General features: G+C 38.1%; 54 protein-coding genes (2 of these 54 running past the window's edge). 49 read left to right on the forward strand and 5 right to left on the reverse strand.

All coding sequences use genetic code 11. The features are described 5' to 3' along the window. The 11 genes from SEDOR53_RS0109395 to SEDOR53_RS19485 form a co-directional block, all read left to right on the forward strand. Positions 1–1,250 carry the final stretch of an efflux RND transporter permease subunit gene (locus SEDOR53_RS0109395; protein WP_026769497.1) on the forward strand. The gene continues 1,981 nt to the left of window position 1, outside the view, so the window shows 1,250 of its 3,231 coding nt (coding positions 1,982–3,231); the start codon falls outside the window, past its left edge; it ends in the stop codon at positions 1,248–1,250. Positions 1,251–1,327: 77 nt separating this feature from the next. Continuing rightward, positions 1,328–1,990 (forward strand): DUF4136 domain-containing protein, encoded by a 663-nt coding sequence (locus SEDOR53_RS0109400; RefSeq protein WP_026769498.1) that lies wholly within the window; start codon positions 1,328–1,330, stop codon positions 1,988–1,990. A gap of 95 nt (positions 1,991–2,085) precedes the next feature. Then, positions 2,086–2,496 (forward strand): hypothetical protein, encoded by a 411-nt coding sequence (locus tag SEDOR53_RS0109405; RefSeq protein WP_026769499.1) that lies wholly within the window; start codon positions 2,086–2,088, stop codon positions 2,494–2,496. A gap of 147 nt (positions 2,497–2,643) precedes the next feature. Next, on the forward strand, positions 2,644–3,294 hold the full coding sequence (locus SEDOR53_RS0109410; protein ID WP_026769500.1) for a class I SAM-dependent methyltransferase: 651 nt from the start codon (positions 2,644–2,646) through the stop codon (positions 3,292–3,294). A gap of 18 nt (positions 3,295–3,312) precedes the next feature. Continuing rightward, positions 3,313–3,882: a DUF2911 domain-containing protein gene (locus tag SEDOR53_RS0109415; protein WP_026769501.1), complete on the forward strand. Its 570-nt coding sequence runs from the start codon at positions 3,313–3,315 to the stop codon at positions 3,880–3,882. Between the two features lie 23 nt (positions 3,883–3,905). Beyond that, the gene (locus SEDOR53_RS18560) at positions 3,906–4,868 is read left to right on the forward strand and encodes a DUF2231 domain-containing protein (protein ID WP_051416579.1); all 963 of its coding nucleotides are present in this window, start codon (positions 3,906–3,908) and stop codon (positions 4,866–4,868) included. An 11-nt stretch (positions 4,869–4,879) separates the two neighbouring features. Beyond that, positions 4,880–7,141, forward strand: coding sequence for a multicopper oxidase domain-containing protein (locus SEDOR53_RS17610; RefSeq protein WP_051416580.1), 2,262 nt, complete (start codon positions 4,880–4,882; stop codon positions 7,139–7,141). A gap of 29 nt (positions 7,142–7,170) precedes the next feature. Then, positions 7,171–9,456 carry a copper-translocating P-type ATPase gene (locus SEDOR53_RS17615; RefSeq protein WP_232214754.1) on the forward strand — a complete coding sequence of 762 codons (2,286 nt, stop codon included), beginning with the start codon at positions 7,171–7,173 and terminating at the stop codon, positions 9,454–9,456. 19 nt (positions 9,457–9,475) lie between these two features. Then, on the forward strand, positions 9,476–9,805 hold the full coding sequence (locus tag SEDOR53_RS19480; protein WP_369751291.1) for a DUF6122 family protein: 330 nt from the start codon (positions 9,476–9,478) through the stop codon (positions 9,803–9,805). Between the two features lie 11 nt (positions 9,806–9,816). Next, complete coding sequence (locus SEDOR53_RS0109435; protein ID WP_026769502.1) at positions 9,817–10,602, forward strand: hypothetical protein; 786 nt, start codon at positions 9,817–9,819, stop codon at positions 10,600–10,602. Between the two features lie 436 nt (positions 10,603–11,038). Next, positions 11,039–11,356 carry a DUF6660 family protein gene (locus SEDOR53_RS19485; RefSeq protein ID WP_369751292.1) on the forward strand — a complete coding sequence of 106 codons (318 nt, stop codon included), beginning with the start codon at positions 11,039–11,041 and terminating at the stop codon, positions 11,354–11,356. Between the two features lie 64 nt (positions 11,357–11,420). On the opposite strand, the gene SEDOR53_RS19385 is transcribed toward SEDOR53_RS19485, so the two are convergent. Beyond that, the gene (locus tag SEDOR53_RS19385; protein ID WP_255346343.1) at positions 11,421–11,549 is read right to left on the reverse strand and encodes a hypothetical protein; all 129 of its coding nucleotides are present in this window, start codon (positions 11,547–11,549) and stop codon (positions 11,421–11,423) included. 57 nt (positions 11,550–11,606) lie between these two features. On the opposite strand from SEDOR53_RS19385, the gene SEDOR53_RS0109455 reads away from it, so the two are divergent. The 15 genes from SEDOR53_RS0109455 to SEDOR53_RS0109525 all read left to right on the forward strand — a co-directional run bounded on the left by SEDOR53_RS0109455 (position 11,607) and on the right by SEDOR53_RS0109525 (position 30,327). Beyond that, positions 11,607–15,980 carry a CusA/CzcA family heavy metal efflux RND transporter gene (locus SEDOR53_RS0109455; RefSeq protein WP_026769503.1) on the forward strand — a complete coding sequence of 1,458 codons (4,374 nt, stop codon included), beginning with the start codon at positions 11,607–11,609 and terminating at the stop codon, positions 15,978–15,980. Positions 15,981–16,005: 25 nt separating this feature from the next. Beyond that, on the forward strand, positions 16,006–17,220 hold the full coding sequence (locus tag SEDOR53_RS0109460) for an efflux RND transporter periplasmic adaptor subunit (RefSeq protein WP_026769504.1): 1,215 nt from the start codon (positions 16,006–16,008) through the stop codon (positions 17,218–17,220). 117 nt (positions 17,221–17,337) lie between these two features. Continuing rightward, the gene (locus SEDOR53_RS0109465; RefSeq protein ID WP_026769505.1) at positions 17,338–17,526 is read left to right on the forward strand and encodes a hypothetical protein; all 189 of its coding nucleotides are present in this window, start codon (positions 17,338–17,340) and stop codon (positions 17,524–17,526) included. Between the two features lie 24 nt (positions 17,527–17,550). Then, the gene (locus SEDOR53_RS17620) at positions 17,551–17,964 is read left to right on the forward strand and encodes a hypothetical protein (RefSeq protein ID WP_037360938.1); all 414 of its coding nucleotides are present in this window, start codon (positions 17,551–17,553) and stop codon (positions 17,962–17,964) included. Positions 17,965–17,999: 35 nt separating this feature from the next. Further along, positions 18,000–18,863, forward strand: a complete 864-nt coding sequence (locus tag SEDOR53_RS0109475; protein WP_026769506.1) for a neutral zinc metallopeptidase — start codon at positions 18,000–18,002, stop codon at positions 18,861–18,863. Between the two features lie 44 nt (positions 18,864–18,907). Beyond that, on the forward strand, positions 18,908–19,300 hold the full coding sequence (locus SEDOR53_RS0109480; RefSeq protein WP_026769507.1) for an STAS/SEC14 domain-containing protein: 393 nt from the start codon (positions 18,908–18,910) through the stop codon (positions 19,298–19,300). 298 nt (positions 19,301–19,598) lie between these two features. Then, positions 19,599–21,806 carry a bifunctional SulP family inorganic anion transporter/carbonic anhydrase gene (locus tag SEDOR53_RS0109485; RefSeq protein ID WP_026769508.1) on the forward strand — a complete coding sequence of 736 codons (2,208 nt, stop codon included), beginning with the start codon at positions 19,599–19,601 and terminating at the stop codon, positions 21,804–21,806. A gap of 11 nt (positions 21,807–21,817) precedes the next feature. Continuing rightward, positions 21,818–22,285, forward strand: a complete 468-nt coding sequence (locus SEDOR53_RS0109490) for an MgtC/SapB family protein (RefSeq protein WP_070415560.1) — start codon at positions 21,818–21,820, stop codon at positions 22,283–22,285. A gap of 29 nt (positions 22,286–22,314) precedes the next feature. Then, entirely contained in the window at positions 22,315–23,214 is a 900-nt protein-coding gene (locus SEDOR53_RS0109495) for a cation diffusion facilitator family transporter (protein ID WP_026769510.1), read from the forward strand. Between the two features lie 15 nt (positions 23,215–23,229). Continuing rightward, on the forward strand, positions 23,230–23,847 hold the full coding sequence (locus tag SEDOR53_RS0109500; protein ID WP_026769511.1) for a hypothetical protein: 618 nt from the start codon (positions 23,230–23,232) through the stop codon (positions 23,845–23,847). Beyond that, the gene (locus tag SEDOR53_RS0109505) at positions 23,825–25,858 is read left to right on the forward strand and encodes a heavy metal translocating P-type ATPase (RefSeq protein WP_232214755.1); all 2,034 of its coding nucleotides are present in this window, start codon (positions 23,825–23,827) and stop codon (positions 25,856–25,858) included. Before SEDOR53_RS0109500 ends, SEDOR53_RS0109505 begins: the two co-directional genes overlap by 23 nt. Positions 25,859–25,867: 9 nt before the next feature. Continuing rightward, a complete protein-coding gene (locus SEDOR53_RS0109510; RefSeq protein WP_026769513.1) occupies positions 25,868–26,452 on the forward strand; it encodes a hypothetical protein in 585 nt (194 codons plus the stop codon). Between the two features lie 708 nt (positions 26,453–27,160). Then, positions 27,161–27,526 carry a heavy-metal-associated domain-containing protein gene (locus tag SEDOR53_RS0109515; protein ID WP_037360940.1) on the forward strand — a complete coding sequence of 122 codons (366 nt, stop codon included), beginning with the start codon at positions 27,161–27,163 and terminating at the stop codon, positions 27,524–27,526. Between the two features lie 87 nt (positions 27,527–27,613). Continuing rightward, positions 27,614–28,099, forward strand: a complete 486-nt coding sequence (locus SEDOR53_RS0109520; protein WP_026769515.1) for a TlpA disulfide reductase family protein — start codon at positions 27,614–27,616, stop codon at positions 28,097–28,099. Continuing rightward, a complete protein-coding gene (locus SEDOR53_RS0109525; RefSeq protein WP_026769516.1) occupies positions 28,099–30,327 on the forward strand; it encodes a TonB-dependent receptor in 2,229 nt (742 codons plus the stop codon). The genes SEDOR53_RS0109520 and SEDOR53_RS0109525 overlap by 1 nt, the downstream gene beginning before the upstream one ends. Before the next feature lie 40 nt (positions 30,328–30,367). On the opposite strand, the gene SEDOR53_RS0109530 is transcribed toward SEDOR53_RS0109525, so the two are convergent. Continuing rightward, a complete protein-coding gene (locus SEDOR53_RS0109530) occupies positions 30,368–31,027 on the reverse strand; it encodes a metal-dependent transcriptional regulator (RefSeq protein WP_026769517.1) in 660 nt (219 codons plus the stop codon). A 111-nt stretch (positions 31,028–31,138) separates the two neighbouring features. On the opposite strand from SEDOR53_RS0109530, the gene SEDOR53_RS0109535 reads away from it, so the two are divergent. The 6 genes from SEDOR53_RS0109535 (at position 31,139) to SEDOR53_RS19415 (ending at position 35,353) form a co-directional block, all read left to right on the forward strand. Next, complete coding sequence (locus tag SEDOR53_RS0109535) at positions 31,139–32,335, forward strand: di-heme oxidoredictase family protein (protein ID WP_037360946.1); 1,197 nt, start codon at positions 31,139–31,141, stop codon at positions 32,333–32,335. Between the two features lie 5 nt (positions 32,336–32,340). Continuing rightward, complete coding sequence (locus tag SEDOR53_RS18565; RefSeq protein ID WP_051416582.1) at positions 32,341–32,787, forward strand: ubiquinol-cytochrome c reductase iron-sulfur subunit; 447 nt, start codon at positions 32,341–32,343, stop codon at positions 32,785–32,787. Continuing rightward, complete coding sequence (locus tag SEDOR53_RS0109545) at positions 32,784–34,010, forward strand: hypothetical protein (protein WP_051416583.1); 1,227 nt, start codon at positions 32,784–32,786, stop codon at positions 34,008–34,010. Before SEDOR53_RS18565 ends, SEDOR53_RS0109545 begins: the two co-directional genes overlap by 4 nt. A 61-nt stretch (positions 34,011–34,071) precedes the next feature. Continuing rightward, a complete protein-coding gene (locus tag SEDOR53_RS0109550; RefSeq protein ID WP_026769520.1) occupies positions 34,072–34,449 on the forward strand; it encodes a metalloregulator ArsR/SmtB family transcription factor in 378 nt (125 codons plus the stop codon). Continuing rightward, positions 34,446–35,132 (forward strand): mercuric transport protein MerTP, encoded by a 687-nt coding sequence (merTP, locus tag SEDOR53_RS17630; protein WP_070415561.1) that lies wholly within the window; start codon positions 34,446–34,448, stop codon positions 35,130–35,132. The genes SEDOR53_RS0109550 and merTP overlap by 4 nt, the downstream gene beginning before the upstream one ends. Before the next feature lie 5 nt (positions 35,133–35,137). Then, on the forward strand, positions 35,138–35,353 hold the full coding sequence (locus tag SEDOR53_RS19415) for a GDCCVxC domain-containing (seleno)protein (RefSeq protein WP_084220406.1): 216 nt from the start codon (positions 35,138–35,140) through the stop codon (positions 35,351–35,353). A gap of 22 nt (positions 35,354–35,375) precedes the next feature. Here SEDOR53_RS19415 and SEDOR53_RS0109560 read toward each other — a convergent pair whose 3' ends face one another. Both SEDOR53_RS0109560 and SEDOR53_RS0109565 read right to left on the reverse strand, forming a co-directional pair. After that, complete coding sequence (locus SEDOR53_RS0109560; protein WP_026769521.1) at positions 35,376–35,810, reverse strand: hypothetical protein; 435 nt, start codon at positions 35,808–35,810, stop codon at positions 35,376–35,378. A gap of 52 nt (positions 35,811–35,862) precedes the next feature. Further along, positions 35,863–37,560 carry a DUF262 domain-containing protein gene (locus SEDOR53_RS0109565; protein ID WP_026769522.1) on the reverse strand — a complete coding sequence of 566 codons (1,698 nt, stop codon included), beginning with the start codon at positions 37,558–37,560 and terminating at the stop codon, positions 35,863–35,865. A 244-nt stretch (positions 37,561–37,804) separates the two neighbouring features. Here SEDOR53_RS0109565 and SEDOR53_RS17635 point away from each other — a divergent pair, with 244 nt between their 5' ends. The 12 genes from SEDOR53_RS17635 (at position 37,805) to SEDOR53_RS0109625 (ending at position 52,207) form a co-directional block, all read left to right on the forward strand. Beyond that, positions 37,805–38,311 carry a gamma-glutamylcyclotransferase family protein gene (locus SEDOR53_RS17635; protein WP_037360949.1) on the forward strand — a complete coding sequence of 169 codons (507 nt, stop codon included), beginning with the start codon at positions 37,805–37,807 and terminating at the stop codon, positions 38,309–38,311. 541 nt (positions 38,312–38,852) lie between these two features. After that, positions 38,853–39,254 (forward strand): single-stranded DNA-binding protein, encoded by a 402-nt coding sequence (locus SEDOR53_RS17640; protein ID WP_037360952.1) that lies wholly within the window; start codon positions 38,853–38,855, stop codon positions 39,252–39,254. A gap of 66 nt (positions 39,255–39,320) precedes the next feature. Continuing rightward, positions 39,321–40,355: a DUF932 domain-containing protein gene (locus SEDOR53_RS0109580; RefSeq protein WP_026769523.1), complete on the forward strand. Its 1,035-nt coding sequence runs from the start codon at positions 39,321–39,323 to the stop codon at positions 40,353–40,355. 145 nt (positions 40,356–40,500) lie between these two features. Further along, positions 40,501–41,064 (forward strand): Crp/Fnr family transcriptional regulator, encoded by a 564-nt coding sequence (locus SEDOR53_RS0109585; RefSeq protein ID WP_026769524.1) that lies wholly within the window; start codon positions 40,501–40,503, stop codon positions 41,062–41,064. A 66-nt stretch (positions 41,065–41,130) separates the two neighbouring features. Next, on the forward strand, positions 41,131–42,237 hold the full coding sequence (locus SEDOR53_RS0109590) for an MBL fold metallo-hydrolase (RefSeq protein ID WP_037360958.1): 1,107 nt from the start codon (positions 41,131–41,133) through the stop codon (positions 42,235–42,237). Further along, entirely contained in the window at positions 42,237–43,487 is a 1,251-nt protein-coding gene (locus tag SEDOR53_RS17645) for an MFS transporter (RefSeq protein WP_037360961.1), read from the forward strand. The genes SEDOR53_RS0109590 and SEDOR53_RS17645 overlap by 1 nt, the downstream gene beginning before the upstream one ends. A 201-nt stretch (positions 43,488–43,688) precedes the next feature. After that, positions 43,689–44,162 (forward strand): RadC family protein, encoded by a 474-nt coding sequence (locus SEDOR53_RS0109600; RefSeq protein ID WP_026769526.1) that lies wholly within the window; start codon positions 43,689–43,691, stop codon positions 44,160–44,162. 55 nt (positions 44,163–44,217) lie between these two features. Then, positions 44,218–45,681: a DUF3375 domain-containing protein gene (locus SEDOR53_RS0109605; RefSeq protein WP_026769527.1), complete on the forward strand. Its 1,464-nt coding sequence runs from the start codon at positions 44,218–44,220 to the stop codon at positions 45,679–45,681. Between the two features lies 1 nt (position 45,682). Then, entirely contained in the window at positions 45,683–46,279 is a 597-nt protein-coding gene (locus SEDOR53_RS0109610; RefSeq protein ID WP_026769528.1) for a DUF4194 domain-containing protein, read from the forward strand. Next, positions 46,257–49,655, forward strand: a complete 3,399-nt coding sequence (locus SEDOR53_RS0109615) for an ATP-binding protein (protein ID WP_026769529.1) — start codon at positions 46,257–46,259, stop codon at positions 49,653–49,655. The genes SEDOR53_RS0109610 and SEDOR53_RS0109615 overlap by 23 nt, the downstream gene beginning before the upstream one ends. Continuing rightward, complete coding sequence (locus tag SEDOR53_RS0109620) at positions 49,652–50,797, forward strand: DUF3322 and DUF2220 domain-containing protein (protein WP_026769530.1); 1,146 nt, start codon at positions 49,652–49,654, stop codon at positions 50,795–50,797. Before SEDOR53_RS0109615 ends, SEDOR53_RS0109620 begins: the two co-directional genes overlap by 4 nt. Further along, positions 50,798–52,207 carry a hypothetical protein gene (locus tag SEDOR53_RS0109625; RefSeq protein WP_026769531.1) on the forward strand — a complete coding sequence of 470 codons (1,410 nt, stop codon included), beginning with the start codon at positions 50,798–50,800 and terminating at the stop codon, positions 52,205–52,207. Between the two features lie 3 nt (positions 52,208–52,210). Here SEDOR53_RS0109625 and SEDOR53_RS0109630 read toward each other — a convergent pair whose 3' ends face one another. Then, the gene (locus tag SEDOR53_RS0109630; protein ID WP_026769532.1) at positions 52,211–52,495 is read right to left on the reverse strand and encodes a hypothetical protein; all 285 of its coding nucleotides are present in this window, start codon (positions 52,493–52,495) and stop codon (positions 52,211–52,213) included. A gap of 252 nt (positions 52,496–52,747) precedes the next feature. Here SEDOR53_RS0109630 and SEDOR53_RS0109635 point away from each other — a divergent pair, with 252 nt between their 5' ends. The 5 genes from SEDOR53_RS0109635 to SEDOR53_RS0109655 all read left to right on the forward strand — a co-directional run. Beyond that, on the forward strand, positions 52,748–53,143 hold the full coding sequence (locus SEDOR53_RS0109635; protein ID WP_026769533.1) for a hypothetical protein: 396 nt from the start codon (positions 52,748–52,750) through the stop codon (positions 53,141–53,143). Further along, complete coding sequence (locus tag SEDOR53_RS0109640) at positions 53,128–54,399, forward strand: relaxase/mobilization nuclease domain-containing protein (RefSeq protein ID WP_026769534.1); 1,272 nt, start codon at positions 53,128–53,130, stop codon at positions 54,397–54,399. The genes SEDOR53_RS0109635 and SEDOR53_RS0109640 overlap by 16 nt, the downstream gene beginning before the upstream one ends. A 16-nt stretch (positions 54,400–54,415) precedes the next feature. Further along, on the forward strand, positions 54,416–56,374 hold the full coding sequence (gene mobC / locus SEDOR53_RS0109645) for a conjugal transfer protein MobC (protein ID WP_026769535.1): 1,959 nt from the start codon (positions 54,416–54,418) through the stop codon (positions 56,372–56,374). Positions 56,375–56,486: 112 nt separating this feature from the next. Beyond that, positions 56,487–57,359 carry an AAA family ATPase gene (locus SEDOR53_RS17650; RefSeq protein ID WP_037360968.1) on the forward strand — a complete coding sequence of 291 codons (873 nt, stop codon included), beginning with the start codon at positions 56,487–56,489 and terminating at the stop codon, positions 57,357–57,359. Beyond that, positions 57,356–57,671: the 5' portion of a hypothetical protein gene (locus tag SEDOR53_RS0109655; RefSeq protein WP_026769536.1), read on the forward strand. The gene runs 152 nt beyond the window's last position; the window shows 316 of its 468 coding nt (coding positions 1–316); its start codon is at positions 57,356–57,358; the stop codon falls past the right edge of the window. The genes SEDOR53_RS17650 and SEDOR53_RS0109655 overlap by 4 nt, the downstream gene beginning before the upstream one ends.

The following is a 57,671-nucleotide window of genomic DNA, read 5'->3' on the forward strand; positions in this document are numbered from 1 at the left end:
TATACCCTGATAAAATTGGTAACAGGGATGAAATACTTGCCCAGATAAGAGAAAGATTATCCGTGTTAAAAGGTGTAACGGTAAATATAGGGCAACCCATTTCTCACCGGCTTGACCATTTACTCTCCGGTGTGCGGGCACAGATTGCCATCAAAATCTTTGGAAATGATTTGGCTGATTTACGCAGTAATGCCGCCAGGCTAAAAGATATTATCAGTACAGTTCCCGGCGCAGTAGATGTACAGGTTGAAAAGCAGGTATTGGTGCCCCAGCTAAGTATAAAAATAGACCGGGCGGCTGTGCAGCGGTATGGATTACAGGTGGGTAAAGTAGCTGAGGATATTGAAATATTTTACAACGGTAAAGTAAGTACCCAGATACTGGATGGTCAAAAAACATTTGATATAGTTTTGCGAACCTCAGACAGCGTAAGAAATAATCTTGATGAAATCGGCAATACGCAAATCGCAACATCAGATGGTTCATTAATTCCACTAAAGCAAGTTGCTCAAATTGAAATGGAAAGCGGTGTCAATTCTGTTTACCACGAAAACACATTACGACGAATTGTAGTTTCGGCCAATGTGCAGGGCAGAGACCTTGGCAGCACAGTAAAAGAAATGCAGCAAAAGGTGAATGAACAATTACAACTGCCGCAGGGGTACTTCTTGCAATGGGGCGGCCAGTTTGAAAGCCAGCAATCAGCTTCAAAGCTTATAACAATACTTAGCATTTTCTCAATTGCTGGTATCTTCCTTGTACTGTACAGCCATTTCAAATCAAGCCGTATTGCGCTTCAAATTATGCTTAATGTGCCTCTGGCGTTGATAGGAAGTGTAGTGGCCGTATTACTCACCGGCGGTGTTTTTTCTATTGCTACAATGGTCGGCTTTATTACACTTACAGGTATCGCATCACGGAATGGTATTATGATGATAAGCCATTACATACACCTGGTACAGCATGAGGGTGAAACATTCAGTGATAAGATGATTATCCGTGGTTCGCTGGAAAGGTTAGTGCCGGTATTAATGACTGCCTTGGTTGCGGCATTAGCCTTAATTCCATTAACGCTGGATGCTACAGCACCGGGAAAAGAAATATTATACCCTGTTGCTACTGTTATACTCGGCGGTTTAATCAGCTCTACTTTATTAGATATGATTGTAACACCTGTTGTGTTCAAACAGTTTGGCAAAAAAGCATTGGATAAATATATAGCTGAACAGAACAAAAAAGATATGGAATAACGGAGATATAAAAGTAAACCCCTTTTTTAAAGGGTGAGTGTTGGTAAACAATTTTGTCAACCTTTAAACTAAAAGTAATGAAATACAGAATTTTCATTTTGTTTCTTGTTACAGCTATTGTATCAGGATGCAGTACTGCTTATAATTTGTCGTATAATGATTACGACCAAACTGTGGATTTCAGCAGATACAAGACATTTTCCTGGATTCCCCATTCCGATAATGATAATACTCCTTATCATAATCAGATTATTTTCAATAATACCATCAATTATTTTTCACATGAACTGGCGGCAAGGGGTATGACTTTAGATAATGACAATCCGGATGTGCTCTTTGAACTCAAAGTAACAGAAAGTAAAAAGAGCAGGACTGAACAGGTTCGTACAACTGTTCCTGCCTATAATTATAATAATGCCTATCAATACAGGGCCATTTCGCCTCACAACCCTTATTATAACGTTAACCCAAGGGCTTACTATTATAACAGGCCATTGAATTACAATTATAACAGCTATACATACGGTTATACTACAAAAACAGTGGAATATATCCGGGGAGCTATAACTGTAAATGTTATTGACAGGAAGCAGAATAAGTTTATTTATACTGCCACAGTGGAAGCCGATTTATACGACCCTTCCACTTTGCAAAGGGAATTGCATCCTGCCGTACATACACTTTTGGAGAATTATCCGGTAAAGCCCCCTGCACCGGCAAAAAAGCAAAGCAGGAGATGACTCTTTACTTATGATAAGTTAAGCACTGGCTGGATATTTCGTCAATTGACATGAATTTGATTTTAAAAACTAAGTATCATTTAAAACTTAAAATTATGAAACAGTTATTTGCATTTCTTGTGATGCTGTTTTCAGCATCCATGCTGTTTGCACAGGATGTAATTACCCTGCGCAGCGGCGAAACCATTAATGGTAAAGTAGCTGAAGTAGGCACAACAGAAATCCGTTATTACAAAGCTGATAATGCTGACGGGCCGGTGTATGCAGCCAGCAAGTCAGATGTGGTGCAGATTGTTTATGCCAATGGCACTAAAGATATTTTTAACACACAGGCTGCCCCCAACCAAAATGCAGTAAATCAAAATTATTCCTGGCGTTATCGCAGGGGATATTACAGGCCGTTTGTATATCCCATCATTATACCGCATATTGATTTGGGGCATCATATTGATTTTGGGCATCACGGCTATAGCGGCCATCACGGAGGTCATGGCGGGCATCATTAATTGTAGAAAACATGGGTCGGAGCCCTGCTTTGTTTGTCCCGTTTTAAAATGGAAAACCTTGAGGGGCAGGGTTTCCGCACCCACCAATTGATAACTCTTTTTAAATCGGATTTAATTCAAGTATTACTTTAAAATAAAGTGATTGTAATGGAGCAAACAAAATTTATACCGGCACTCAGGTTCAAATGGCTTACGCCTTTGTACGATTTCTTTCTCGGCATTACTATGCCTGAGAAAAAAATTAAACAGGTATTGATTTCAAGTGCGGACATCTATGCAAGTGCAAAGCTCCTTGATTTTGGTTGCGGCACTGCTACATTAACTATCATGGCAAAACAATCATCGCCGGAGGCTAAAGTAACAGGCATTGATGTTGATAAAGAGATATTGGTGAAAGCAGCAAAAAAGATAAAAGAAGAAAAGCTGGATGTTTTTTTACTTGATTATGATGGAAAACATTTGCCCTTTCAGCCTAATGCTTTTGACAGGGTCATATCCTGCCTGGTTTTTCATCACCTTGATACTGATGTAAAACAAAATATGCTGGCAGAAATATTCAGGATTTTAAATAAAGATGGACAGTTGACTATTGCAGACTTTGGCCGCTCCAGGTCATGGATTCAAAGAACGCTTTTTAATTTGATTAGGATATTGGATGGCTTTAAATCCACACATGCAAATGCTAAAGGGCTATTACCTGAAATGATTTCGGATGCAGGGTTTGAAAATGTAGTAGTTAAAAAGCGTTTCAAAACCATGTTTGGAGAAGTTCAAATAATCGGTGCAGAAAAAATATAAATACAAATAGATAGTATCATGAAAAAGAAATTTTATTTACTGCTTTTACTAATAGCAACAGCATTTACGGCAACAGCACAGGAACAAAAGAAAGAAGAGGTTTGCTACAATCCCAATTTGGTAAAAGATACCAGCAAGAAAAGTATTAAATCCATGGCTTTTGCTGTAATCCATGGCGACAGTATAAAAATCAATTATCATTCTCCCGGCGTTCGTAAAAGAATAATATGGGGTGGCCTTGTTCCTTATGATGAAGTATGGGTAACAGGTGCACATGATGCCACTACCCTGGAAATGCCAAAGGCATTTGTTATTAATGGTAAAGAAATACCGGCAGGTAAATATGCTTTCTTCACTATCCCTGGTGAAAAGGAATGGACGCTGATAATAAATAAAAACTGGAAACAGCACCTTGCCGCAGAGTATGATGAAAAAGATGATATTATCAGGGTGAAAGTAAAGCCTAAGAAAAGTGAGCATACAGAGCGGTTGCAATATTTTATTGAAACAGGAAAAAGCGAAACTGGCAGGATTGCTGTAGTATGGGAAAAGATAAGAGTTGAGTTTGATTTCAGGTTCTCAAAATAATAGCAGCACTAAAGTAATTTACTATGTTCAAAGACTTTCCTTCATTACATCCATTGGCAGTACATTTTCCTATTGTACTTATTTTATTGGCAGCCGCTTTACAGGCCGTTCTGGTTTGGAAAGACCTGAAGCAGATTAAATGGGTTACACTTGTTATCATAGGCGGTGCTTTCTTTTCATCCCTTGCTGCCAGCACTATCTTTCATGCAGAGCCATCAGTGGATGCTCCCAAAGCGGCTTTGGAGATATTTGAGCAACATGAAAAATATGCTCAATTAACATTATGGATGAGTGGTATTACATTTTTGCTGAAAAGCATCGGTGTATTTTTCAAAATCAACCGGCGTTCATTTGAAATTATAGTGCTGATTGCCGCCATCATCGCTGCTGTTTTTTTATCCATTGCGGGGCATCATGGAGCAAAACTTACCCATGTGGCTGGTGTGGGCCCAATGGGCAAATATTTAATGAAAGGTCATGGTGAGGGTGGAGATATGGAAGACATGAAGGATATGGATATGAAGAATGATAGCTCCATGAAAATGACCGATACCATGCCCGGTATGAACAACATGGATAAAATGCCGGGAATGGATAACATGAAAAAGGACTCGTCCATGAATATGAAAAGCATGAAGGACATGACCATGCCCGGTATGGATAAAAACGCAGGCATGAAAGATATGAAGGGTATGAAAGGTATGAAAGGTATGGATAAGATGAAGGACATGAAGAATATGTCTGGCATGGATAAAATGAAAGACATGAAGGATATGAAAATGGATTCTTCCATGAACATGAAAGATATGAACAACATGCCGGGAATGGATAAGATGAAAATGGACTCATCCGGTAATATGAAAGACATGAATAACATGCCTGGTATGGACAACATGAAAATGCCTGCAAAAAACCCGATGGACACATTGCGTTTTCCCGACAATAACCCGGCTCGTAAAAAGAATTATAAGCAGCATAAACAATAAATGATTTACACATGAAGAAACTGCTTTCACTTGTATTACTGATTCCGTTTTGCACTATTGCACAGATGAAACACTCCATGCCAGGAGCAATAGGCAGCGGAGAGAAAAAAATTACATCATACAATTTCCCTTTAAAGGAAACCCAACTTGTACCAGAAGAAAATTATAAGGGAAAGAAAGTGGAGTACGACCTGTATGTAACCGACACGATGGTAAACTTTACCGGCAAACACCGTCATGCTATTGCTATTAACGGACAGATTCCGGCCCCCATTCTTGAATTTACCGAAGGCGATACTGCTATTATCAGAGTGCACAACATGATGAAGATGGAAACATCAATTCACTGGCATGGCATATTATTGCCTAACAAAGAAGATGGTGTTCCTTATTTAACAACTTCCCCTTTGGAAGCTGGCAAAACCTATACTTTCACTTTTCCATTGATACAAAGCGGCACTTACTGGTATCACTCCCACACTATGTTGCAGGAACAAAGTGGTCTGTATGGTTCTATTGTAATTCACCCTGCCCAACCAGAACCTGAACTAAAGGAATATGTTTTACTATTATCAGACTGGACAGATGAGAACCCACATCAGGTGATGCGTTACCTGAAACGTGGTGGCGAATGGTATGCTATTAAAAAAGGTGCATTGCAAAGCTATGGAGAAGCAATTGCTGCAGGCGCATTCAAAGATAAACTCAAACAGGAATGGCAGCGTATGCCCGCTATGGATGTATCTGATGTTTATTACAACAAATTCTTACTGAACGGCCAGGAAACAAATGAATTTAAAGATGCAAAGCCGGGAGAAATAATACGGCTGCGGATTATTAACGGTTCCGCCTCTACATATTTCAACCTGCAATATGCAAATAGCTATATGCGGATAATTGCTGCCGATGGTATTAATGTTACGCCGGTTAATGTAAATAAACTTGAAATCGCTATTGCAGAAACCTATGATGTATTGATTACTGTACCCGAATCTGGCGCCGCTGAGCTTCGGGCTACTTCATGGGATGTAACAGGATACTCATCTGCTTATTTCGGTAACGGCCCTGTTATTAAAGCCCCTGATATTCCAAGGCTGAATTATTTTAAAATGATGAAGGAAATGAGCAGCATGAATATGAAAGTGATGGACATGGGCAACATGCAGGGTATGGATATGAAAAATATGAATATGCCCAACGATACTGCATCGCCAAAAAAGGAAATGGATATGAATAGTATGGAGGCCATGAAGATGAGTGATATGGCTGGCATGGATATGAAAATGGAAATGCCGGGTGAATTTAATTACAATATGTTGAGAGCACTGCATCCAACTACTTTAGATTCTTCGTTAAAGCCACGGGAAGTAAAACTCACACTTACCGGCAATATGCTGCGGTATGTTTGGTCATTTGATTTTAAGACATTATCTGTTGCTGATAAAATACTTATCCGAAAGGGTGAAAAGGTAAGGTTTGTATTAACCAATAATACCATGATGCGCCACCCCTTGCATTTGCATGGGCACTTCTTCCGTTTCATTAATGTACAGGGTGAGTATTCACCTATGAAACACACATTTGATATTAAACCAATGGAAACTGTTACTATTGAGTTTGATGCCAACGAAGAGCAGGACTGGTTTTTTCATTGCCATATTTTATACCACATGATGGCAGGTATGGCACGGATTGTAAGCTATGACGGAAGCGAACAAAATGAATTTGCAAAAACCGGATACCGGAAATTAAAGAAAGAAGATAATGTTCTTTATCCCTGGTATGATTTATCAGTGCATTCACAGGGGGCATGGTTAAGTGGAAATATTTCCAACAATAAAACGGCACTGGAATTTGAAGGCAGGGCAAGCTGGAAGGGGAATTACGAGACGGAAACACATTTACTTCGCTATTTGGACAAAAAACAATACCTCGCTTTTTATGTAGGATATGATTATCGAAAAAATAAAACGCTGCCATTAGCAAATAAACCTAATTCAAAAGATAACCGCAGGGTTTTTGATGCTGGCTTTTACTATTTATTACCAATGCTTATCCGTTCTGAATGGAGAATTGACCACACCGGTCGTTTAAGGCTGCAATTGGAGAGAAGAGATTTACCCCTGAGCAATAATTTCTTTTTTGATTTCAGGGTAAATACTGACAAGGAGTATAATGTTGCGGCAAGATATATGATTGCCAAATCGTTTTCCATCAGTACAAATTATGACAGCGATTATAAATGGGGAATTGGGTTGACATGGCACTATTGAATTTTTTAGATAACGTATAAATAAGTTTTATGGAACATAATCACCACAACCAACAGCTATACACCTGCCCGATGCATCCTGAAATTGTGAAAAATGAACCCGGCAGTTGTCCCAAATGCGGAATGAGCCTCGTTGCTGTTAATGCAAAAGAGGAAGAACATTCTCCTTCGCCCCATCAACATTCAGAATATATTAATGAAGAACACTCTTCTAATACAAAATATATTCCGCCTGTTGCGGAGATGCAAAACACACAAGGGTTTCAGAAATACACCTGTCCTATGCACCCGCAAATAATACAGGATAATCCCGGCAAATGCCCTTTGTGTGGGATGACACTTGTACCACTAACTAAACCAGGTGCACATAACGGATATGAAGCTCATGCATCCGGCATAGCGGATTTTAAAAAACGATTCTATATTGTTTTAGTGCTGACCATACCAATCATGTTATTATCAGAAATGATACAGCATTGGCTGAATATTCATATCAGTTTCCCCGGTTCAAAATATGTATTGCTCGTTTTATCATCTCTCGTATTCTTTTATGGTGGCTGGCCTTTTTTGAAAGGATTGATTGGAGAAATGCGGGCCAAGAATCCCGGTATGATGACATTGGTAGCATTTGCCATTTCAGTAGCATATATCTACAGTGTGGCAACTGTGTTTGGATTGAAAGGCATGGATTTCTTTTGGGAACTGGCCACATTGATTTTAATAATGCTGCTGGGCCACTGGATAGAAATGAAATCTGTGGCCGGTGCATCAAGGGAACTTGAATTATTAGTACAGTTAATGCCCGATGATGCACATTTGGTAAAAGGAGATAATGTAACCGATGTAAAAACAGAATCGCTGAAAGAAAATGATGTGATACTTATCAAACCCGGCGAGAAGGTTGCCGCAGATGGTATTATTGCAGATGGCGAAAGTTATCTTAACGAATCAATGCTTACAGGTGAATCAAAACCAGTTGAAAAAACAAAGGGCGACAAAGTAATTGCAGGTTCTATCAATGGCAATGGAGCTATAAAAGTCTCTGTATCACATGGAGCCAAGGATTCTTATTTGTCGCAGGTAATAAAGCTGGTACAGGATGCTCAAAAATCAAAATCCAAAACACAGCTAATCGCAGACAGGGCGGCAAGATGGCTTACTCTGATTGCTATTGTAGCAGGCATTACCACATTTCTTGTCTGGTATTTATCCGGAAAGGATTTGGCATTCTCTATTGAACGGATGGTAACTGTTATTGTGATTTGCTGTCCCCATGCATTAGGATTAGCAGTGCCATTGGTGGTAGCGAAATCAACTGCCTTATCAGCAAAACATGGTTTATTGATAAAGAACAGAACGGCGTTTGAAAACGCAAGAAAGATAACTACCCTGGTATTTGATAAAACAGGAACGCTGACAGTTGGTAAGTTTCAGGTGGTGCGGTATGTAACGCATAATGATAAATACACCCAGGAACAAATACTCAAATACGCAGCAGCACTTGAACAAAATTCAGAACATCCTATAGCAACCGGCATAACCGCCAAAGCAAAAGAACTGAATCTTGAACTTCCTGCTGTTACTGGATTTGAAGCAATAACCGGTAAGGGTATAGCAGGTATCATTGACAAAAAAGATATTATGGTAGTAAGCCCGGGATACCTGCAGGAAAAATTTACTTTTCTTACAAAAGACAGTGCTGTAAAAGCGGAGGAAACATTAGTCTTTGTATTAATTGATGATGATATTGCCGGCTCCATTGCACTGGCTGATGAAATAAGACCTGAATCAGCAGAAGCAATTAAAACATTGCATGAAAATAATATCAAGGCAATCTTATTAACCGGCGATAATGCAACTGTGGCAAAAGGTGTAAGTGAACGATTAGGCATGGACAGTTTTTTTGCTGAAGTATTACCGCATCAGAAATTAGAGAAAATAAAGGAGCTGCAAAATAAAGGCGAATACGTTGCTATGACAGGTGATGGTGTAAACGATGCCCCGGCACTGGCACAGGCCAATGTAGGAATTGCAGTAGGTTCCGGTTCTGATATTGCCGCCGAAACAGCAGGGATTGTATTGGTTAACAGCAATCCTAAAGACGTTGTTTCATTGATTCAGTTTGGTAAAGCCACTTACAAAAAGATGATGCAGAATTTAATGTGGGCCACAGGTTACAATGTAGTGGCTTTACCACTGGCGGCAGGTGTGTTATATAAAATGGGAATTTTATTAAGTCCTGCTGCCGGTGCTGTATTAATGAGTATAAGCACAGTTGTGGTAGCTATTAATGCAAGTCTGTTGAAAGTAAAATAACGATAGCTAATAGAAAAGAATGGAAATTATTCAGAGGGTTATTCATTATTTTCTTCATTTTGGTTTTCCCTTAGTGATAGCCTTTGTCTTTTTCAGAGAAAGATGGAAACAAGCTTACCTTATATTATTGTTAACAATGTTGATAGATGCCGACCATTTATTAGCAATCCCTTTTTATCATCCCTGCCGCTGCAGTATTGGCTTTCATCCGTTGCACAGTTATATCGCAATAATGATATATACCTTGCTGATTTTATTTCCCAAATTCCGTGTCATATCAATCGGACTATTAATGCACATGGCTACTGACTACATTGATTGTATTTTTATTACTCATAATTGTAACTAATATTATAGTTTATGGCAAAAAGCAAACACTACTACATACGAAAAGCTCACCGCTGGCTGGGCGTTATTTTAGGCATCCAGTTTTTATTATGGACAATTGGCGGCCTGTATTTCAGTTGGAGCAATATGGATGAAGTACATGGTGATTTTCAAAAAAAGAATGCGCCGTTACTATCTTCTAATATCTCACTGGTTAGTCCTACGATGGTTCTTGATACCATAAAGAAAGTTCATCGCATTGATTCAGTTGTATCAATTCAATTGATTGAAATTTTGGGTAAGCCTTTTTACCAGGTTCGTTGTATAAGTGCCATTCACAACGAGGCAAATCATCAGCATGACATCCAATCCATGAATCATCTGGCTGATGCAATTACTGGTCAACTTCGTGGCCCATTGACAAAAGAAGAAGCAGTTGATGTAGCCAAAATGAGATTTAACGGTGAACCAAAAGTAAAATCAGTTGAATATTTAACAGGCACAAATGGTCATCATGAATACAGGGAAAGCCCACTGCCTGCTTATGCCATCACCTTTGAACACCCATCAAAAACCACTGTTTATGTTGCCAGTGAATTAGGAACCATTCAAAAGTTCAGAAATAATAAATGGCGCATATTTGATTTTCTTTGGATGATGCATACCATGGATTATGAAAGCAGGGACCATATTGGTAACTGGCTGCTTCGGGCATTTTCCATTTTCGGGTTGGTAACAGTGATAAGTGGGTTTGCATTGTTTTTTGTAAGTATCAAACGTAGAAAGAAAAAGGTTACCAATTTCCCATCGCTGAATTAACATCAATGTTCAGGATATTTGTTATGTTCCATAAATAAATATTGCAAACAAATAGATTGGACTGAAGATTATTGAAACAATTATATTCTGTAAATAATTATTTAAACTTCTGTGAGCATTTCAAGAACGAAGAAGAGTAATAAAAACAAAAGGGTTAAGAGCAAAAAGCCAATTCCAAAGGTTCTGAAATATGCCCTCTGGATTATTCTTGCTCTTTTTATTCTTGCAATTTTTGCTCTTGTCATGCTTCTGCAAAACATTCATATTGAAAAATAATAAAGGCTGACACTATCCAATCCGAGGGTATTTTTGGGTTTTAAAAATAGTCGGCAAACTATGATTTAAAGCTGCTTAAAGGCCTGATTTGCAACAATATTGCTAAATAATACATTGCAAGGTGTGTAAATTGCAACAAAACATCCTATTTTTGCAACCAATGAAATTATTCTTCTCAATATTGTCTTTGGCAATGCTTTACATTTCCTGCCTGCCTTGTGGCGACAGGAATGAATGTAATGTCAGGACAGAAGCAAAAATTTCAGCTACCGATAACCACCAGCAGCATAAGCATAATACAGAAGCCTGTTCCCCATTTTGCTCATGTTCCTGTTGTGCAGCTTCAGCATTTTATTCTCCTTTCTCTAAGGCACAGATAAATAAAATTGAATTTCAATCGGAGAAATATCCCCTCTACAATGTAGCGTTCAGCACAGAAGCTCAAAATAGCATCTGGCAGCCTCCCAAACTTTCTTAACCTCCCTCCTTTATTGAATTTGCTGTAAGTCATTTATTGGCTTATTCAGCTATTGTATCATTCATTACCACTGCTGGCCCATGGCCACAACAAAAAAAGCTATAAAAGGCAAAAAGAGAAAACAGCCTTTATCAATTAGAATAATTAAAACCATTCTTATTGTAATTGCCTGCGCTATTCTTCTTGCAGCCATTGTGGAAAGAATTATTCATTTCTTCAGGTATCATCTATAACCAAACAGAATTAAGACATGCTCAATAAAATCATTCAATTCTCCATAAAAAATAAATTGGTCATTGGCCTTTTTACACTGGCCTTAATAATATGGGGCGTTTATTCGGCCAAAAAATTACCGATTGATGCTGTGCCTGATATTACCAATAACCAGGTACAAATCATTACTATCAGCCCATCACTCGCTGCACAGGAAGTAGAACAGTTGATTTCCTTTCCGGTGGAACAAACGATGGCCACTATTCCCGAAATCAAAGAAATCCGTTCTATTTCAAGATTTGGGTTATCAGTTGTTACCGTCGTATTTCACGATGATGCAAATATTTATTGGGCCCGTCAGCAGGTTGGTGAACGGCTTATAGAAGCCCGTAACCAAATACCCAATAATATCGGTAACCCTGAAATGGCTCCTATCTCCACCGGATTGGGTGAAATTTATCAATATGTTTTACATGCAAAAAAAGGGTATGAAGATAAATACAATGCCATGTCGCTACGTACAATTCAGGACTGGATTGTGCGTCGTCAGTTGCTTGGCACCCCCGGTATTGCTGATGTAAGCAGCTTCGGCGGCCTGTTAAAGCAATATGAAATTGCATTGAATACTGATAAGCTTCGCAGCTATAATTTATCCATAGCAGATGTATTTAAGGCCCTCGAAAAGAATAATCAAAATACCGGCGGTGCATATATAGATAGAAAACCAAACGCCTACTTTATCCGCAGCGAAGGCTTTATTAAAACCATCACCGATATAGAAAAAATAGTTGTTACAAGAACTTCAGGCGGAGCACCGGTGCTTGTAAGAGATATTGCAACGGTACAACTTGGTCATGCTACCCAATATGGAGCATTAACCCGTAATGCAGAAGGAGAAGTAGTTGGCGGCATTGTATTGATGTTGAAAGGAGCAAATTCCAGTATTGTAATTAACAGTGTAAAAGATAAAATAATTCAAATTCAAAAAAGCTTGCCTGAAGGTGTAGTCATTGAACCCTTCCTTGACAGAAGTGCTTTAGTCAGCAGGGCGATTGGAACTGTGAAAACTAACCTTATTGAAGGCGCCTTGATTGTAATTTTTGTATTGGTGGTTTTCCTTGGCAATATCCGTTCGGGGTTGATAGTGGCTTCAGTAATTCCGCTTGCTATGCTTTTCGCTATTGCGTTGATGAACCTGTTTGGTGTGTCGGGAAATCTTATGAGTTTAGGTGCTATTGACTTTGGGTTAATTGTAGATGGTGCTGTGATTATTGTGGAAGCAACCATGCATCAGTTGGGCCATCGAAAGCCCGGAAGAATGACACAAGACCAATTGGATGATGAAGTATATAAATCAGCAGGTAAAATGATGAATTCTGCTGCATTTGGTCAAATCATCATATTGATTGTATATCTGCCTATTCTTGCATTGGTTGGCATTGAAGGAAAAATGTTTGGCCCGATGGCACAAACAGTTTCATTTGCCATACTTGGTGCATTCCTGCTTTCACTTACTTATGTACCCATGATGAGTGCCCTTGTATTAAGCAAAAAAATAAGCCACAAGGAAAATCTTTCTGATAAAATGATGAAGTTTTTCCAACGGCTTTATACCCCATTAATACGTGGCGCATTAAAGATGAAATTGCTGGTGGTGAGTATTGCTGTGGGAGTATTTGTAATCAGCCTTATCATTTTTAAAACATTAGGTGGTGAATTTATTCCCACACTGGAAGAAGGAGATTTTGCCGTGGAAACAAGGTTATTGACGGGCAGTTCCTTAAGCCAGACAATTGATAAAATAACCCAGGCTTCGGACTTACTGATGAAAAAATTTCCCGAAGTAAAAGAAGTGATAGGAAAAATTGGCGCTTCTGAAATACCTACCGACCCTATGCCCATAGAAGCATGTGACATTACTATTCTTTTAAAAAATAAAAAAGAATGGACCAGTGCACATAACCGGGAAGAATTGGCCGAACTGATGCAAAAGGAACTGGAAAAAATTCCCGGTGTTTCTTATGGGTTGTCTCAACCCATCCAGCTTCGTTTTAATGAATTGATTTCAGGTGTGCGCCAGGATGTGGGTATTAAAATATTTGGAGAAGACCTTGATGTACTGGCTGACCTGGCAAAAAAAATCGGTGTGATTGTACCTACGGTAAAAGGTGCAGAAGATTTATATGTAGAACAGGTAACCGGGCTTCCACAGATTGTTGTTAAACTAAACAGGGATAAGATTGCTCAGTTTGGTCTGAATGTAGAAGATGTAAACCGCACCATCAGCGCTGCATTTGCCGGGGAAGCTGCAGGTATTGTTTATGAAGGTGAAAAACGGTTTGATATGGTGGTGAGGTTAGAAAAGACAGGCCGTCAGAATATTGATGATGTAAAAGGATTGTTTGTTGCAGCACCTGATGGTAACCAGATTCCACTGGAACAGGTAGCCGATGTCAATTTGCAGTTAGGCCCTAACCAGATACAACGGGAAGATGCAAAGCGCAGAATAATTGTAGGCTTCAATACAAGGGGCCGTGACATTTCATCGGTTGTAAAGGAGATTCAGGAAAAAATTGACAAACAGGTAAAACTTCCCCCTGGCTATTTTATTACTTATGGCGGACAGTTTAAGAATCTTGAAGAGGCTAACAAAAGATTATCTGTTGCTGTCCCTGTGGCATTAGCATTAATTCTTCTGCTTCTCTTCTTTACGTTCGGTTCAATCAAATATTCCTTACTCATTTTTACAGCTATACCCATGAGTGCAATAGGTGGTGTATTTGCCTTATGGTTCCGGGGTATGCCATTCAGCATTTCGGCAGGTGTTGGTTTTATTGCGTTGTTTGGTGTGGCGGTATTAAATGGTATTGTACTTATCAGCGAGTTCAACAGGTTAAAAAAGGAAGGCATGACAGATATAAATGCAATTATCCTAAAAGGAACGTCGGTGAGGTTAAGACCAGTATTAATGACCGCAACAGTTGCTTCATTAGGCTTTTTGCCAATGGCATTATCTACAGGTTCCGGGGCAGAAGTACAAAAACCGTTAGCAACAGTTGTAATCGGCGGTTTGATTACGGCTACTTTTCTTACGTTGGTAGTCTTGCCGGTATTATACACCTGGTTTGAAAGAATAAAACCAAAAGCAAAAAAAATATCTGCTGCTAAACACTTCCCCTCATTAATTCTCCTGTTCCTGGCTTCATCATTTGCTGCAAATGCACAACAACCAAAGACAGTGATAAACCTTAATGATGCTGTTACATCAGCCATGAAGAATAATCCGTTAGTTAAAGTAGGAACGCTGGATATTGGCTACCAGCAACAGTTGAAAAAAACAGTAAAGGATTACGGCAAAACAAATGTGGGACTCACCTTTGGCCAGTATAACAGCCGTATTGCCTACGATAATAATTTCAGTATTAATCAGGGCATACCCAATCCGGCTTACTTCAAAAGCCTCATACGTCTGTCAGAATCCAATATCAAAAGCAGTGAGCTTCAGTTGAAAGTTTATCAAACTGAACTGGCTGCAAATACAAAGACATCTTACTACCAGTTAAGTTTTTGGATAGAGGAAATACGGCTGTTAAAAGAACTGCTGGCTATCTACGAAAATGTATTGAAGGCATCAGCGTTGCGGTATAAAACAGGTGAAACAAATGCACTGGAAAATTACAATGCTGAAAGCAAGGTAAATGAGATAAAGGCACAATTGAGAAATGCGGAAGAGGATTACCGCATTGAATTAAACCGGCTAAAAGTCTTTACTGCTGATTCTTCTGTTACTGCCATTGCCGATACTTTACTTGTTGAAAAGCAGATACAGGTAACTTTTGATACCGCTGCCATTGCTGCCAATCCCACACTTGCCTTTATTAAACAGCAGATTGATATTGCAAGCAGGGAGAAAGCTGTTGAGCAGTCAAGATTAAAACCTGATTTCTCGGTGGGCTATTTCAATCAGTCTTTAGTAGGTTATCAAACCGTAAACGGCGCTGATAAATACTATGGCGTTGGCCACCGTTTCCAGGGTGTTAATTTGGGCATCAGCATTCCCATATTTGCCAGGGCGCAAAAAGAAAAAGTAAAAGCGGCAGAAGTAAACCGTGTACGCCGTGAAGCAGAGCTGACCAATTACCAATACAACCTGCAGGCTGAACTGACAAGGCTGTTTGGCGAATTGCAGAAACAAAGAGTTCAACTCAACTACTATCGCAATACAGCTTTGCCGCAGGCCAATCTCATTATTACGCAGGCGCAAAAAGCTTTTACTGCCGGTGAAATCGGTTATTATGAATTAACACAATCACTCAACAATGCTGTTGTTGTAAAACAGGAATACACCAAACTCTTAAACCAATACAATCAAACCGTCATTGCTATCGAATTTATCGGCGGCATCAATTAATTAAAACGGGTTAAATAATAATATTATGAAACAGAAATTTTTAGGTTCACTTGTTATACTCACTACCGCCATTATATGGCTTTCATCCTGCTCTTCTAAAGGCAATGAAGAATCTGCCCCGGCAGAAGAAACGAAAACTGAAGCGGCGGATATGGTGGATTTGTCGGAAGACCAGTTCAAAACAGTAAACATACAGTACGGCGCTATAGAAGATAAAAACCTCAGTAGCGTTATCAGGGCATCGGGAGTACTGGATGTTCCTCCACAACAACTATTAACTGTTTCTTCTCCCTATGGGGGCACTTTAAAAAGTACGGATTTACTACAGGGTAAACCAGTAGTAAAAGGCGAAGTAATAGCAGTACTTGAAAATCCTGAATTTATCCAGCTTCAGCAGGATTATCTGGATTATAAGAGTCAGCTGGTATATCTGAAAGAAGAATTTGAAAGGCAACAGGAATTAGCAAAGGAAAATGTAAATGCCAAAAAAACATTGCAAAAAGCGAGTAGCGAGTACAACAGTATGATGGCAAGAGTGCAGGGCTTAAAATCAAAGCTGCAACTCATCAATATTAATCCTGATAAGATTAATTCCGGAAACATCTCAGGCAGGGCAAATATTTATGCGCCTATATCAGGCTATGTTACTAAGGTACTGGTGAACATAGGCAAGTTTGTAAACGCTAACCAGGAGCTATTTGAAATTGTAGATACCCGTCACCTTCATGCGGAGCTTATCATTTTTGAAAAAGATGTTCCCAAATTGAAAATAGGCCAGAAAATCCGTTTTGTGTTGAATAATGAAACAAAGGAACGATTTGCAGAAGTGCATTTAATTGGCCGTGAAATCAGTGCTGAAAGAACAGTTCGGGTGCATGGACACCTGTTACAGGAGGATAAAAATTTATTACCGGGTATGTACCTGAAAGGAATAGTAGAAACAGGTGTTGCTACCACGACCGCCTTGCCTGATAAAGCGATTGTGCAATCAGCAGGTAAGTCTTACATTTTTATTGCAGCAGATGAAACAAAAGAAGAAACCAAACCTGCTGATGGTAAAAAGGATGAGGCTACTGAAAAGCATATTCCGTTTAAGAGAATTGAAGTAACAACCGGTGTTTCGGAAAATGGTTATACGGAAGTGATATTACCGGAGGGGTTTAACAGAAATAGCAAGGTTGTAATTAACGGGGCTTATGATTTATTATCAAAGATGAATAATGTGGAGGAAGAAGAATAAAAATTTATATGGGTCGGAGCCCTGCTTTGTTTGTCCCGTTTTAAAATGGAAAACCTTGAGCGGCAGGGTTTCCGTACCCACCCAAACAAGTTTTAAAAGCAAACTAAAATAAATAATATGCAAAAGATATTTTTTTCCCTCGCTATAGTAGTGATAACTATCGGCAGCAGTTGCACAAATGCAGGTGAGAAAGACAAGCAGGAGATAAAGTCAGAAAAACATGATTCAGGCCACAAAGAAAAAACCGATGCCGATACCCTGGGCATGAAAATGGACGGAAACGAATTGGATTCAAAGAAAAAATAATTTTTCAATCTTAAACTTAAAATTATGAAACAGTTATTTGCATTTCTTGTGATGCTGTTGTCAGCATCCATGTTGTTTGCACAGGATGTAATTACCCTGCGCAGCGGCGAAACTATCAATGGTAAAGTAGCCGAAGTAGGCACAACAGAAATCCGTTATTACAAAGCTGATAATGCTGACGGGCCTGTGTATGTAGCCAGTAAATCTGAAGTGGTGCAGATTGTTTATGCCAATGGTACTAAAGATGTTTTTAATACGCAGGCTGCTCCAAATCAAAATGCAGTAAATCAAAATTATTCGAGGCGGTATCGCAGGGGATACAACAGGCCGTTTCTTTACCCTATTATCACACCGCATATTGATTTTGGGCATCATATTAATTTAGGGCATCATGGTTATGGCGGACATCATGGGGGTCATTATGGAGGCCATCACTAATTCTTAGTATCTCTTAAATTCTAATTCAGGAAATTATGAAATGGACAGGAAGAAGAGAAAGTTCAAATGTTGATGACCGCCGTGGTTTATCCGGCGGCAAAATTGCCGCAGGTGGTGGTGTGGTTGGTATTGTTATTTACCTGCTTTATACTTTATTAAGCGGTAATAATGTTGACCCATCGCAGATACAACAGCAACTTTCCGAACAAACAAATCAATCAGCACAACTAACACCTGAAGAACAAAAGGCAGATGATGAAAGGGCATCGTTTGTAAAAGTGGTATTGGCGGAAACAGAAGATGTATGGAATAAAATTTTTGCAGAAAAAAGTCAGCAATATTCAGAACCAACACTGGTATTGTTTCGTGGTGTGGTTGAATCTGCCTGCGGTAATGCCAGTGCAGCATCAGGGCCGTTCTATTGTCCCGGTGATAATAAACTGTATATAGACCTTTCTTTTTACCAGGATTTGCAATACAAACTCAATGCACCAGGCGACTTCCCGATGGCCTATGTAGTGACACATGAAGTAGGGCACCATATACAGAACCTGATGGGCACTGCGGCAAAAGTAAACAGGCTGCGCCAGCAGTTAAGCGAAACTGCATTCAACAAGTATTCAGTAATGATGGAACTGCAGGCAGATTTTTATGCCGGTGTTTGGGCACATCATGCACAAAAGATGAAAGACATTTTGGATGCAGATGATATTGATGAAGCATTGAATGCAGCCAGTGCTATTGGAGATGACAGGTTGCAAAAACAGGCAACCGGGCAGGTAATGCCAGATGCTTTTACGCATGGCACATCTGCACAACGAATGTATTGGTTTAAGAAAGGCTATGAGACAGGCGATATAAAGCAGGGTGATACATTTAATGCCCCTGACCTGCAATAAATCCTGAATGAAGGGTAACGAAAGTGAAGATAAAATTGAAAATTATGTTGCAGATATTGGCTACAACTCAAAAAAATATCATTGCCACCAGGGCTAACGATATTCTGGGAATAAGTGATTACGAAAAAATTCATCCGCTTATTCATAACATTATCAATAATGGCAAAAAAGTGAGGTGGTATTTTGAAATGGACGACTGCTTAATTTCAAACACAGTTGGATTTTGGGAGGATGGAATAATAGAATTAAACTATGGGAAAATGAAATTCACCCATTCGGAAGACATAGAGAAAATTGCCATAGTTGGAGAGATGAAGTGGAGAGACTGGATGCTATCAGTTATGAAGCCTTTTAGTGAGGCAACCATCAGGTATTTTAGTTTGGCCGAAAAGGAACAGGCTATGGAATGGATTATAAATCAGGAAGAACTTGTCTGAAATTATTTGGATTGATAATTCTCATGCCGTTAATAGAATTTATAAATATTGAATGGATTTATTCAAAAAATAAATTGAAAGAGTTTAGAGAGAGTTATACAAGCCTGAATTATCGGAACACAATTTTCTTCTCTCATTCTAATTGCATTAATAAGCATTTCGATGTTTATGCTTTTAAGAAGGAAGATTAAGGTAACGCTGCCAGTGGTTCTGGCAGCGTCTCTTAAACTGTTTTAACTAATCTGGTAAAATACTCAGATTAGGCTTTTGATTATAAAATTATTAAACGCATTTTACGATGGTCATTTCAACTTCAAAATTAAAATATGACTTCCCTGCCGGGTTAGTAGTATTTCTGGTGGCACTCCCTTTATGTTTGGGAATAGCGTTGGCTTCAGGGGCGCCTTTACTATCGGGAATTATTTCCGGCATCATTGGCGGTATAATGGTAGGCCTTTTAAGTGGGTCGCATACCAGTGTGAGCGGACCGGCCGCCGGGCTTGCTGCTGTGGTGCTGGCTTCTATTACGAGGCTGGGCAGTTTTGAATTGTTTTCAGCTGCGCTCATAATAGCAGGCTTGTTACAATTAGGGAGCGGTCTGTTAAAAGCCGGGTTTATTGCCAACTACATTCCCTCAAATGTTATAAAAGGGTTATTAGCAGCCATTGGCATACTACTTATCATAAAACAAATACCGCAGGCTTTTGGTTATGATAATACTCACCAGGATGATTTTGCCTTTGTACAGGCAAATGGGGAAAATACCTTTTCGCATTTGTTCAATACTTTTTTTCATGTTACACCCGGCGTTGCAATTATTAGTTTGGTTTCCATACTTGTGCTGATTTTTTGGAATAAGACACCGCTTCATAAAATTAAATTCTTCCCTGCTTCACTTTTTGTGGTGTTACTGGGCATTGGGTTTAACGAGGCGTTCCGTGTATTTATTCCGGTATTGTATCTGCAACCCGTACACCTTGTAAATATTCCTGCAACAAGTTTTTCTGACCTGTCCTCTTTCTTAAAATTTCCTTCTTTAAGTGCCTTTGGCAATTTCACTGTCTGGTTAACAGCACTTACTATTGCCATAGTGGCCTCGCTGGAAACACTTTTAAACCTGGAAGCCGTTGAAAATTTAGACCCACATAAACGGCAATCATCTCCTAACCGGGAACTGGTGGCGCAAGGTGTTGGCAATATGATAGCCGGCGTTGTTGGCGGTATTCCGGTAACTTCTGTTATTGTTCGCAGTTCTGTTAACATTAATGCAGGTGCACAATCGAAATTGTCTGCCATTATTCATGGTATATTTTTATTGCTGGCTATTTTGTTCTTAAGCCCTTTTATCAATTTAATACCCTTTGCTTCACTGGCTGCTATATTGATTGTTACAGGTTATAAGCTTGCCAAAATATCCATCTTTAAAGAAATGTATGCCAAAGGATGGAACCAGTTGATTCCATTTGTAGTTACAATTATATCCATCATATTTACTGACTTGCTCATCGGCATATTAATTGGTTTAGCCTTCAGCTTATTCTATCTCTTAAAAAGCAATTATAAAAATCCATTTACTATTGAAAAAGAACAATTACATACCGGAGAAACCATACGGATAGAATTACCCAACCAGGTATCGTTTTTAAACAAGGCAAGTATAAAAGATACGCTTTGGTCTGTTCCTGAAAATACAAATGTTATTATTGATGCCAGCTATGCCGATTATATTGACAATGATATTTTGGAAATATTTATTGATTTCAAAAATGTAATTGCGCCTGAAAAAAATATTAAACTTAATATTATTGGCGTTAAAGAAAAATACCGGCTATCAGACCATGTGCAATTTGTAAATGTACTTAACCGGCAGGACCAGGAAAAGCTGACACCACAGCAGATTGTTGAACTACTAAAAAAGGGAAACGAACGGTTCAGGCAAGGCAAGTGGACCGAAAAATATTTTCGCCACCAGGTAAATGCTACTTCATCAGGGCAGTTTCCAATGGCTGTTATTGTAAGTTGTATAGATTCCAGAACATCATCCGAAATTTTATTTGATTCAAATCTTGGTGACATAATCTCCATTCGCATTGCGGGCAATATTATTAATAAAGAAATTATCGGCAGCATAGAACTGGCGGTGAAAAAAATGGGGGTAAAACTGATTGTTGTGAAGGGGCATTCCAACTGCGGCGCCGTGGGAGCAGCCATTCATTCGGTAACTGGCGGTAATATAGATTCAATTACACAAAAAATAAAACCCGCTGTTGATAAAGCCTGTTTAATTGATGTTCAACTGGCATTGGATAATGGAAAGGCTTTTGCTGAAAAAGTAACTCATTTGAATATAGAGAGTTCTATAGCCACAATTCTTGAAAATAGTGATTATTTAAGAGAACAAAAAAGTAAAGGCGATGTAGGTATTGTTGCTGCATATTACGATACCGCTACAGGCGAAGTTATTTTTAATGAGTTAGCCAATACATATGAAACTGCAAATAATTAAAATAGTTGATGATGGATGTAAAATTAGAATTGATAATTGTTGTTAAGCTACTTGCTTCTTTCCTGTTGGGGGCTTTTATCGGTTTAGACAGGGAGAAACACGGCCGTGATGCCGGCATAAGAACCTATGCTGCAGTTTGCATTGGCGCTACTTTATTTACTGCTATTGCGGCGCATCTTGTAAGCGATGTTGCTGCTGCTTCAAGGGTAATAGCCAATATTGTTACGGGTGTGGGCTTTCTTGGGGCTGGTATTATTTATCGCAACAGCAGCGCCGGAACATCGCATGGTTTAACAACAGCAGCCACGGTTTGGTGTACGGCTGCAGTTGGTGTTGCAGTTGGCCTCAATATGTTTATCATAGCCATTGTTGGAGCAATTGCTTTGTATTTTTTGCTTTCATTACATCACCAGCATTGGTATGTAAAATGGAAAAATAAAATGATAAGTAAGCACAACGAAAAAGATAATACTGATTAATTGTTAACTAAAATGTTTCTATATATTTTATGTCATCGTTAAACTCAACTTCAGCCGGGGCAAAGCACAATAAATCTTTGAAGATAGTATTTGCTATCACGGCCACATATTTAGTAATAGAAGTAGTGGTAGGATTTATTTCCAACAGCCTTGCTTTGCTTTCCGATGCGGCGCACATGCTTACTGATGTAGGTGGACAGGCACTTGCCCTGTTTGCTATCTGGATGACATCAAAGCCACGCAATAACCGGAAGACTTATGGTTATTACAGGGTGGAAATTCTTTCGGCGCTTACCAATGCTATTGTATTGATATTTATTTCAGGATTTATTTTGTATGAAGCCTGGCAACGGTTTCAAAACCCTCCTGCTGTAGCAGGCACTTCCATGCTGATTGTTGCATTCTGCGGATTAATAATCAATATTATTGGCATGAAGATTTTAAGCGCCGGTTCCAAAGAAAGTATAAACATTAAAGGTGCCTTCCTGGAAGTGGTAAGTGATATGCTCAGTTCAGTAGGTGTCATTATTGCCGGTATAGTTATCCTTGCTACCGGGTGGTTGTACATAGACCCTATTATGAGTGCCCTGATTGGGCTGTTCATTTTACCCCGAACATTCCGGCTTCTTAAAGAATCTGTTGATATTCTGCTTGAAGCTGTTCCGTCTAATATTGATTACGGCGCTGTAGAGAAATGTATCAGCGAACGGGAAGGCGTAGTTTCCTTGCATGACCTTCACATTTGGACAATCACATCCGGGGTTACCGCATTAAGCGTTCATGTGATTATGCAAAATGACATTCAGCTAACACAGATAAGTGAGTTTGTCCAGAATATTAAGGAGCACCTGGAATCTGAATTTAAAATCGGGCATACAACAATTGAGGTTCATATACAAGATGATAAGTATAAAATGAATATTGTTTAATAGACGAATCGTTACATGTACAGCATTATAACAGGCACCATATTATTAGGCATTACTCATGCACTTATTTCCAACCACTGGTTGCCGTTAGTGGCAATCGCCAGGGCGGAGAAATGGGAAAAGTATGAATTGATGCTGGTGGCTTCCATCACAGCATCTGCACATGTATTGGGCACTGTTATTATTGGTTTTGCATTGGGAATGGTGGGTTCAAAACTGGCGCATCAGTATGAAGGGTATGTGCATGTAATTGCACCGGTACTATTGATAATATTCGGACTAATTTATTTTACTGTAAACCTGCCGCACCACCACCATGCTGCCAACAAGGATGTGCAGCAATATAAAAAATCGAAAACTAAATGGGTGCTAATATTCGCAGCAACCATGTTTCTGTCTCCCTGCCTGGAAGTGGAAAGCCTTTTTCTTGCAGCAGGCGCCTATGGCTGGGATGATATTCTACTGCTGGCCCTGGTATATGCAGCAATCAGCATAACTGGAATTATCACTCTTGTAATGCTTGCATTTAAAGGAGTGCAGATGATGAATTCACAATTTATTGAACACAACGAAAAACGGATTACCGGAATGGTATTAATTATAATTGGTATTGTTACATTTTTCTTACACTAAACATAGTATTATGGCACATAAACATGATGAAACAAAAATTGCAGAGCAGGAAGCCTGCTGTGACCTTGACGAAAAAGTGAATGAAGCCAAAGTGGTTTCGCTGCATAACAAAGATGATGGTCATAATCATGGTGACGAAGAAGGCAACGGCCTTAAACCCTGGTTACCTGCTATTGCAAGTTTTGTTGTTCTAATAGCAGGTCTTTCATTAGACAACTGGATTAAGCCAACACCTACCTGGTTTACAGGCTGGGTACGTCTTACATGGTATATCGTAGCGTATATTCCGGTAGGGTTGCCCGTAGTGATAAAGGGAATAAAGACGGCCATAAAAGGAGATGTATTTACAGAATTCTTTTTAATGAGTGTGGCAACCATCGGCGCATTTTATATTGGTGAATATCCTGAAGGTGTTGCCGTAATGCTTTTCTATGCAGTGGGAGAATTATTTCAGGATGCTGCGGTTAACCGTGCTAAAAGAAGTATCAAAGCCTTGCTGGATGTAAGACCAGACAGCGCCGATGTATTAAGAAACGGTATCTACGTTAACCTCCCGCCTGAAAATGTAAAGGTTGGCGAAACCATTCAGATAAAAGTTGGTGAAAGAGTGCCGCTGGATGGAGAAATGTTAAGCGAAGGAAGCTCATTCAATACTTCAGCATTAACCGGCGAAAGTAAACCTTCCACTTTTACCAAAGGGGAAACAGTACTAGCTGGAATGATTAACCAGGAAAAAGTAGTAGAGTTGAAAGTAACAAAACTATTTAATGATTCTTCGCTTGCAAGAATACTGACACTTGTACAGGATGCAACTACCAGGAAAGCGAAAACAGAGCAATTCATCCGGAAGTTTGCAAGAATATACACTCCCATTGTTGTATTCCTTGCCATAGGCATCACACTCATCCCCTGGTTATTTGTGGAGAACTATGTGTTCAATACATGGCTGTACAGGGCCTTGATATTTTTGGTAATCAGTTGCCCTTGTGCATTGGTAATTTCCATTCCGTTAGGATATTTTGGAGGTATCGGCGCTGCATCCCGGAGTGGTATTTTATTCAAAGGCTCCAACTACCTGGATTTAATGACAAAAATAAACCAGGTAGTAATGGATAAAACAGGCACACTTACCAAAGCTGTTTTTAAAGTGCAGGAAGTGGAGAGTTATGACATTCCCCAAGAGGAATGGTTGCCGCTTGCCGCCGCACTGGAAGCTAAATCAACTCACCCTGTTGCAAAAGCAGTGGTTGAGTATGCTGGAAACGAATTTGATAAATTACGGGTAGATAAGTTGGAAGAAATTAGTGGTCATGGTTTGAAAGGGGATGTAAATGGCAAAGAAGTACTTGCCGGAAATGTGAAATTAATGGACATGATGAAAGTGCCGGTAAATGATGGGCTAAGAAAAATAGTGGATACAATCGTTATTGTTGCCATTGACAGAAAACTTGCTGGCTATTTAACTATAGCCGATGAAATAAAAGAAGACAGTAAACAGGCTGTTGATGCCTTGCATAAGCTGAATGTAAAAACAACCATACTCAGTGGCGATAAACAGGCCGTGGTAGATAATGTTGCCAAACACCTGGGCATTGACAATGCTTACGGTGATTTATTACCTGAAAATAAAGTACAAAAGGTAGAAGCTATAAAGAAGGACAAAAAAAATGTGGTTGCTTTTGTTGGCGACGGTATTAATGATGCACCCGTACTTGCTTTGAGTGATGTGGGAATAGCTATGGGTGGTTTAGGCAGTGATGCTGCCATTGAAACCGCAGATGTGATTATACAAACTGACCATCCTTCAAAAATAGCCACCGCTATACAAATTGGTAAAGCCACCACAAAAATTGTATGGCAAAATATCGGATTAGCGTTTAGTGTGAAATTAATTGTATTGATTCTTGGCGCCGGGGGCCTGGCCACCATGTGGGAAGCTGTATTTGCTGATGTGGGAGTGGCAATGCTGGCAATATTGAATGCAGTACGAATTCAAAGAATGAAATTTTAAATCTCTCATATGCTCAGTAAGCAGTTGAAAATATTTTTTACAGCAACACTTCTGATAATTTCGTTTCCGCTTTTTGCCCAAAAAGAACGGGTAAGGGGAATTTACAAAACCTGTGATGACTTTGTAAAAGGGAATCTTTCCTTTGATAATAATTGCAACATTAGGAATATAAGAATCAGGCTGAATGATTTTTTTTCAAAGAAGTATATTACAGTTAAGAAAGGCGACAGCAGTCTAAAGCTTTTGAAAAATGACATTTTCGGGTATATAAATTGCAGAAATGAAGTTTTTCGTTTTAAAGGAAAGATTGAACTTTTTTTACTAAATGCCGGAGAACAGATTCTTATCTACAAACATATTGTTTCTAAACCACCAACGGGCAGAACTAATGTGACGAATTATTATTTCAGTTTGGGCGTTAATTCCCCGGTTCAAAAACTTACAATTCGCAATTTGAAAAATATTTTTCCTGCTAACTCAATCTTCAAAAACTTTATTGATAAAAATTTCAGGTACAATACCGACTTAGCTGAATTTGACAAAGTTAATAAGATGTATAAGGTCAACTTGCTTTTAAGTGAAAGCTTGAAGTAAAATATCTCAGGAGAAAGTATAGCTTACGGGAATTCGTATTGAGTAAAATTAAAAAGAATTGATGAAGAGTTTTACAATTATAAATCCCTTGTGTTGCCCAGTAAACTTTTGCATACATAAAATTGCAAACTGAAAAAAATAGGGACTATGTTAGCCTGTAATGTTACTATTCATGAGAAAGAATATGCGGCATTCTAACCCTTTATAAATGAATTACCTGGTATAAAAGAGGCTCAAATTGCAATTATATGAAAACTTCTCAAAATTGATTAACTTGCACTTCGAATGAAAATATTAGCATCAATAATGGCTTTTGTAGTGTTGTTCCTTTCAGTGCAACCAGCTTTGGCATTGTTGAAGCAAAAACAATCAACTGAATGTTGTGGCGGAGGTTGCCACAAAACTACAGATGAACAGAAACCATCTGGTGACAATAATTCCCCGAGCAATAATTGCAATCCTTTTCAATCATGTGCAAGTAATATTTGCAGCTTCACGGTAACATCTTCTTTTTTCAGTATTAAGGCACCTCACTTTTATTCAAATAACTTTACTCCATTTTCCGAAAACTTCTACTCGCAATTCGCTCCTGACTTTTGGCAACCGCCTAAGATAGCTTAATGAATTTTCTTATCTGGTATTATATTTTTTGCTTTGATATATTTTATTAAGGCAGTTTCGCTATTCATTAATGCTAAAATAATTTCAATGAAATCAAAATATTTCAGTGTATCGGTATTGCTGTTGGCAGTGTCGTTCACAATTGCACAGGTTAGTTGTGCCCAAACCCTTAACACACAATCAAAAACTTCAAATCCTAACGATACAACTGTTACTGTAAAAGTATCAGGCATTACCTGCTCCGGCGATTTAAAAATGATTGCCGACAATATAGAAAAAATGAAAGGCGTAAGCAGTTGTAAGCAAGTCGGCAAAATGTCCACATCCACAAGCTTTGAGATAAAGTATGATACCGAAAAAATATCTTATGCCGAAGTGGTAAAAGCTATTGAAGGTACGGCAAGCTGCGACCACCCTGACCAGCGGCCATATAAAGTAAAAACAAAAAACTAAAGCAATTAACAACTGGTATTGGTACAGGTATTTAACACCTGTGCCAATACTTAAACTCAAACAAATGAAAAAACTATTCATTTGCTTGTGCTTGTTAATGTTTTTCTCATTTCCTATGCACAAGCTGACACACTGCCGCATGTACTTATTAAAAAGATTAATGGTACTAAGCTGTATGCTTCTGAACTACCAAACAAAAACAAGCCTGTTTTAATTGCTTTCTGGGCTACCTGGTGCAAATTCTGCATAGCAGAACTTTCTGCGATTTCATCTGAGTACAAATCATTGCAAGATTCAACCGGTGTTAAACTGGTTGCTATTTCTACTGATGCAGGGGTAACAGAAGAATACATTAAAAAATTTGCTGAACGCCGCAACTGGCCTTTTGAAATCTATTGGGATTATAAAAAGTCTCTAAAAAATTCTATGGGTGTACAGGAAATTCCTCACCTGATGTTAGTTGATGCAGGTGGCAGAATCATTTGGCAGAAAATCGGGTTCAACCCTGGCGATGAAACAATAATTTTCGCAAAGCTCAGTGAGCTTTTGCTAACTCAAAAAATCATTAAATAATGAGAACAATATTTCTATTAATTATATCAGCTTTTATGCTGCATCAAACAGCAGAAGCCCAATCAATAAAGGGAAAAGTTAAAAACTCAAATAATGAGCCACTTACAGGTGCAAGTGTTCATTGGCTTCACTCTGCTATTGGTACCAGTACAGATAGCGCCGGACAATTTGAAATCCAACTTCCGAAAGAATCAATTAAAAAGTTAGTTATCAGTTTTGTGGGCTATCAATCAGATACTCTTACTATCACTAATGAAAATGCAATTGAAGTAAAGCTTACAGGAACCAAAGAGTTAGGTGAAGTGGTAGTAAAAGGGAAACGCCCCGGTATTTATATTTCAGAAATCAATCCTGTAAAAACAGAGGTAATAACGCAGGTTGAATTAAAGAAAGCTGCCTGTTGTGATTTAGCAGGTTGCTTTGAAACACAAGCCTCAGTTCAGCCACAAACTACCAATGTAATTACAAACTCTAAAGAATTAAGGATACTTGGTTTATCGGGTGTTTACAACCAGGTATTAATTGACGGGATGCCTTTAATACAGGGTCTTTCATATACCTATGGCATTAGCAGCATTCCAGGCACACTGGTTGACAATATTTATATTTCTAAAGGGGCAAATTCGGTAATTCAAGGTTTTGAAAGCATCAGTGGTCAGATAAGCGTAGAAACCAAAGAGCCTGACAGAACGGCTAAACTCTTACTCAATGTTTATGCAAACAACTTTATGGAAAAACACCTGAATGCAAACTATCTTTTTAAATATAAAAAATGGAGTAGCCTTGCAGCATTTCATACAGTGCAGCCTGCAAAAAGAGTTGACAGGGATAATGATAAGTTTATGGACCTCCCTTTACTTACCCGGTACATGATTTTTAATAAATGGAAATATGGTAACGACAGGGATTGGGGCTGGAGTTCAAGGATTGGTATCCGTTATTTGAATGAACAAAGAATTGGCGGCCAAACAAACTTTAATATCAAGACTGATAAAGGCACAACAAATTCTTACGGCCAAACTGCAAATATTCAGCAACCGGAGCTATGGACAAAAACCAGTTATCGTTTCAACGACAAAAATAAAATTACATTTATTGGCTCATCATTTTATCAAAACCAGCACTCATTTTTTGGTACTACAAAATACACTGCCAATCAAACAAATGTTTATGCAAACCTGCAGTACGAATTACTGTACAAAGAAAAGCACACGATGAAAACAGGTATAAGTTACAGGCATCTTTCTTTGAATGAGGATATTTTTTTTACAGCAAATCCATTAAACAGAACCTTTGCAGGTAAGTATAAAAGAACTGAAAATATCCCTGGCATTTTTGCAGAAAACATATTTAACTGGAAGGGTGATAAGTTGGTTTGGATTACCGGCATCCGTGCAGATTTTCATAATCAGTTCGGCACTTATATTACCCCAAGAACTTTGCTTAAATATGAAACAAAAGAAGGTTCAACCTTCAGGGCATCCGTAGGTACCGGATGGAGAACCGTAAATCTGTTTAGTGAAAACATCGGCTTGCTGGTTAGCTCAAGAGATATAGTTTTTACAGAACAATTACGACCGGAAAGAGCCTTAAATTTTGGTGCAAATTTTACTCAGAAGTTTGATGGTAAAAATATTGAAGGATATATCAGCATTGATTATTACCGAACCCAATTTCAAAATCAGATTTTTCCTGATTATGATGCCAACCCATCTAAAGCAATCATTTCTAATTTTACTGGTAAATCAATTTCTGATGGTCTCCAGGTTGAAGCGTATTCAAAGTTTTTCAGTCGTTTTGAAGCCAAAGCTGCTTATGTGTATTTAGATGTATATCGTAAAGTAAATGGAAAAAAAATTAATCTTCCGTTTAATCCTGCACATAAAATTCTCTCAACCCTTTCTTATAAACCATTAACAAATAAATGGCATTTAGATGTAAACATACATTGGTATGGTGTACAGCAATTGCCCAATACATCAGCTAATCCAGCGGAGTATCAACGGCCCCAAAAATCAAAATCGTTTACACTTGTTAATGCACAGTTCACCAAAACATGGAAGCAGTTTGAAATATATGCAGGCTGTGAAAACATTTTTGATTTCCGGCAGCAACAGCCAATCATAAGCTGGCAATATCCTTTCAGTGCTTATTTTGATATATCGTCAGTTTGGGGACCAACAAGAGGTAGAGAGATTTATATAGGTGCAAGATTTAGTATAAAATAAGAGTTCAATTTTACTCACTGGAATTGATATGTAAAAGTGTTTAGGCAATGTTCACCAATATACTATTGGCAACTTTGTAACTTATAACAATTTCTTTTTCAGGTTTTATCTGGAGAGTATAGGTCTGGTCAAATTCTTCAATGGCTTTTACTTTTACAGTGTTACCCAACGAGATGCCTGCTTTATCCAGGTAATTCAAAAATGCTGGTGTATGGTCTGTAACACCAGTAAACGTACCCTTCTCCTCAATTTTAAGAGTAGATAGCAAGACAGCTTTCGATTTAGGAAGAACCCCATTGGCATCTGGTATTGGGTCACCATGGGGGTCGGCTTTGGGGAAGCCCAGGAACTTATCTAATTTGTTAGTTAGGTCTTCGCTGTGTATATGCTCTAATTGTTCGGCAAGGTCATGCACTTCATCCCATTTATACCCCAATTTGTCAACGAGGAACACTTCCCAAAGCCGATGGTTACGAATAATGCCCACAGCTACTTGTTTACCTTTCTCTGTTAGTTTAAAGCCTTTTGATTTTTGATAGGTTACCAGTTTCTTTCCGGCCATCCTTTTAAGCATATCAGTTACAGATGGGGCATGCACCCCCATTACCTGGGCAAGAGAGGAAGTAGCTACTACTTCACCGTTGGTTTCCTGCAATTTATAAATGGCTTTTAGATAGTTTTCTTCTGTAAATGAATGCACGGGTGTAAAATATTTATATGAAGATAATGAAACAAGTATAAAAATATAATTAGATTAGTCTAATTATTGTATTAAATTCGCCTAATTATTTGCCTTTGCCTGCGTAGAATTATGAATAAACTTAAAGTTATATCAGCATTAATTTTAGTAATTATGGGTATTGTTGCCTGCCAAAAACTGTTGCCCAAAGCCCCGACTGATAATGAGCTATTAGATGGCCCTGTTGAAGGGCTCAGCTATGAGGAGAACAGAAGGTTCCTGGCGGGTGATGTGGCCTTTAATGACGAAGTATTCACTTCTCAGAAGGGTTTAGGCTCCATCTTCGTGGCTACCAGTTGCGGTAGTTGCCATGCTGGTGATGGTAAGGGGCATCCTTTTACTACTCTTACGAGGTTTGGGCAGACTGACAGTACAGGTAACCAATTCCTGCATTTGGGTGGCCCGCAATTACAAAACAGAGCATTGCCCGGTTATACACCGGAACAAATACCTGCAGGTGCCACGTTTTCAAAGTTTACACCGCCTGCCAACACCGGTTTAGGGTTTCTTGAATTGGTCTCCGATGCAAATATATTGTCAATAGCTGACCCCAATGATACAAATGGAGATGGTATTAGCGGTGTGCCGAATTATGAGTACCTGCCTTCTTTTATAACCCCGTTTTCGAATGCTATTCCAAGAAATAGTAAATACATTCACCGCTTTGGCAAAAAAGCGGCGGCTTATAATCTGTTGCACCAAACAGTAAATGCCTACAACCAGGACATTGGCATTACTTCAACATTTCAACCAAAAGATGTTTACTCTGGATTGAATATAGACCCCGAAGTTTCTGATGTAACGGTGCATAATGTTGTCTTCTACCTGCAAACATTGAAAGCTCCCATTCAAAGAAATCAAAATGATGCAACCGTTGTTCAGGGCAAAAATGTTTTCATGCAAGCCGGTTGCGAAAGCTGCCATAAGCAAACATTACAAACCGGTTTCTCAAACATAGCTCCATTATCCAACAAAACATTTCATCCTTATACCGATTTGCTATTGCATGATATGGGGCCGGGCTTAGATGATGGCTATACAGAAGGCAGCGCTACAAAATCTGAATGGAGAACGCCGCCACTATGGGGTTTGGGTTTATCTCCCAACTCACAAGGCGGCCAGTATTTTTTACTGCACGATGGAAGGGCAAAAAGCATTGAAGAAGCAATACTCTTACATGGCGGCGAAGCCACAACAAGTAAAAATAAATTCAGCCTGCTTTCGTCAGCCGACAAACAAGCCTTGCTTAAATTTTTAGAATCACTGTAAATACAATGGACAGAAAAGATTTTATAAAAAGCTGTGGCTTTGCCTGCTTAGGCGGTGCAGCTATTACTACCTTGTTGCAAAGCTGTAGTGCTGCAAAAATAATAGGTGGCAAAATTGCTGGCGATGATTTAATTGTACCACTAACCGACTTTGAAACAAAAGCAGGCAATGAAAAGCATTATAAAAAATATGTGGTAGTACAGAATGATATTCTGCAATACCCTATCTGCGTCTATCGTATCAATGAAAATGAATACACCGCCCTCTGGATGCAATGCACACACCAGGGTGCAGAGTTGCAGGTGTTTGGCGATAAACTACAGTGCCCGGCACACGGCAGTGAGTTTACCAACAGTGGCACAGTACAAGGCGGGCCGGCAGATAGAAAACTAAGGACATTTCCTGTAACCATTGAAGCCAATAAATTAAAAATTTCATTGAAAGCGATATGATAAAATTTTTCTCCTTCATAACAGCTTTACTTTTTTCTTTGTGTGCCGCTGCACAGATAGACCCAGCTTTATTAAAGCGAATCCCCAAAGATACTATAAAGCCAACCTTGAATATGGATGCTGTTTATAACCGCCCCTTTGTGACTGTTGGTAAACTGCCGGTATCAGTAGGCGGCTATATGGAAGCCAACTGGCAACAACTGGCAACAGATGGTATTTCAGAAGGCCACCAGTTTCAATTTAGGCGAATGACCTTATTTGTTTCATCAACAATCGGCAAGCGGTTAAAATTTTTAAGCGAAATAGAATTTGAAGACGGCGCAAAAGAAATATCAATAGAGTTTGCAGCATTAGATATTGAACTGCACCCATTGATAAACTTGCGGGGCGGTATAATACTAAACCCCATTGGGGCATTTAATCAAAATCATGATGGCCCCAAGTGGGAATTTACTGACCGGCCAATAGCCGCTACACAAATGTTGCCCGCCACCTGGAGCAACGCAGGCTTTGGCGTATATGGCAAGCATTATAACAAAGACTGGATGTTTGGTTATGAAGCCTATCTGTCCGGTAACTTTGACAATACCATCATTGATAATGCAGAAAACAAAACCTTTTTGCCAGCCGCTAAAAATAATAAAGAAAGGTTTGAAGAAATGAATAGCGGCTTGCCATTACTAACAACAAAGGTTGCTGTAAGAAATAATAAAATTGGTGAACTGGGTATATCATATATGGGTGGAGTGTATAATAAATTTCAGGATGATGGATTGCAATTAGATGATAAACGCAGAGTGGATGTTTTTGCAATTGATTTTAATACCACATTATCTAAACTAAACACTTTTATTACTGCTGAGTGGGCATGGATAAAAGTAAATGTGCCATCTACCTTTACACAACAGTACGGCAACAAGCAACAAGGGGGTTTTGTAGATATTGTGCAGCCATTGATAAAGAAAAAAATGCCGGGCTGGCCAAATGCTACGCTTAACCTTGCCTGTCGTTTTGAATATGTGGATTGGAACAAAGGAACATTTACCAGCACCGGCGGCAATATTGCAGATGATTTGTGGAGCATCCTGCCTGCCATAAGTTTTCGTCCCACTGCACAAACGGTTTTACGATTTAATTACCGTCACCAAAGCCAGAGAGATTTACTCGGCAACCCACCGGCAAAAACGGGGGGATTTAGTTTTGGGATTTCAACTTACTTTTAAATTTGAGCTTTCTTTTTATTTAAGCATTTGCTTAAATAGTTATTTCCACTATCTTTGCCTTATGAAAAACAATACTTGCATCAGACTATTTGCAGACCAGGAGCAAATAATGAATTGTAAAAGCAAGTTGAGGATTGCACAAAAGTCTTTTGCAAGCCTGTCTAATATATTGGCTTTAGCTGGTAATGAAGTAAGGCTGAAGATTATCTATTTGCTCGAAGAAGAAAAAGAATTATGTCCATGCGACCTTGCAGATATTCTGGGCATGAGTATTCCAGCAGTATCACAACATCTAAGAAAATTGAAGGATGGAAGTATTGTTGAAACCTGGAAAGAAGGGCAAACAATTTATTATTCTCTTTCACAGGAAAATCTAAAGATTTTAAAGCCGTTCTTCAAACATATTAATATAGAAACTCAAAAACTGGAAACAGTATGATAAGTATAAAATCATCAGGCACATTTACCGGCGCAGGTGTTCTTTCCGCTATCGCAGCTTCGCTTTGTTGTATCGCCCCTGTTATTGCATTGCTTGCCGGTGGCAGCAGTATTGCCGCTAGCTTTTCATGGATAGAACCAGCAAGACCTTATTTGATAGGATTATCAGTTGCCGTATTAGCCTTTGCATGGTATCTTAAACTAAAAACTGCTAAAGTAAATGATATAGATTGTAATTGCGAAACAACTAAGAAGATTTCATTCTTTCAATCCAAAACTTTTTTGGGAATAGTAACTGTATTCGCTATACTAATAATGACTTTCCCGCTGTATGCAAAAGTGTTTTATCCAAAACCAAAAGTACAATCAGCATTTGCTGTAGTTGATAATAAACAACAGGTAAAGTTCACTATACAAGGCATGACCTGCGAGGCATGTGAGGTACATGTAAATAATGAACTGTCTAAAGTAAATGGAGTATTAGCTTATAAAACTTCTTATGCCACCCGGAGCAGTTTAGTCACTTTTGATAAATCAAAAGTTAGTGAAAAGATAATAGAAGTAGCAATTTATAAAACAGGATACAAAGTAAAAAGCTATGAACTGATAAATAGTAGCATTTTTTCTGAAACAGGAATCAATAATACTTGCAGTGATTCGTCATCTTGCTGCGACAAAAAATAAATTTAATGGAGAAATCAACTATACTACAGTCAACAATTACTTGTCCGCAATGCGGCTTTCAAAAAGAAGAAATAATGCCAACAGATGCTTGCCAATACTTTTACAAGTGTACAAACTGCGAAACTGTACTAAAGCCAAAGCAGGGTGATTGTTGTGTATTTTGTAGCTATGGCACTGTTGCTTGCCCACCTATACAAATGAATAAATCTTGTTGTTCATAGTCTTGTTAAAATAGTTTCTTACTTATTTTAAAATTTCGGCCTTAATCATAATAGCAGAACTTTCAAATTCTAAACTCAAAAGTTTCAGAGGAATTTTATCCGGACAATACTTAGTTGTTTCAATTAAGTAAATAACTCTAAGGTTGGTAAGCGGCTTCAGCCATATCAAATATTCCCGAAGATGCTCAGCAATTTGCTTAACTGTTGTATTGGGCTTCTCTTTTATTACCAGTATTAATACACCATTCTTTTCATTGGTTAAATACTTTGATGCTTTCAGCATTGCACCTAAATATCCTTTTCGGCTAGTGCCTGTATCACATTCCATAATGATGTACTCATTCCTCTTTTGCAGAACAGTGTCGGGCTTATATCCTTTAGTGAGCTGCCCACCTGAATTGAGAATTGCATAACCTTCGGCACTGTGCGAAAGATTCTTAAATAATTTGTCTTTCATTGCATCGCTATAAAAAGTAAATTTTATGCATTTTAAAAGTCAATTCTAAAAGCTATTTCAAGTGTGTCAAAATGGAATTCAAAATCAGGTTTGCTCTTGCCTCAGCAAAGTCTTCAAATTTATCTTCCGTCCATAGCGTTTCATCAGCAGGAATTAAATGCCGTTTTACAAAGGCAGCTTTATCATTTACATGATTATTAATCCAATCCCCGAACGGACTTGCATTTTTTAATCCCCGGTTAGTGCTGAAATCTATCAGTTGAAAGTTTTTGATGCTGTTGATTTTTGATGATTCAACTTTTAATGACTCTAATATTGATTTAGGCATGATGTGGTCAATATCATTTATCCTGATAGTCTGTCCCCTGTCGTACATAAGATAATAAACAAATGAATTTTCTAATTCATCGAGATTATATATAGTATATGTTCTCGTAAATGTTATTGGGTGGTCAGTATAAACCTGAAACAATTCATCGGTGGGAAAATCTTTGTTTTTATAGTGCTGCATCTTATCCAATAGTTTACGGATGCCAGTTTTGTAGGGTATCCAGCCTGCACCTTTACTTTTGAAAACTCCGTTTATAAGTGAATGATAAATCCACCTTTCCATTTTGGGATGCTCCGTGTTTTTAGCATCAAAATTTGCAAAGAATTTTTCCAATTCCACAACGCTTATCGGCTTATGAAAAAGATGATAGGCGATAAAAAACAACGGAATAAAGGAACGGTTACCATCTTTATAGTAATAATATAATTTTGAATTAATGAGAAAATCTTTAAGACATTTCAGAGTTACTTTAATCCTTTCTCTGTTTTTTATAGCGAATTGTGCATCGGCTGCTTCAATCGCAGCCATCTCCTTTTTGTGATTGTCCTGCAACAGAAATATTAACTTGATAAGGTTGTCCTGTGTTAATCCTATTTCTTCATAGCTCTTTAATGTTTCTTCCAAAAAGCCTTCCATTTCCCATTCAAAACCTTTGAGCACAGATGCTACCAAATCAAAAGAAGAAAGCTTGGTGCCACCATCATTTAATCTTCTGAAAAGTTCCACTATTCTTTGCTTATTGGTTATTTCATCAAATGATTTATTTACCGATACTTTTGAAATGCCAAGACAATCTGCTGTTAATGTATTCTTGTAAAAAGCCTTTATATTTTTTTCAGCATGTCTTATCTGAATGGTATCCTGAATATTTAGTGCCTTAATTATTTCCTCGGCCACCTGGTCTTCATCGTTGGTATCTTTTAGTCTTTTAAGTAATGAACTGGCGAGATACCAGTTGTGTTCAGGTATTGTTCTATCCTCATTTCCCTTTGATTGCCTGGGCAGTTTACTCTCTTCTTTCTCAAACTTAAATTCAAATTCCGTATTATAATCGCTGTACAAATCAAAGTACAAAACCTTACCATTGAAACTTCCTTTCAATCCGATATAGAAAGATTGCAATCGCTGCTGCCCATCAATAACGAAATGCTGTAATTGAGTTAGAGAATCCACTTGCCTTGAATTAATAATGCCACCATCTTTTGTAAAAGAACGGTAATTAAACAACGGCTTGCTTCCTTTTTCTTCCTCAATTACCATTATACCCCCAAAGGAATCTCCTTTCAAGAGTGTATCAAACAGTAATTCCATTTTTTCCTCATCCCAAACCAGTCGCCTTTGAATTACGGGGAGAACAAATTTATCTTCTTCGATTTCATTTATTACGTCCGATATTTTATAAGATTTCCATATAGCCATAAACAGTTAGTTAGTGAACTGCTAATTTAGACTGATTTTCTTAATTATCGGGGAGACCCGGCACAGTCCTTCTGCCTTTCCAACAATTATCCTTTAATATAACAGATGGCAGAACCACTGTGCCGGACAATAAAATCTGGAATTGAGTTTGGCTATCGGCAGATTTACATTACCTGTCCTGCCAAACACAATTCCAGACAATCAAGGATGCAATGTAAATTTGTGTTCTAAATTTGAATGCTATATGTTGATTTTTGCTTACGGCTCTAATATGAATCTGAACAGACTTTCACAAAGAGTTCCTTCAGCAAAGAAGGTTTCCAACGCATTTCTTCCGGGATATAAATTAGTGTGCAATAAGGTTAGTAAAAAAGACGGGTCTGCGAAAGCGAATATTATTAAGACTGATAATCTTGCCGATTTGGTTTGGGGAGTGTTGTTTACCATTGATAGTAATGAAAAATCGCAGCTTGATAAAGCAGAAGGTTTAGGTATGGGTTATCATGAGGACAATTTGACTTTTTTTTATGACGCCGGCAATGCTTACACTGCCCAGGTTTATATTGCCGATAGTAAATCCATAGATAACACTTTGCTTCCCTATGACTGGTATAAAGAGTTTATAGTAACCGGTGCCATCCAGAATAAATTACCTGAAGGATATATTTCACAGCTACAAGCTATTGCCTGCATTTGTGACCCTGATGAAGAAAGAAGAACGAAAAACTATTGTATTATTTCAGGTAAGTAATATTTTTTGTTTACCAGCTTATAATTCTTTGTTCATCTTCTGTTGCGACGCTCCGTTCATCGTTCTGTTCTTCTATCAGCAAAGACCCGGTGCAGTACACCCGTCTTATTTCTTTTCCGCCTCCGGCAAATAAGCCGTGAGAACTGCACCGGATAAAAATATTGGGAATTGAGATTGCTTCATTCTTCAGCAAACACAATTCCAGACACTCAAATCACATAGCCTTTTCAACTTTCATTTCTTTTCCCTTCTCTCAAAGACACAACAAACAGTTATAACCTGTTTTGTAAGAAAATGGGCAAAAGCGAAAGCGAAGCTATGCGGCTACGACAATGACTTATCAAAGTGCAAAAAGACTACGGCATAAACAAGAATATACCACACTACTTAAGATTTTATTTATTCCGTTTCCTTTTTGCTTCCATGCAGCCGCCTTATTATAATGCTTTCTTTTTTTCCATTTTTTCTTTTACAAAACATTTTTTTTCATCAGCAGAACACAATTAAACAATCATTTTTTAAACATTTAAAATTTCATGTTATGGAAATCATCGGCAGAATTACCGCAGATGCGACAGTGAACGAAACAAAAGCAGGGAAAAAGGTGGTGAACTTTTCTATTGCTATTAATGACACTTACAAAACAAAAGACAGCAGCGAAGTACAGAAGATTGTAACCTATGTAAACTGTGCTTACTGGATTAACCCCGGTATTGCAAAGTATTTAATTAAGGGTGGTTTGGTTGAATGTGCAGGCAGGATTGGTGTAAATGCTTACACCAGCAAAGACGGCGAAGTAAAAGCCAGCCTTACATTTCATGTAAACAGTATTAAGCTGCATGGAAAGCCAAATGGCGGCAGCAGTACACCTGCGCCGGTTGTGCCAATGAACACAGCACCAGCCGCAGCACTTTCACAAGTTGCAGACGATTTACCATTTTAATCAATCAGGCATCCTGTCAAATGGCAGGATGCTTTTCATTTTTTAATCAAACAAAAATTTACAACTATGGCACACAATATTAATTTTAATGAGCAGACAGGTAAACACAGTTTCTTTTCAGTAAAAGAAAAAGCATGGCACGGTTTGGGGCAGATTGTACAGGACTATCCCAACAGCAAAGAAGCATTGCAATTTGCAGGACTTGATTTTGAAGTGGTGAAAAGACCTAATACACATAAATTGGATGATGGCACAGAAATCATTTCTACAAGTTCATTCTATACTTACCGTCCTGATGCAGGTGCAATTTTAGGCGACCGCTTAGGCAAGGATTATGAAGTGGTACAGAATGCAGATGCGTTCAGTTTTTTTGACGCCATTGTTGAAGGTGATGGCATACAATACGAAACTGCAGGTGCATTGGGCAAGGGTGAAAAGATATTTATTACTGCAAAACTTCCAGGCTACATTAAAGTAGGTAACGACGATATGATTGAAAAGTATTTATTCCTTACTACTTCACATGATGGATTTGGCAGCATCATGGCAGCGTTTACACCTGTAAGGATAGTTTGTAACAATACTCTTAATGCCGCTTTGAGAAACTGTACAAACGCCATTAAAATCCGTCACACTGCCAATGTAAAAGAAAGGCTGGAGCAGGCACACAAAGTAATGGGAATATCAAACCAGCTTTCAATACAATTAGAAGGAATTTTTAATCAGTGGGCAAAGGTTCGTATCACCGATAAAGAAGTACAGAAACTGATCCAACTTGCAATGGTTCCCAACAAAGAAGTATTGCAAAACATTGAAAAAGGTGAACTGGATGAGCTAAGCACCTGCTTTAAAAATATGTGTGATGATGTATATGAATATCAAATGAGCAGCCCTTCACAATTTTTGGAAACAACAAAGGGAACCGTGTTTGGTGCATACAATGCCATTACTGGTTATTTTCAGAATGTAAGGAATTACAAAGATGATGAAGCAAAAATGAAATCGTTATTGTATGGCGGTACGGCACAATTAAGAACGCAAAAGGCTTTTCAGCTTTGTGAGAGTTTTGTAAGAGCAGAGTTTGCAGGTAACTGGAGTTAATTATTAGACAAGGGGCATTGCAAAATGCCCCTTAAACTTCTAAAAAAGCTGCCCCGCAACATTGAAGCAGAGCTTATAAAATGGCGGGGCAGCTTGTTTTTTTTGTTGGATTATACTAAAGTATATTTACAGGGCTTAATAGTGTATGCAAAAACTCTTTCAATATTTTAGAAAATTCAACCCCCTTTCAAAAGAAGCGGAGAATGCAATTGCTGAAATATGCAGTATTGTAACTATCAAAAGAAATAAAGACCTGCAACCAATAGGCCACACATGTAAAACAATTTATTTCATAAATAAGGGAGTGGCAAGAATTTATTATTTCAAAGACGGTATAGATATAACAGAGAGTTTTTCTTTTGAAAATAGTATCATTGCAAGGGTGGAAAGTCTATTTACCGGCAAGCCAAGCCGCAAAGCAATACAAATACTGGAAGACGCTGAAGTGGTTGCCATCAATGCCAATCAACTATTTAAACTTTACGATACTTTTCCGGAGATTGAAAGATTGTTTCGAAAAATATTTGAAGTTGCTTATGTAGAAACGGTGAACCGTATTGAAGGTATGCAATTTCACTCCGCAGAAGAAAGATACAATGCCCTGTTGAACGAAGCCCCTAACGTATTAATGAGAGTTCCGCTAAAGTACGTCGCCTCTTATCTCGGAATCACACAGGTAAGCCTTAGCCGCATAAGGGCACAGCACTGATTTTTTATCTTATGTTAAAAGAATAGCCATTTGCAGCTCTCACCTTTGTGATACCAAACATCACAAATGGCAGAAGCGAAAAAAATTGCTACCAATACACTTTGCAGTTGGCTGGAAACAGGCCAGCCCGTTTCCATTCTTGATATACGACCATTAGCAGAACGGATGGAATGGTATATACCCGGCAGCATACATTTTGATGCTTACGATAAACTGAAGAAAAACGATACAGATGCATTGAATGGCCTGCATCTTGACAAAGCTATTCCGGTTGTTACTTTTTGTGCAGGCGGCAGAATGAGTTTGGTTGCTTCTAAAATACTGCAAGCACAGGGCTACAATGTTTTTTCATTAGATGCTGGGATGAAAGGATGGAGCCTTGCATGGAATACTGCTGAACTTGCTTTTGATAGCTTTACAATAATACAATTCAGAAGAACAGGTAAAGGCTGTTTATCTTACCTTATAATTTCACAAAATGAAGCAATGATAATAGATGCTTCATTAGATACAGAAGCCTATGAAAAATATTTGTTGTCTGAAAAAACAGTTTTAAAATATGTGGCAGAAACCCACATTCATGCCGACCATCTTTCAAGGTCAAAACAATTAGCAGATAAAAACAAGGTTTCGCTTTTCCTTCCAATGCCCAACAAGGTGAGTTTTACTTTTGAACCAGTAACTGAGGCTGTTGCTTTTCAACTTGGGAATATCTCCATCAAAACAATACAAACTCCCGGCCATACCATAGAAAGCACCAGCTACCTGGTTGATGATAGAGTATTGCTTACAGGGGATACACTATTTATTAACGGAGTTGGCAGGCCAGACCTGAAAGCAAATAATGAAGAAGCAATCCAGAAATCAAAGTTGCTTTATAACTCTTTGCAGAAGTTGTTAACGATGGATGAAAATATAATTGTGCTACCAGCACACACAAACCAACCAGTAGATTTTAATAACAAACCCATTCAAACAACAATTGGCAGCATCAAACAAAATGTTACCATACTGCAACTAAACGAGGAGGAATTTATCAGAACAATTCAACAGCGTATTCCACCAACACCAGCCAACTACTTAGCGATAATAGAAAAAAATATCAGCGGTGATTTCAGTGATATAAATCCGGTTGATTTAGAAGCCGGAGCAAATCGTTGTGCTATTTCATAATGCAACAGAAAGTAAACATACAATTAGGATTAAAAGCAAACTGGAAACAGTTTTGGCTATTGATATTCATCAATGCATTGGTAGGCGGCATGATAGGATTAGAAAGAACATTGTTACCTGAAATAGCAGAAAAGGAGTTTCATCTTACATCTGCCTCAATTATTTTATCCTTCATTATTGTATTTGGTTTATTCAAAGCATTCACCAATTACTTCACCGGAGCTTTAGCAAACCGATTTGGCAGAAAGAAGTTATTGTTAGCTGGTTGGCTAATCGGTATTCCTGTTCCCATTATTTTAATGCTTGCTGATAATTGGAATTGGATAATAGTTGCCAATATTCTTTTAGGCATCAATCAGGGTTTAACATGGAGCAGTACGGTAGTAATGAAAATTGATTTGGTAGGTGAAAAAGAAAGAGGCTTTGCAATGGGTTTAAATGAATTTGCAGGATATGGAATGTTAGGTATTGTGGCATTTGTTACCAGTAATATTGCAGCCAGTTATGGGTTAAGGCCCTATCCGTTTATCATCGGAATTGTATTTGTTATTGCAGGCACACTGTTATCCTGGCTTTTTATAAAAGATACAAGCGGCCATGTAAAAGAGGAAGCAGAACAAAACGGAAGTATTCCACCATTAAAAAATGTATTTGCAGAAACATCATGGCGTAATAAAAATTTAGGCTCTGTAACACAGGCAGGCTTAGTTAACAACCTGAACGATGCAATGATTTGGGGAATAATGCCGGTGCTGCTGGCACAAAGAGGATTCAGCATTGAGCAAATAGGAATAATAACAGCGGTTTACCCGGCAGTGTGGGGATTAGGTCAGTTAGTAACAGGAAAATTAGCAGACATTTATTGCAAAAGAGATTTATTGTTTTGGGGAATGTTATTGCAGGGCATTGCCATCATACTAATTATATTTTCAAGCAGCAGTATTCATTACATTACTATCGCAGTTATTTTGGGAATTGGAACAGCCATTGTTTATCCAACTTTTCTTTCTGCTATTGCGGAAGATACCAACCCACAACAAAGAGCAAAGAGTTTAGGCGTATTCAGATTTTGGAGAGACTTAGGATATGTGGTTGGTGCATTGCTGACTGGAGTATTCACTGACCTTTTTAGTATAAACTTTTCAATAGCAGTTATTGGTATTTTAACGGTTATTTCATCGGTTATTATTATTTACCGGATGCACTGCAAAAAAGCAGGGAAGAGTTTCCTTAAAAGTTTTCAGAATTGATTTACAACATTGATAGTTTTTCTTAATTAATTCCTGCACAAAGTTCTCCTTTTGTCTCCGTGGCGGCAATGAAATTCCGGCATAAAGAAAACTGTTCCTGCATTATTTCAGATACGATTTATTCCGTTGCTTCATTGCCTTAGTCGCCAAAAGGCGGATATGGTTCCATAATTAATTTTTAAAAAATTAAAATGAAATGTTATGGAACAGTTAGCAATGCAATTTCCGGAATGGACAAGAGTAGCTGAAGTGGAATTGATTTATAAAACAACGGTAAAGCCATCCCAACGGCCAAAGATTAACAGCGTTAAAGATTGCTATGAATTATTAAAAGAATTATGGAATGAAAACACCATCGAGATGCAGGAGGAATTTAAAGTACTACTATTAAACAGAGGCAACAAAGTAATTGGTGTTTATGAAGCATCTGCAGGCGGTTTAACAGGTACTGTAGCCGACCCAAGATTGATTCTTGCTGCTGCCATTAAAAGTCTTGCTGTAAGTATTATTCTTTCGCACAATCACCCTTCAGGAAATCTGAAGCCAAGCCGGGCAGATGAAGAATTAACCCAAAAGATAAAATTCGCCGCTGCATACCATGATATAAAAGTGATAGACCACATTATTATTACCAGTGAAGGATATTGCAGTTTTGCTGAGGAAGGGCTTTTATAGCCTCTTTAAAGCATTATGCTTCATTTCTTTAGCCTAAATATCTTATTTTAGAGGTATGACCTTTGAGGAAATACTTGTACAGTTTAAAACAGCAAAACCGCTATTGCTGATGAGGGCAAAAAATGCCCCGTTCATTATTTCCTTTTTTCATAAGGTTTTTGCAGATGCCAATATTACCACCATTACTAATAGTGAATTACGGAGCAAACTGGAAGGCTATATGGAAGAGCTTTCTTATGAAGAAAAGGACGAAGAATTGGAAGCCGGGACTCTATTTGACGATTTTTCTGTACGGGCAGCCCAATACATTGATAAGTGGAGTAATAGTGGCTTTCTTAGTAAGTATCCAAACGATGATGGTGAAGACTTACATGAATTGACTTCCGATACAAGAAAAGTATTAAAATGGTTGGGGGATTTAGAAAAGAGAAGTCATGTAGGAACCAACAGCCGCTTTAAAGACATTTTCTTCAAACTTCAGAAAATGATTGAACAAACCAACGAAGATGCAGAAGCAAGAGTTGAAGAACTGCAAAAGAAAAAATGGGAAATAGAAAATGAAATAAACCTGCTGAAATCCGGAAAGAAACCATCTGTATTTGACGAGACAGAGATTAAAGAACAGTTCTACGACTTAAATAAAATGGCAAGGGAGTTACTCTCAGACTTTAGCGAAGTAGAACAAAACTTTGAACAAATTCGTAAAGACATACAACGAAAGTATAATGAAAAAGATGTAGCCAAGGGTACATTACTGGTATTTGCTCTTGATGCTCTTGACGAAATAGAACAAAAACCACAAGGTAAAAGTTTCAAAGCATTCTGGGAATTTTTAATGGATGAAAGAAGGCAGCAGGAATTTTCACAGCTTACAGAAAGGCTGTATCAATTATTGAATGAACAAGGTATTGACTATAATAACGACAGGTTTTTAAAACACCTGAAACGTTACCTGCATGTATCAGGAAGAAAAGTAATTGACTCCAATCGTAAACTGAGTGAAAAAATAAGCAGGGTACTTTCTGAAAAAAATCTGCTGGAAAGAAGAAGGGCTATGGAGCTTATTGGCGATATACGACAAATGGCATATACACTAATTGAAATGAAAATTAAAGAAGATGATTTTATAGTTATTGAAGATGAGCCATACATTAATCTTTTTGACAGATGGGAACCCGGAGAGGAAAAGGATGATGTTACAGACATACTGTTTCCGGATGGTACGAATGAGGAAGGCGAAGCGGATTTTAAACTTCTTTTTGACCAGTTTACCATTGACAAAAAGAAATTACAGCTACGTATTGACAGGATGCTGGAAAATAAAACCCAGGTTACGCTTAAGGAAATTGTAGATGAGTATGGAGTTGAAAATGGATTAAGCGAAATAGTCGGTTATTTTTCAATAGCCACTTCGGGTTCACATCACTTGATTATTGAAGAAGCAAAAGAGCCGATATTAATCGGCGAAAGAAAAATAAATGTGCCGATGGTAATATATACAAGGCCACAAATAAATTAATATGGAAACAAAAATTCCAAGAGCCCCATTTGCCGCAGTAATCATTAAGCTGTTACAAGGGCCAGTATATGCAGATGACAAAAATATCTGGCGGGAATTGCAAGCCTGGTCATCAGCCATACAGGAGTATTTTGGCAAAATAGGTATGACCCTTGAAATTGCTGACCAGGATGGTTTTGCAAGAATTATACAACCGGAAGCCGGAGAAAATGATGAAACTCCTTTGCCAAGGTTAATGAGAAAACAATCCCTTACTTATGAAGCCACCCTGCTGGCTGTCATTCTCCGGGAAGGGTTGGAAGAATTTGACATCAAAAGTGATGGCACTAAGTTCTACCTCACACAAAAAGAAATTAAAGAGCGGATAGAATTGTTTTATAAGGAGCAGCCCAACAAAAGTAAATTATGGAAAGACCTGTCAAGGCCAATTACCAGTCTACTCAATATTGGAATTTTGAAATTAAACCGTGAGGATGCCGCCAATAAGGATAACAACCAATATGAAATCAAAAGGATTATCAAGGCATTTATAAGTAATGATAAATTGGAGGAAATTAAGAATAAGTTAAGCAACTATGTCAACCCTGTTCAGCAATAATCAGTCAGACAATGGCTACCGGTTAAGATACCTGGAAGTATTTAACTGGGGCACATTTAATGGCAAAGTTTATAAACTACAGCCTGATGGCCGTACGTCCCTGCTTACAGGGGCAAACGGCAGTGGCAAAACAACATTGATTGATGCCCTGCTCACCCTACTTGTGCCAACTCATAAACGCTTTTATAATCAGTCATCCGGAGCCGAATCAAAAAAGGAAAGGGACGAAAACTCCTATTTCTGGGGTTATCATGGAAAAATATTTTCTGAAGCAAATCAAAAAGCAGATACTGAACAACTACGTACCAAAGCAGATAATCCTTATTCGGTTTTGCTTGCCTGCTTTCAAAACTCCGGTACACAACATACCATTTCATTGGTACAAGTACGATGGTTTGGTAATGGCGGGTTGCAAAAGATATTTATAGTTTCCCCTTATCCACTTACTATCACAGAGCACTTTGGCAAAGACCATTTTGATTTTAAAGGTGATTGGAAGAAGAAATTAGTAAAGCAATATGCCAAAACAGAAATTTATAACAGCTTTAAAGAATATGCAGCAAGGTTTAGTGAACTGTTTGGATTAAGAGACAAAGCATTGTCACTTTTTAGCCAAACGGTAGGCATTAAAGTGCTGGGTGATTTAACAAATTTTATTCGCCAGGAAATGCTGGAAGAAGCTGAAGCCGAAGAGCAGTTTAAAAGCCTGCATACTCATTACAGCGATTTATTGATAAGTCATAAAGCTATTCAGAAAGATGAGAAGCAGCTTGAATTACTGGCTCCCGTAATTCAAAACAAACAGAAGCTTGATGATTTACGAATTAAAAAACAAAAGCTGGATTTTGTAGAAGAGCAAATGCCTTTCTTTCTTGGCAAAATAGAATATGAGTTATTGGAGAAAGATGTTGACAGGTTGGTACTGGATATTGAAATAGCACAAAAAGATAAAGAATTTATTTCTACGTCAGTTGATACACTTGATAAAGAAAAAGAACAGTTGATTACGCAAAGGGCTGCATTAAATATTGACAGTCAAATTTCTCTCCTAAATAAGGATATTGATACAGAGACAGACAAAAGAAATAGAAAAAGTGCAGAAAGTAGCCGTTACACTGGTTATTGCGAACAGTTAAAATTGGATACTCAAATTGATGAGTCAGTCTTTTGGGTTAATTATGGAAAAATTCAGGAACTAAATACATCTGTTCCGGCGGAAATAGAAAAACTTTCAGAAAAGAAAGTACGATTGAATATTGAACAAGAAAGTAAAGAGATTAAAATAGAAAATTTGCAGCAACAGATTACTTCGCTGTTGGCAAGAAAAAATCGCATACCAGACGACCTGATTAATGCAAGAAAACGACTTATAAACATACTCGAAACCACTGAAGAGGAACTTCCATTTGTAGGCGAATTAATTAAAGTAAAAATAACAGAACAGCTTTGGGAAGATTCAATTGAAAAATTGTTGCACAATTTCTCCATGCAACTGTTGGTTCCTGAAAAATTCAGTAAAGCAGCAAACCAATTCATTTATAATAATGATATGCAGACAAAACTGGTATATCAAAAAATGGAACAAAGACCATCTAATAGTATTGTTCGCTGGCCTGCAGATGATGATGCCCTGGCAAATAAATTGGAACTAAAAGAATCAGCCCATACCAAATGGCTTGAAACTACCCTGCTTGACAGGTTCAATTATTACTGTACAGATGATTTGGAAGTTTTCTATGGTTCGCCAAAAGCCATTACTTCTAATGGGCTGATGAGAAACGTAAACCGGCACGAAAAAGATGACCGACCGGGACGATGGAACAAATCAAAATACAGGCTTGGTTGGGATAATAAAGCAACCATCCAATATCTTCAGCAACAGAAGTATAATGAAGAAAAGTTACATACTAAACTGTCTGACGAAATTAAAGAACTAACACCCCATATTGTTGCTGTGCAGGCAAAGCGTCAAACCATTTCCAATCTCATACTTATAAAAAACTACAATGAAATAAACTGGGCACAACATGCCGAAAAGATTAATAATTTAAACAAGCAGGTACAGGATTTAAAAAAATCTTCTGATGCGTATGAGCTGATTGTAAATCAACTTAAAGAAGTAGAAAAGAACTTAAAGCAGGCAAATGATAAAAGGGACAACCTTATTACTAAACTGAGTAAACTAGACGATGAATACAATAAAAAGAATCTACGTAAACTGAGCCTGAACTTTGAAGATTTGCAGGAAGCTGGCGAAAAAGAAATTCTCTTCTTTCTTACTGAAGAAGAAATTTCTTTTTCGGATATTAAAACGCTTGCTCAGTTTGAAAACCTGATGACACAGGCTGCTATCAAATTAAAAGGAAGACAAAAATCAGCCGGGGCTGCAGTGAATAAGCTTGAACTGGAGACTACTTCTTTAATTGCTGCATTTAAAAATCCCGGAGAAAAAATTACTAATGAGTTTGCCAATTGGAGCGGTGATGTAATGAACATCAGCGGCGACCTTACCGGGCTTGCTGACCTGGAAGAATTATATAAAACTATACAGACCCAAAGATTGGTTGAGCATAAGCGAAGATTCAGGGACTATATGGATAAAAGTATGCTGGATGCATTAACAAGTTACCGGGCATGGCTCAATAATGAATTAAGTAAAATTGAAGACATGATTGAGGAACTGAATGTGCCATTGAAAAAAATAACATTTAACCGCAATCCTGATACTTATTTGCAATTGGAGTGCAGGCAGCTAAGGGGAGAAAATGAAATAAATATATTCAGAGGTCAATTGAACGCAGCCATCCCAAACACACTTGATTTTGCTACTCAGAAAGACGAAAATTACCGGCTTGAAGTATTCAACAAAATAAAAGAATTAATCACAGAATTGCAGACTGAGGAGACATGGAGACGAAAAGTAACAGATGTTAGAAACTGGCTTTTATTCAGTGCCAGAGAATATTCGGCGGTGGATAATAAGGTCGGTCAATATCATGATAATACCGCCAGCTATTCTGGAGGGCAAAAAGCACAGTTCACCTACGCAATCTTAGGAGCAGCTATTGCACACCAGTTTGGTATTTTTCAACAAGGTAAACAACATAAGAGCCTTCGGTTTATTACGGTAGATGAAGCTTTTAGCAAATTAGACCCTGAGAAAAGCCAGTTCCTAATGGAATTTTGTGCACAGTTGAATCTTCAAATATTAGTGGTTACTCCTTTGGATAAAATCAATATTGCTGAACCCTACATCAATGCTGTTCATTTTGTAGAAATAAAAAACAAGAAAAATTCTGTGTTGTATAACCTTACAATGGAGCAGTATTATGAAAAGAAAGAGAGCTTTAAACAATTAGCCGAACTCAAAGAATGATTACGCCAAAAGAACTATTTCAAAAGTCAGATAAACAGTTTTTTAAAACTGTAAAATCCATTCTTAATGGTGAAGTAGTATTTCCATTATCAATTCCAGCCAATAAAAGTATTTCCGGCACCAATTTCAGTGAGTTGAAAGCTGCCATTGTTCCGTTATACCAGCAATCAAAAGAAGTTAAAGGCAAAGGCTATTCCGTAGAATGGACACTGAAAACAATTGAGGGCACAAAACAAAAACTGCCAGCTAAAATCTATTTTGAAACGTTAGTTGATTATCTTTTTTATACCAACAGGATAGCTGATTATTCAGCTATTGAAAAAGCATTTCACTTACTGATAGAATCATTTCCGGGATTAACGCAATGGGCAAAAGATAATAGCCCTTTCTTGCTACATCAGGTTGCCAATATGCCGGATTTAATAAAAGTCTGCAGATATTTTTATCAGAATAATCCACCGCATAATTTGTATCTGAGAGAACTCCCTATTGAAGTACACTCAAAATTTATTGAGGACAACACAGCAGCTTTGAAGAAGCTATTGGACAATATTTTACCGCAGGATTGGATAAACAAAAGTGAAACAGATTTTTCAGGACGTTACTTGGTAAAGAAACCCAATGTATATGCACAAATAAGGCTATTAGATGATAGCTTGAAGCATATAATAGGATTTGATGAATTGGCATTAACGATTGACGATTCTGCTTTGCTAAACTGGCAACCTGAAAAAGTATTTATTATTGAAAACAAAGCCTGCTTTCTGTCTTTTCCTAAAGTAAAAAATTCGGTGGCAATTTTTGGTGAAGGCTTTAAAAGCCGTGTAAGTAAACACATTCCCTGGCTGGCTAAGGCAGAATTATTTTGCTGGTTTGACCTTGATGCCGCCGGGTTTGAAATGCTGAATATTATACGGCGGCATTACCCTTCAGCCATGAGTTTACTGATGGATGAAAAAACATATCATCAGTTTAGCCAGTTTTCGGTTACTTCCACATACAGAAAGCTATTGTTAGACAAGCTAAATGCTGATGAATTAAAACTGTATGACTTCTTGCAAGTAAATAACAAAAGATTAGAGCAAGAGCGCATAACACAGGCACATATACAATCTGAACTATTGAAAATGCGGTTGCTTTAAATGCCTGAAATCTATAAACATATCATACAGGAGATTCAGCTAATTGAATACCTTGCAAAAATAAAGAAAGTAAGGATAGCTATTGGCAAAAAAACGAAGGAGAAAACCGGCTATTTAAAGAAGCTTAAACCCAAAGGGTTTGTTCTGGAAGTTTCATCATTTGATTATTTGCATTTAGATACCGGAGACCATGTAAAGCCAGCAGTTTCAGGAAAAAATATACAGTTTAAAGTTACCGAAGCTTTCATCTCCAATAAAGGTGCTTCATTTACACCAAACAGCCGTAGCCATAACATCAAGATTAAGATACATGATTTTAAAAGTAAAAGCAGCCGTTCTAAAACAACGTATTATTTCAGAAAAGTTATACCAATAAAAACATTATTTCATTTTCATAATATTATAGCCGACCAATTATACGGGCATGATGGCGGTGTAAGCACAAGAGGACTTGTTAAGTTAGAAGTTTGCTCAAAAAGCCTCCATGTATTTGAAGTTGAACATAACAAGAAAAGATACCTTGTTATGGATTGCCTGGACAAACTTACTATTGATGATTTTTCAAAAATAACATGGTCTGTTTCTGTTGCACTTGGCTATCTTACAGGGCATCTGTTGCAGGATGAAGAATATACTTTTTATTACCGAACTAAAGAGCACAGAAGGCAGGTTAATTATGAATATTCACAGAGCAGGGATAGTATCAAATCATTTTATACCCCTGTAAATGCAAATCCATACTCATGGGCAAAAAGAAATAAAACTGCCGATTTTTACTATGGCAAGATTACAGAAATAACGCCGGTTCAACTTTCAACACTTTGCAATCTGATTCATAAGGAAGATGATATTAAAGCAATTGTATTGCTTATTACGGAAAGTATAAGCCGGTCATTGTTATTAATGCCTGCAGGGCTATCAGTAGCTCTCGAAGGTTTATCGGATTTTTTTTGGTCAAAAAACATGGAAACTATGAAGCCAATAAAAGATGCAGGCTTGACATCTTCATTTAAAAAAGAACTTATTACAACACTTGAGAAATATAAGGAAATGGAGGGCTTTAGTGGTTATGAAATTATGCTTTCAAAAATTACAAATATTAATTCGCCTACAAACAGGGAAAAGCTTAAAAGTCCCTTTACAGTTTTGAATATTTTATTAACCCCGATTGATGAAGAAGTAATTGAATATCGAAACGACTTTCTGCATGGGAATATTAATTTAAATGTAAGGAAAGGAAAGAAAAAGTATACGATGGATAGCTTTGAAATTTCTATGCGGCTCTTAACTCTTTTAAATATGATTCTTATGAAAATGGCCGGGTATGAAGGCTATATTATTAATCATGCTAAAACCCAGGAGCAGGGCTTAAAAAAGATAATAAACGAAGAGTATTACCGGGAGATTTAGCTTTTATAACTGCTCCTCATAAATGCTTATGGCAGTTTTTATTTCAAGAAATAATTGGGTTTGAGCAGTGTCTGTATTTTCGCCCAAATTATACCAATTACCTTCCTTAGTACGGTACAATTTAAAGGTTTCGGATGTGCCTTTTTTGGTAAAAGAATATTCATCCAAAAGTGCTACTACAGCACCTAAAACATTCTTCATTTCATATGGCTGAATGGTGTATAAATAACAGTTTCCATTATCCAGTATCAGTTCCTTTCCAAATACATTCTTTAACGCATCTCTCATACTGCAAGTATAAACAAAAAACAGTTGTGCCTGACTAAATTTTAGCCATGCAAACAACAATACTGGTACAGAATTTACACCAGTTTCACTATGAATTTGCAGGGGTATAAAATATTTTCAACGGATAGATTTTTTAAGGGCATAATGTGCCGTGTCTTGCACATGGCAAGATGTACAAACGTTATACGTTTGGGGCATCTTGCCCTTCACTCCGGAGTCGTTTCGGGGTATTGAAACAGAAAACTTAAAATCATGAAGAAGTTAGAAAGCGAGGTGAGGAAGAAAATGGTGGTAGTTCGGATGAATGAAACGGAGTTCAGCCAGCTTGAAAAATTCCAGCAAAAAACTACCGAGAAAGATACGAGCAGTTACCTGCGAAAAGTTGCATTGCAAAAACCTGTTACCGTAAAATACAGAAATGAAAGTGCCGATGATTTTTTATTAGACATGCTAAACCTGAAAAAAGAACTCAATGCTATCGGCAATAATTTTAACCAGGCGGTACACAAACTCCATATCCTTGATAAGATACCTGAGTTCAGGGTTTGGGTGCAGCAGTATAATGGTTTACAAAAAGTATTAATCAGCAAAGTGGAAGAAATCAAATTACGGATGAATCAACTCTATGAGCAATGGTTGCAAAAATAACGATACCAAAAAGCATAGAAGCTGCATTGAACTACAACGAAAAGAAAGTGCAGAAAGGTAATGCCGTGTGCCTTCATGCAGCCAACTATCTGAAAGATGCCAAGCAAATGAATTTTTATCAAAAGCTTGTCGGCTTTGAAAGGCTAAACAGTTTGAATGAAAGGGCAACTACAAAAACACTGCATGTATCTCTCAACTTTGCATCTTCAGAAAAGCTATCAGAAAACAAGTTGCAGCATATAGCAAATGAGTACATGCAAAAGATTGGTTTTGGAGAACAGCCATACCTTGTTTACAAACATGAAGATGCAGGGCATCCGCATATTCACATTGTAAGCACTACTATTAAATCCGATGGTAGCAGGATTAACACCCACAACATCGGCAGAAACCAAAGTGAAAAAGCAAGAAAAGAAATTGAGCAAACTTATGGGTTGGTAAAAGCAGAAAGACAACAACAATTAAGAAGCCCCGGCATCAAACCAGTTGATGTGCAAAAAGTGGTTTATGGAAAGGATGAAACCAAAAGAAGTATTTCAAATGTGGTGGGTGTAGTATTCAGTCAATACAAATTTGCTTCATTGCCAGAATTTAATGCTGCTTTAAAACAATTTAATGTAGTTGCAGACAGAGGAAAAGAAGAAGGCAAGATTTATAAAAACCGTGGATTGGTGTATCGCATTTTGGATGCCACTGGAAATAAAGTGGGTGTTCCCATCAAAGCAAGTTCAATTTCCTGCAAACCGATATTGTATAACCTGGAGAAGAAATTTACTGCCAATGAAACAGCTAAAGAATCTTTGAAACCATTTGTAAAGATTAAACTTGATGATTGTCTTTCCCAATCACCATCAACCATGAAGGAATTGGTAGAATATTTAAAGCAGAAAAATATCTACACCCTGCTTCGCCAAAATGCAGAAGGAAGATTGTACGGTATCACTTTTGTTGACAATCAAAACAAGGTGGTTTTTAATGGCAGTGATTTAGGCAAAGGCTATAGTGCAGTGGCCTTGCAAAGCAGGTTGGCAACACCAAATGAAAAATCGCAGACACAAGATGAAACAAAAGGCAGTGGTTCCGGTGGTTTTGTTCAAAAAGAAATGGTGCAGCAAAAACAACAGGGTAAAACGATTCCTGTCACTACAAAAACGGAAAGCCTATTGGATGTGCTGCTGTCCACCAAAGAACAATACGAAAACACACCCTACAGCCTGCTTAAAAAGAAACGGAAAAAGAAGAAACCAAATTTGTAAAATGTAAAACAATGTTATGTCACACACGGGGGAGAATGAACAGGGGCTGCGGAAAATAGTTGACCTTACAAGATTTGCCAGCATCTTTATTTTGCTGCTGCATTTTTATTATTACTGCTATGTGGCGTTTGAGCAGTGGGAAATTAAAAGCACCATCACCGACAGGCTGATGAAAAATATTTCCAACACTGGTTTATTCAGCAATCAGCTTACATCAAAGTTTATGGCATTGGGGCTGCTGGTTATTTCATTATTTGGTGCACAGGGCAAAAAAGATGAAAAGATAAACTGGAAAAGCATCGCAGCTTATTTACTAATTGGGTTGCTGCTTTATTTTTCAAGCCAGTTGTTTTTCAAACTACAATACGATGTGCAGACGGTTGCCATTGTTTATATCACCGCCACCGGTATTGGCTTTTTACTGATACTGGCTGGTGGTAATTTACTCAGCCGTTTAATCAAATTAAATTTAGGTGATGATGTCTTCAATTCACTCAACGAAACTTTTCCGCAGGAAGAAAGGCTTATCTCAAATGAATATTCCATCAATCTGCCTGCCCGGTATAATTTAAAAAACAGGGTTAGAAAAAGTTGGATAAATATCATTAACCCATTCAGGGGTTTATTAGTAATTGGCAGTCCCGGCTCCGGTAAAAGCTGGTTTGTTATTCAGCATGTAATAAAACAGCACATTGAAAAAGGCTTTGCCATGTTCGTTTATGATTTTAAGTATGATGACCTGAGCAAGATTGTTTACAACTGGCTGCAGCAAAACAAACACAACTATTCTGTAAAGCCATCTTTCTACGTTATCAACTTTGATAACCTTTCTGTATCGCACCGCTGCAATCCGCTTGACCCAAACAGTATGAATGATATTACCGATGCAACAGAAAGTGCAAGAACTATATTGTTAGGATTGAACAGAGAATGGATAAACAAGCAGGGAGATTTCTTTGTGGAATCACCCATCAATTTTGTTACGGCTGTCATTTGGTTTCTGCGAAAATATGCCGATGGAAAATACTGCACCCTGCCGCATGTAATAGAACTGATGCAGGCAGAGTATGATGAATTGTTTCCGGTGCTGAACACACAACCGGAAATTGAAGTGCTGGTAAATCCTTTCATTACCGCTTACCAAAACGATGCTATGGAACAATTAGAAGGGCAAGTGGCTTCAGCAAAAATTGGTATGGCAAGGCTTGCGGCGCCGCAGTTGTATTGGGTACTGAGTGGCAATGATTTTACGTTGGACATTAATAATCCAAAGCATCCTAAAATTGTTTGTGTGGGCAACAACCCGGAGAAACAGCAGATTTATGGTGCTGTGTTGTCATTGTATGTTTCCCGGTTGGTGAGGCAAGTAAACAAAAAAGGTATGCAGAAATGCAGTTTGGTATTTGATGAGTTCCCTACCATCTACTTCAACAATATTGACAGCCTGATTGCCACAGCAAGAAGTAATAAAGTTGCCACTACTCTCGCCATGCAGGATTTTAGCCAGCTCAAAAAAGATTATGGCAGGGAACAGGCCGATGTGATTGTAAATATTACCGGCAACATTATCAGTGGCCAGGTGATGGGTGAAACTTCTAAACTGCTAAGTGAAAGGTTTGGAAAAATAATGCAGGACAGGCAGAGTGTTTCCATAAACCGTATGGATACTTCCATCAGTCACTCCAAACAATTAGATGCTGCCATACCCGCCAGTAAAATCGCCGCCCTTTCTTCCGGTGAGTTTGTGGGCATGGTTGCCGATGACCCATTGGAAAAAATAAAACTCAAAATGTTTCATTCCGAAATTATCAATGACCATGAAAAACTAAATGCAGAAGTGAGTAACTACCGGGATATTCCTGTAGTCTCCAATGTTGCCCAACAGCAAGTGCTGGACAATTACTACCAGGTGAAGATGGATATTAAGCGGTTGATTGGGGAGGAAGTGGGGAGGTTGAAGGCAATAAACAATTGATTTTCAGTGAGTATTGCCATTATCCACAATTTCTTTATAAATACTTGATTTGTATATCAATACATTTCGTCAAATTTGTGTCAAATTAATTGACGGTATAAAATACTTATAAATGCAGGATAAAGGAATACTTGATTTAAGAAAATTACCAAGCGATGAATTTGAAGAATTGTGGAAACGAATTGTTTTACCCGATAATATAAAAACTCAACTGCAAGCCCAGGTAATTCTTGAGCTTACTCTTCGTACACAGATAAAATCAAAAGCTGCAGTTCCATTGCACGGTATAATCTTATTAGTTGGCCCTCCCGGCACTGGAAAAACATCAATTGCGAAAGGGGTTGCTTCTGCTGCAGTTTCTAAATTGAATAATGCAAAGGTCACTTTCATTGAAGTAGAACCTCATAATTTAAGCAGTTCAGCACTTGGTAAAAGCCAAAGAGAGATAAGAAGGTTTTTAGAGGAGGTGGTCACTGAACATGCAGGGCAGGGCCCACTGATTGTTTTATTAGATGAGGTTGAAACTTTAGTTGCAGATAGAAGCAAAATGAGCATGGAAGCGAACCCCGTTGATGTACATAGGGCAACGGATGCGATGCTTGCCGGGCTTGATAATTTAGCCGCAAGATTTCCACAATTACTTTTTATAGCTACAAGCAATTTTGAAGGGGCACTTGACCCAGCCTTTATCTCAAGGGCAGATTTAGTGTTACGGATTGACAAACCATCAAGAGAGGCCTGTGAAGAAATATTAAAAGATACATTAACTGCTTTTTCGGAAAAATGGACGGAGGTGAAAAAATTAATTTCCGACTCCAAATTTCAAAAAGTAATTGATGAGGCTGAAGGTTTGGATGGCAGGCAAATTAGGAAAGCCGTTATTGGGGCGTTAACCCTAAGTATTGATACGGTTTTAAATCCGGCATTGCTAACCAATCAAATGTTATTAAAGTCTTTGAAACAAGCCAAAACTGTAAAAATATGAGTGTAGTAGCAAGAAGATTTTCCTCAAGTCCGGCAAGAATACCATCTGCAACCTGGGAAGCAATAGTGAATGTAATTACTGTTGATTCTGATGATGCCAAAACCCAGCTTAACAGTATTGCTGGAATAGTATCTTCCCTTATTGCAGACGAAACACCGCTAAAAGATGCAATCACTATAATCGGCAATGGCCCAAGGGTTAGGCTTTATTGTCTTTACGGCGATGATGCAATAAGTGACGAATCAAATGAAAGCTCCTTATCATTTAATCCATTTCATGGCGAATGGGAAATTTATTTTCCCGTACATGAGG

This window comes from Asinibacterium sp. OR53, from assembly GCF_000515315.1.
Lineage (GTDB): Bacteria > Bacteroidota > Bacteroidia > Chitinophagales > Chitinophagaceae > Sediminibacterium.

Excerpts from the sequence above, each read along its gene's own strand:
- SEDOR53_RS0109400 (WP_026769498.1), top strand. The coding sequence starts at position 1,328 with ATGAAATACAGAATTTTCATTTTGTTTCTTGTTACAGCTATTGTATCA.
- SEDOR53_RS0109405 (WP_026769499.1), top strand. The coding sequence starts at position 2,086 with ATGAAACAGTTATTTGCATTTCTTGTGATGCTGTTTTCAGCATCCATG.
- SEDOR53_RS0109410 (WP_026769500.1), top strand. The coding sequence starts at position 2,644 with ATGGAGCAAACAAAATTTATACCGGCACTCAGGTTCAAATGGCTTACG.
- SEDOR53_RS0109415 (WP_026769501.1), top strand. The coding sequence starts at position 3,313 with ATGAAAAAGAAATTTTATTTACTGCTTTTACTAATAGCAACAGCATTT.
- SEDOR53_RS18560 (WP_051416579.1), top strand. The coding sequence starts at position 3,906 with ATGTTCAAAGACTTTCCTTCATTACATCCATTGGCAGTACATTTTCCT.
- SEDOR53_RS17610 (WP_051416580.1), top strand. The coding sequence starts at position 4,880 with ATGAAGAAACTGCTTTCACTTGTATTACTGATTCCGTTTTGCACTATT.
- SEDOR53_RS17615 (WP_232214754.1), top strand. The coding sequence starts at position 7,171 with ATGGAACATAATCACCACAACCAACAGCTATACACCTGCCCGATGCAT.
- SEDOR53_RS19480 (WP_369751291.1), top strand. The coding sequence starts at position 9,476 with ATGGAAATTATTCAGAGGGTTATTCATTATTTTCTTCATTTTGGTTTT.
- SEDOR53_RS0109435 (WP_026769502.1), top strand. The coding sequence starts at position 9,817 with ATGGCAAAAAGCAAACACTACTACATACGAAAAGCTCACCGCTGGCTG.
- SEDOR53_RS19485 (WP_369751292.1), top strand. The coding sequence starts at position 11,039 with ATGAAATTATTCTTCTCAATATTGTCTTTGGCAATGCTTTACATTTCC.
- SEDOR53_RS19385 (WP_255346343.1), bottom strand. The coding sequence starts at position 11,549 with ATGGCTGCAAGAAGAATAGCGCAGGCAATTACAATAAGAATGGTTTTA.
- SEDOR53_RS0109455 (WP_026769503.1), top strand. The coding sequence starts at position 11,607 with ATGCTCAATAAAATCATTCAATTCTCCATAAAAAATAAATTGGTCATT.
- SEDOR53_RS0109460 (WP_026769504.1), top strand. The coding sequence starts at position 16,006 with ATGAAACAGAAATTTTTAGGTTCACTTGTTATACTCACTACCGCCATT.
- SEDOR53_RS0109465 (WP_026769505.1), top strand. The coding sequence starts at position 17,338 with ATGCAAAAGATATTTTTTTCCCTCGCTATAGTAGTGATAACTATCGGC.
- SEDOR53_RS17620 (WP_037360938.1), top strand. The coding sequence starts at position 17,551 with ATGAAACAGTTATTTGCATTTCTTGTGATGCTGTTGTCAGCATCCATG.
- SEDOR53_RS0109475 (WP_026769506.1), top strand. The coding sequence starts at position 18,000 with ATGAAATGGACAGGAAGAAGAGAAAGTTCAAATGTTGATGACCGCCGT.
- SEDOR53_RS0109480 (WP_026769507.1), top strand. The coding sequence starts at position 18,908 with ATGTTGCAGATATTGGCTACAACTCAAAAAAATATCATTGCCACCAGG.
- SEDOR53_RS0109485 (WP_026769508.1), top strand. The coding sequence starts at position 19,599 with ATGGTCATTTCAACTTCAAAATTAAAATATGACTTCCCTGCCGGGTTA.
- SEDOR53_RS0109490 (WP_070415560.1), top strand. The coding sequence starts at position 21,818 with ATGGATGTAAAATTAGAATTGATAATTGTTGTTAAGCTACTTGCTTCT.
- SEDOR53_RS0109495 (WP_026769510.1), top strand. The coding sequence starts at position 22,315 with ATGTCATCGTTAAACTCAACTTCAGCCGGGGCAAAGCACAATAAATCT.
- SEDOR53_RS0109500 (WP_026769511.1), top strand. The coding sequence starts at position 23,230 with ATGTACAGCATTATAACAGGCACCATATTATTAGGCATTACTCATGCA.
- SEDOR53_RS0109510 (WP_026769513.1), top strand. The coding sequence starts at position 25,868 with ATGCTCAGTAAGCAGTTGAAAATATTTTTTACAGCAACACTTCTGATA.
- SEDOR53_RS0109515 (WP_037360940.1), top strand. The coding sequence starts at position 27,161 with ATGAAATCAAAATATTTCAGTGTATCGGTATTGCTGTTGGCAGTGTCG.
- SEDOR53_RS0109525 (WP_026769516.1), top strand. The coding sequence starts at position 28,099 with ATGAGAACAATATTTCTATTAATTATATCAGCTTTTATGCTGCATCAA.
- SEDOR53_RS0109535 (WP_037360946.1), top strand. The coding sequence starts at position 31,139 with ATGAATAAACTTAAAGTTATATCAGCATTAATTTTAGTAATTATGGGT.
- SEDOR53_RS18565 (WP_051416582.1), top strand. The coding sequence starts at position 32,341 with ATGGACAGAAAAGATTTTATAAAAAGCTGTGGCTTTGCCTGCTTAGGC.
- SEDOR53_RS0109545 (WP_051416583.1), top strand. The coding sequence starts at position 32,784 with ATGATAAAATTTTTCTCCTTCATAACAGCTTTACTTTTTTCTTTGTGT.
- SEDOR53_RS0109550 (WP_026769520.1), top strand. The coding sequence starts at position 34,072 with ATGAAAAACAATACTTGCATCAGACTATTTGCAGACCAGGAGCAAATA.
- merTP (WP_070415561.1), top strand. The coding sequence starts at position 34,446 with ATGATAAGTATAAAATCATCAGGCACATTTACCGGCGCAGGTGTTCTT.
- SEDOR53_RS19415 (WP_084220406.1), top strand. The coding sequence starts at position 35,138 with ATGGAGAAATCAACTATACTACAGTCAACAATTACTTGTCCGCAATGC.
- SEDOR53_RS0109560 (WP_026769521.1), bottom strand. The coding sequence starts at position 35,810 with ATGAAAGACAAATTATTTAAGAATCTTTCGCACAGTGCCGAAGGTTAT.
- SEDOR53_RS0109565 (WP_026769522.1), bottom strand. The coding sequence starts at position 37,560 with ATGGCTATATGGAAATCTTATAAAATATCGGACGTAATAAATGAAATC.
- SEDOR53_RS17635 (WP_037360949.1), top strand. The coding sequence starts at position 37,805 with ATGTTGATTTTTGCTTACGGCTCTAATATGAATCTGAACAGACTTTCA.
- SEDOR53_RS17640 (WP_037360952.1), top strand. The coding sequence starts at position 38,853 with ATGGAAATCATCGGCAGAATTACCGCAGATGCGACAGTGAACGAAACA.
- SEDOR53_RS0109580 (WP_026769523.1), top strand. The coding sequence starts at position 39,321 with ATGGCACACAATATTAATTTTAATGAGCAGACAGGTAAACACAGTTTC.
- SEDOR53_RS0109585 (WP_026769524.1), top strand. The coding sequence starts at position 40,501 with ATGCAAAAACTCTTTCAATATTTTAGAAAATTCAACCCCCTTTCAAAA.
- SEDOR53_RS0109590 (WP_037360958.1), top strand. The coding sequence starts at position 41,131 with ATGGCAGAAGCGAAAAAAATTGCTACCAATACACTTTGCAGTTGGCTG.
- SEDOR53_RS17645 (WP_037360961.1), top strand. The coding sequence starts at position 42,237 with ATGCAACAGAAAGTAAACATACAATTAGGATTAAAAGCAAACTGGAAA.
- SEDOR53_RS0109600 (WP_026769526.1), top strand. The coding sequence starts at position 43,689 with ATGGAACAGTTAGCAATGCAATTTCCGGAATGGACAAGAGTAGCTGAA.
- SEDOR53_RS0109605 (WP_026769527.1), top strand. The coding sequence starts at position 44,218 with ATGACCTTTGAGGAAATACTTGTACAGTTTAAAACAGCAAAACCGCTA.
- SEDOR53_RS0109610 (WP_026769528.1), top strand. The coding sequence starts at position 45,683 with ATGGAAACAAAAATTCCAAGAGCCCCATTTGCCGCAGTAATCATTAAG.
- SEDOR53_RS0109615 (WP_026769529.1), top strand. The coding sequence starts at position 46,257 with ATGTCAACCCTGTTCAGCAATAATCAGTCAGACAATGGCTACCGGTTA.
- SEDOR53_RS0109620 (WP_026769530.1), top strand. The coding sequence starts at position 49,652 with ATGATTACGCCAAAAGAACTATTTCAAAAGTCAGATAAACAGTTTTTT.
- SEDOR53_RS0109625 (WP_026769531.1), top strand. The coding sequence starts at position 50,798 with ATGCCTGAAATCTATAAACATATCATACAGGAGATTCAGCTAATTGAA.
- SEDOR53_RS0109630 (WP_026769532.1), bottom strand. The coding sequence starts at position 52,495 with ATGAGAGATGCGTTAAAGAATGTATTTGGAAAGGAACTGATACTGGAT.
- SEDOR53_RS0109635 (WP_026769533.1), top strand. The coding sequence starts at position 52,748 with ATGAAGAAGTTAGAAAGCGAGGTGAGGAAGAAAATGGTGGTAGTTCGG.
- SEDOR53_RS0109640 (WP_026769534.1), top strand. The coding sequence starts at position 53,128 with ATGGTTGCAAAAATAACGATACCAAAAAGCATAGAAGCTGCATTGAAC.
- mobC (WP_026769535.1), top strand. The coding sequence starts at position 54,416 with ATGTCACACACGGGGGAGAATGAACAGGGGCTGCGGAAAATAGTTGAC.
- SEDOR53_RS17650 (WP_037360968.1), top strand. The coding sequence starts at position 56,487 with ATGCAGGATAAAGGAATACTTGATTTAAGAAAATTACCAAGCGATGAA.